The 57,671-nt window shown below is 47.7% G+C and carries 46 protein-coding genes (1 of these 46 running past the window's edge); 21 read left to right on the forward strand and 25 right to left on the reverse strand.

Going from position 1 to position 57,671, the window contains the following annotated elements; translation table 11 throughout:
- The 5 genes from BM293_RS09555 to BM293_RS09575 form a co-directional block, all read left to right on the forward strand.
- Positions 1-2,223, forward strand: a 2,223-nt coding sequence (locus tag BM293_RS09555) for an Ig-like domain-containing protein (protein ID WP_143607764.1), incomplete at its 5' end; no start/stop codon positions are given.
- A 163-nt stretch (positions 2,224-2,386) separates the two neighbouring features.
- On the forward strand, positions 2,387-5,371 hold the full coding sequence (locus BM293_RS09560) for a retention module-containing protein (protein ID WP_093448944.1): 2,985 nt from the start codon (positions 2,387-2,389) through the stop codon (positions 5,369-5,371).
- Between the two features lie 204 nt (positions 5,372-5,575).
- Complete coding sequence (gene ovoA / locus BM293_RS09565; RefSeq protein WP_093448946.1) at positions 5,576-7,720, forward strand: 5-histidylcysteine sulfoxide synthase; 2,145 nt, start codon at positions 5,576-5,578, stop codon at positions 7,718-7,720.
- Entirely contained in the window at positions 7,702-9,027 is a 1,326-nt protein-coding gene (locus BM293_RS09570) for a PatB family C-S lyase (RefSeq protein WP_093448949.1), read from the forward strand. Before ovoA ends, BM293_RS09570 begins: the two co-directional genes overlap by 19 nt.
- Entirely contained in the window at positions 9,020-9,820 is an 801-nt protein-coding gene (locus tag BM293_RS09575; protein WP_093448951.1) for an SDR family NAD(P)-dependent oxidoreductase, read from the forward strand. Before BM293_RS09570 ends, BM293_RS09575 begins: the two co-directional genes overlap by 8 nt.
- Before the next feature lie 36 nt (positions 9,821-9,856).
- Here BM293_RS09575 and adk read toward each other — a convergent pair whose 3' ends face one another.
- The 3 genes from adk to BM293_RS09590 all read right to left on the reverse strand — a co-directional run bounded on the left by adk (position 9,857) and on the right by BM293_RS09590 (position 13,319).
- On the reverse strand, positions 9,857-10,504 hold the full coding sequence (gene adk / locus BM293_RS09580; protein WP_093448954.1) for an adenylate kinase: 648 nt from the start codon (positions 10,502-10,504) through the stop codon (positions 9,857-9,859).
- 16 nt (positions 10,505-10,520) lie between these two features.
- A complete protein-coding gene (locus BM293_RS09585; RefSeq protein WP_093448956.1) occupies positions 10,521-12,953 on the reverse strand; it encodes a penicillin-binding protein 1A in 2,433 nt (810 codons plus the stop codon).
- 135 nt (positions 12,954-13,088) lie between these two features.
- Positions 13,089-13,319, reverse strand: a complete 231-nt coding sequence (locus tag BM293_RS09590; protein WP_093448959.1) for a hypothetical protein — start codon at positions 13,317-13,319, stop codon at positions 13,089-13,091.
- A gap of 199 nt (positions 13,320-13,518) precedes the next feature.
- On the opposite strand from BM293_RS09590, the gene rph reads away from it, so the two are divergent.
- From rph to BM293_RS09610, 4 genes are read left to right on the forward strand one after another with little or no spacing between them, the layout of a single operon-like run.
- The gene (rph, locus tag BM293_RS09595; protein ID WP_093448961.1) at positions 13,519-14,256 is read left to right on the forward strand and encodes a ribonuclease PH; all 738 of its coding nucleotides are present in this window, start codon (positions 13,519-13,521) and stop codon (positions 14,254-14,256) included.
- Positions 14,253-14,843 carry an RdgB/HAM1 family non-canonical purine NTP pyrophosphatase gene (rdgB, locus tag BM293_RS09600; RefSeq protein WP_093448964.1) on the forward strand — a complete coding sequence of 197 codons (591 nt, stop codon included), beginning with the start codon at positions 14,253-14,255 and terminating at the stop codon, positions 14,841-14,843. The genes rph and rdgB overlap by 4 nt, the downstream gene beginning before the upstream one ends.
- Before the next feature lie 16 nt (positions 14,844-14,859).
- The gene (gene hemW / locus BM293_RS09605) at positions 14,860-16,128 is read left to right on the forward strand and encodes a radical SAM family heme chaperone HemW (RefSeq protein ID WP_093448967.1); all 1,269 of its coding nucleotides are present in this window, start codon (positions 14,860-14,862) and stop codon (positions 16,126-16,128) included.
- Positions 16,129-16,165: 37 nt separating this feature from the next.
- Positions 16,166-17,920 (forward strand): AsmA family protein, encoded by a 1,755-nt coding sequence (locus BM293_RS09610; RefSeq protein ID WP_093448969.1) that lies wholly within the window; start codon positions 16,166-16,168, stop codon positions 17,918-17,920.
- 16 nt (positions 17,921-17,936) lie between these two features.
- On the opposite strand, the gene BM293_RS09615 is transcribed toward BM293_RS09610, so the two are convergent.
- Entirely contained in the window at positions 17,937-19,268 is a 1,332-nt protein-coding gene (locus BM293_RS09615; protein ID WP_093448972.1) for a DEAD/DEAH box helicase, read from the reverse strand.
- A gap of 166 nt (positions 19,269-19,434) precedes the next feature.
- Between BM293_RS09615 and BM293_RS09620 the strand changes: the two genes are divergently transcribed.
- The gene (locus BM293_RS09620) at positions 19,435-19,953 is read left to right on the forward strand and encodes a hypothetical protein (RefSeq protein WP_093448975.1); all 519 of its coding nucleotides are present in this window, start codon (positions 19,435-19,437) and stop codon (positions 19,951-19,953) included.
- 3 nt (positions 19,954-19,956) lie between these two features.
- Here BM293_RS09620 and BM293_RS09625 read toward each other — a convergent pair whose 3' ends face one another.
- The 7 genes from BM293_RS09625 to dauA all read right to left on the reverse strand — a co-directional run bounded on the left by BM293_RS09625 (position 19,957) and on the right by dauA (position 27,022).
- Positions 19,957-20,589 carry a hypothetical protein gene (locus tag BM293_RS09625; protein ID WP_234968978.1) on the reverse strand — a complete coding sequence of 211 codons (633 nt, stop codon included), beginning with the start codon at positions 20,587-20,589 and terminating at the stop codon, positions 19,957-19,959.
- Between the two features lie 33 nt (positions 20,590-20,622).
- Positions 20,623-21,240 (reverse strand): hypothetical protein, encoded by a 618-nt coding sequence (locus BM293_RS09630; RefSeq protein WP_093448977.1) that lies wholly within the window; start codon positions 21,238-21,240, stop codon positions 20,623-20,625.
- A gap of 90 nt (positions 21,241-21,330) precedes the next feature.
- The gene (pip, locus tag BM293_RS09635; protein WP_234968979.1) at positions 21,331-22,284 is read right to left on the reverse strand and encodes a prolyl aminopeptidase; all 954 of its coding nucleotides are present in this window, start codon (positions 22,282-22,284) and stop codon (positions 21,331-21,333) included.
- Positions 22,285-22,290: 6 nt separating this feature from the next.
- Positions 22,291-24,117 carry a translational GTPase TypA gene (gene typA, locus BM293_RS09640; protein WP_200770631.1) on the reverse strand — a complete coding sequence of 609 codons (1,827 nt, stop codon included), beginning with the start codon at positions 24,115-24,117 and terminating at the stop codon, positions 22,291-22,293.
- A 106-nt stretch (positions 24,118-24,223) separates the two neighbouring features.
- Positions 24,224-24,676, reverse strand: a complete 453-nt coding sequence (locus BM293_RS09645; protein WP_093448982.1) for a DUF6691 family protein — start codon at positions 24,674-24,676, stop codon at positions 24,224-24,226.
- A 3-nt stretch (positions 24,677-24,679) separates the two neighbouring features.
- Positions 24,680-25,168, reverse strand: coding sequence for a YeeE/YedE family protein (locus BM293_RS09650; protein ID WP_093448985.1), 489 nt, complete (start codon positions 25,166-25,168; stop codon positions 24,680-24,682).
- Positions 25,169-25,258: 90 nt separating this feature from the next.
- Positions 25,259-27,022, reverse strand: coding sequence for a C4-dicarboxylic acid transporter DauA (gene dauA / locus BM293_RS09655; protein ID WP_234968980.1), 1,764 nt, complete (start codon positions 27,020-27,022; stop codon positions 25,259-25,261).
- 93 nt (positions 27,023-27,115) lie between these two features.
- Here dauA and BM293_RS09660 point away from each other — a divergent pair, with 93 nt between their 5' ends.
- Positions 27,116-27,307, forward strand: coding sequence for a hypothetical protein (locus tag BM293_RS09660; RefSeq protein ID WP_093448988.1), 192 nt, complete (start codon positions 27,116-27,118; stop codon positions 27,305-27,307).
- A 62-nt stretch (positions 27,308-27,369) separates the two neighbouring features.
- On the opposite strand, the gene BM293_RS09665 is transcribed toward BM293_RS09660, so the two are convergent.
- The 9 genes from BM293_RS09665 to rpoZ all read right to left on the reverse strand — a co-directional run bounded on the left by BM293_RS09665 (position 27,370) and on the right by rpoZ (position 39,586).
- Positions 27,370-27,630, reverse strand: coding sequence for a Txe/YoeB family addiction module toxin (locus BM293_RS09665; RefSeq protein ID WP_093448990.1), 261 nt, complete (start codon positions 27,628-27,630; stop codon positions 27,370-27,372).
- The gene (locus BM293_RS09670) at positions 27,627-27,851 is read right to left on the reverse strand and encodes a hypothetical protein (protein WP_093448993.1); all 225 of its coding nucleotides are present in this window, start codon (positions 27,849-27,851) and stop codon (positions 27,627-27,629) included. The genes BM293_RS09665 and BM293_RS09670 overlap by 4 nt, the downstream gene beginning before the upstream one ends.
- Positions 27,852-27,921: 70 nt before the next feature.
- Entirely contained in the window at positions 27,922-31,629 is a 3,708-nt protein-coding gene (gene metH, locus BM293_RS09675; protein WP_093448995.1) for a methionine synthase, read from the reverse strand.
- 105 nt (positions 31,630-31,734) lie between these two features.
- The gene (locus BM293_RS09680) at positions 31,735-33,813 is read right to left on the reverse strand and encodes a S8 family serine peptidase (RefSeq protein WP_093448998.1); all 2,079 of its coding nucleotides are present in this window, start codon (positions 33,811-33,813) and stop codon (positions 31,735-31,737) included.
- 216 nt (positions 33,814-34,029) lie between these two features.
- Positions 34,030-34,611 (reverse strand): chorismate--pyruvate lyase family protein, encoded by a 582-nt coding sequence (locus BM293_RS09685; RefSeq protein ID WP_093449001.1) that lies wholly within the window; start codon positions 34,609-34,611, stop codon positions 34,030-34,032.
- A gap of 18 nt (positions 34,612-34,629) precedes the next feature.
- Entirely contained in the window at positions 34,630-36,735 is a 2,106-nt protein-coding gene (gene recG / locus BM293_RS09690; protein WP_093449004.1) for an ATP-dependent DNA helicase RecG, read from the reverse strand.
- Between the two features lie 27 nt (positions 36,736-36,762).
- Entirely contained in the window at positions 36,763-37,149 is a 387-nt protein-coding gene (locus tag BM293_RS09695; RefSeq protein ID WP_093449006.1) for a RidA family protein, read from the reverse strand.
- A 28-nt stretch (positions 37,150-37,177) separates the two neighbouring features.
- A complete protein-coding gene (locus BM293_RS09700) occupies positions 37,178-39,352 on the reverse strand; it encodes a RelA/SpoT family protein (RefSeq protein ID WP_093449008.1) in 2,175 nt (724 codons plus the stop codon).
- Between the two features lie 9 nt (positions 39,353-39,361).
- On the reverse strand, positions 39,362-39,586 hold the full coding sequence (gene rpoZ, locus BM293_RS09705; RefSeq protein WP_093449010.1) for a DNA-directed RNA polymerase subunit omega: 225 nt from the start codon (positions 39,584-39,586) through the stop codon (positions 39,362-39,364).
- A gap of 103 nt (positions 39,587-39,689) precedes the next feature.
- On the opposite strand from rpoZ, the gene BM293_RS09710 reads away from it, so the two are divergent.
- Positions 39,690-40,514: a mechanosensitive ion channel family protein gene (locus BM293_RS09710; protein WP_093449012.1), complete on the forward strand. Its 825-nt coding sequence runs from the start codon at positions 39,690-39,692 to the stop codon at positions 40,512-40,514.
- A complete protein-coding gene (locus BM293_RS09715) occupies positions 40,511-41,050 on the forward strand; it encodes a gamma carbonic anhydrase family protein (RefSeq protein WP_093449015.1) in 540 nt (179 codons plus the stop codon). The genes BM293_RS09710 and BM293_RS09715 overlap by 4 nt, the downstream gene beginning before the upstream one ends.
- Here BM293_RS09715 and aroE read toward each other — a convergent pair.
- Positions 41,028-41,876, reverse strand: coding sequence for a shikimate dehydrogenase (gene aroE, locus BM293_RS09720; protein WP_093449017.1), 849 nt, complete (start codon positions 41,874-41,876; stop codon positions 41,028-41,030). The genes BM293_RS09715 and aroE overlap by 23 nt on opposite strands.
- A complete protein-coding gene (gene hemB, locus BM293_RS09725; RefSeq protein WP_093449019.1) occupies positions 41,873-42,883 on the reverse strand; it encodes a porphobilinogen synthase in 1,011 nt (336 codons plus the stop codon). The genes aroE and hemB overlap by 4 nt, the downstream gene beginning before the upstream one ends.
- Before the next feature lie 377 nt (positions 42,884-43,260).
- On the opposite strand from hemB, the gene soxC reads away from it, so the two are divergent.
- The 6 genes from soxC (at position 43,261) to pgm (ending at position 51,677) form a co-directional block, all read left to right on the forward strand.
- Positions 43,261-44,616 carry a sulfite dehydrogenase gene (gene soxC / locus BM293_RS09730; RefSeq protein ID WP_093449021.1) on the forward strand — a complete coding sequence of 452 codons (1,356 nt, stop codon included), beginning with the start codon at positions 43,261-43,263 and terminating at the stop codon, positions 44,614-44,616.
- On the forward strand, positions 44,603-45,712 hold the full coding sequence (locus tag BM293_RS09735; protein ID WP_093449024.1) for a c-type cytochrome: 1,110 nt from the start codon (positions 44,603-44,605) through the stop codon (positions 45,710-45,712). Before soxC ends, BM293_RS09735 begins: the two co-directional genes overlap by 14 nt.
- Before the next feature lie 152 nt (positions 45,713-45,864).
- Positions 45,865-46,812 (forward strand): homoserine kinase, encoded by a 948-nt coding sequence (locus BM293_RS09740; protein ID WP_093449026.1) that lies wholly within the window; start codon positions 45,865-45,867, stop codon positions 46,810-46,812.
- Entirely contained in the window at positions 46,803-47,720 is a 918-nt protein-coding gene (locus tag BM293_RS09745; RefSeq protein WP_234968981.1) for a diguanylate cyclase, read from the forward strand. The genes BM293_RS09740 and BM293_RS09745 overlap by 10 nt, the downstream gene beginning before the upstream one ends.
- A gap of 74 nt (positions 47,721-47,794) precedes the next feature.
- Positions 47,795-50,044: an NADP-dependent isocitrate dehydrogenase gene (locus BM293_RS09750; protein WP_093449029.1), complete on the forward strand. Its 2,250-nt coding sequence runs from the start codon at positions 47,795-47,797 to the stop codon at positions 50,042-50,044.
- Positions 50,034-51,677: a phosphoglucomutase (alpha-D-glucose-1,6-bisphosphate-dependent) gene (gene pgm, locus BM293_RS09755; RefSeq protein ID WP_093449031.1), complete on the forward strand. Its 1,644-nt coding sequence runs from the start codon at positions 50,034-50,036 to the stop codon at positions 51,675-51,677. Before BM293_RS09750 ends, pgm begins: the two co-directional genes overlap by 11 nt.
- Positions 51,678-51,688: 11 nt before the next feature.
- Here the strand turns inward: pgm and BM293_RS09760 are convergent, their stop codons facing one another.
- Together BM293_RS09760 and xthA are read right to left on the reverse strand one after the other, a co-directional pair.
- Positions 51,689-52,369 (reverse strand): FAD-binding oxidoreductase, encoded by a 681-nt coding sequence (locus BM293_RS09760; protein ID WP_093449033.1) that lies wholly within the window; start codon positions 52,367-52,369, stop codon positions 51,689-51,691.
- Positions 52,370-52,393: 24 nt separating this feature from the next.
- Positions 52,394-53,221: an exodeoxyribonuclease III gene (gene xthA / locus BM293_RS09765; RefSeq protein WP_093449036.1), complete on the reverse strand. Its 828-nt coding sequence runs from the start codon at positions 53,219-53,221 to the stop codon at positions 52,394-52,396.
- Positions 53,222-53,348: 127 nt separating this feature from the next.
- On the opposite strand from xthA, the gene purU reads away from it, so the two are divergent.
- On the forward strand, positions 53,349-54,206 hold the full coding sequence (gene purU, locus BM293_RS09770; RefSeq protein WP_093449039.1) for a formyltetrahydrofolate deformylase: 858 nt from the start codon (positions 53,349-53,351) through the stop codon (positions 54,204-54,206).
- Here purU and BM293_RS09775 read toward each other — a convergent pair.
- Positions 54,196-56,487 carry a tRNA(Met) cytidine acetyltransferase TmcA domain-containing protein gene (locus BM293_RS09775; protein ID WP_093449041.1) on the reverse strand — a complete coding sequence of 764 codons (2,292 nt, stop codon included), beginning with the start codon at positions 56,485-56,487 and terminating at the stop codon, positions 54,196-54,198. The genes purU and BM293_RS09775 overlap by 11 nt on opposite strands.
- Before the next feature lie 62 nt (positions 56,488-56,549).
- On the opposite strand from BM293_RS09775, the gene mnmC reads away from it, so the two are divergent.
- A protein-coding gene (mnmC, locus tag BM293_RS09780) for an FAD-dependent 5-carboxymethylaminomethyl-2-thiouridine(34) oxidoreductase MnmC1 (protein WP_093449045.1) crosses the window boundary here: on the forward strand, positions 56,550-57,671 show its 5' portion. 156 nt of this gene lie beyond the right edge of the window; only the first 1,122 of its 1,278 coding nucleotides appear in the window; its start codon is at positions 56,550-56,552; its stop codon lies off the right edge, out of view.

Consider the following 57,671-nt stretch of genomic DNA (forward strand, 5'->3'; position numbering starts at 1 on the left):
GCGGGCAATAACGGTACGGGTGACAGTGCAGAGATTACGGTTGATACTCTAGCCCCAAGTCTTGAAATCAGTATTAATGAAGACGCTAGTGTAGTGACCTTCACGTTCAGTGAAGAAGTGACGGGCTTTGATGCAACGGACATCGATGTTGATAACGGTACGATTGCTAATCTGACTACCAGTGACAACATTACGTGGACAGAGGAATTAACACCGGCTGCGGACTTTGAAGGTGATGTGGTTGTTAGCGTAGAAAATGACAGCTACACAGATCTAGCGGGCAATAACGGTACGGGTGACAGTGCAGAGATTACTATCCTCCCAACCCCAATCGTTTCTCTAGAAGTTAACTCGGTGTATGGTTTTGAAACTGCGTTAATTGATGATATTGCCAGCTTAGGGGTCGGTGGTTCAGGTAGTGGTATTATTAACGACACTAACGTTCCAGTTGATACGTCCGGTGATATTGTTCTTGACTTTGGTGTCGCTAATGCGGGTCAAACCATTACCTTCTCCTGGACACAACAAGCTAAAGGTGGTTGGGAAAATGGCGAACCTGGGACTCGTGCAGGAACTAGAGATACCTTTAAGGTTTTTGTAAATGGAGTTGAGGAATACGAAACATCTTGGTACGACCCTGCAAATAACAACAATACTGTTTTTGCTCCTGAAAATCAGTCTCTAACCATTGTTTTGGATGATGACGGTAAAGCTACTATTCGTTTTGATGTTGCTTCTACACATCCTGATGAAATAGTTGATATTTCAAATATTACGGCAGTTCTCGTTACTCAGACGTTAATTCATGAAGTATCTATCGAAGGAACCATTAGTTCGGGTGAAATTGATTACTATGTTGTTAACGTAGATGGTGGTGTATTGTTGTTTAACGGTAATGCGATGCAAGCTGAGCCTGATGGAAGCTACAAAGTGTTACCAGCACAGCTGGGTAGCTTAACTGTACGTGACTTAGGTGATCCTGATTTCAGTGTTACGGCTGTTGCGGTCAGTGATCAAGGTGTTGTCAGTCAACCGGCTGAAGTCACAGTAGTTATTGCCGACATTCCATTACCTGAATTCGATGCCGTATCAATTGACAACCTAACAACTCTTTCTGAAGTGGGTGTCAATATTGTAGAGCCTGTGTTTAATGGCTTGGGTGATAACGACTTTGCGGTTAGTAACGTTGCTGTAGATACAAACAATCCTGATGATTCTATAAGAGGTAGAGATTTAGTGGTGGGTTCATCAGTCGGAGCCACTCGGAATTTATCCGTGGTTTCTCTGGTTGACAGCAATGAAACTAATTATTTGCAGGTCGGTGATGTTTATCAGCTGAACTGGGAAGTCATGACTAATTCAAATTGGTTTTGGGGCGATACCTGGGATTCAATAACTATGACAGGGACAATTACTCGCTCTGACAAGTCTGGAAATGCGGATGTGGTTATTTTTACCGGTAGCATTAACGGCCAAGCTGTAACACTTGTTATTGATAGTAATGGAATAGACACGAGAAACAATAAACGTTACGAAACTAATGATCAGGACATTAATACTGTTGTTGGATTCAGAGAAGTTGAGCTTTCTGGCCAGGCTGAGGCTGGTTCAGCTATTGAGTTGTTCGATGCATCTAATGCTTCAATTGGCACGACTGTGGCAGACACAAATGGTAACTGGACATTTAAAATTTCTCCTATAACCGCAGACACCGGTACGTATAAAGTTGAGGCAACCGACTTTATGGGTAACGTTACAGTTGATCAGAAAACTTTCTTGCTTGGTTCGCCTCAAGGAGAGACTTTGACGGGTACAGCGGGTGACGACATCATCTACGGTGGTGCTGGTAACGACACCATTATCGGCGGTGACGGGGATGACATTATCATCGGCGGGGCAGGAAATGACATCCTAACTGGCGGTGCGGGTAACGATGTCTTTAAGTGGAATTTCGGTGATCAAGGTGTGAACGGCTATGCCATTGACACAGTTACTGATTTCAATGTAGGCGCGAATCGTCTTGATTTATCGGATTTATTGCCTGATTTGAGAGAAACCAATATTGAAGACTATATTAATGTAGCGGTTGAAAACGGTGATACGACAATTAATATTTCTTCAACAGGAAACTTAAACAATATTGACCAGAAAATCGTTCTTCAAGGTGTTGAAATTCAACAGGGCGATTTACTTCAGTATTTGATTAATATTCCTCAAGACTAACCACCAGGCCTGGTATTAACCAGTGCCTCTTACCTTAACCCCGCTTGCCTTGGCCAGCGGGGTTTTTTTATTTTAAACCCCGTACTAAGGTCCAATATTCATTTGCTAGCAAATAGGTAAACTATAAGTAAGAAATATCTAGATACCGCTCAAGGAGAAAATCATGGAACCGATCATTGTTGTAAACAGTATCACTGGCCAAGCCGAAATTCGTAACGCCAATGGCGAGATCCAAGCGATTCAAGCAGGCGATAACCTTGCATTAGGCGATGTGTTGGTAATTAACCAAGACAGCATCGTGTTTTTAGATGTCGATGGCACGATTTTACCCTTTTATGGTGAGCTAGAAATAGATGTAGTAGCTAACATGCAGCCAACACAGACTTTCGATATTGATGATGTTGCGCTGAATGATCCAGCGGTAGCAGAAATGCTGGCGATTCTTGATGGCGAAGGTGATCTATTAGATGAATTAGAAGCACCGGCAGCGGGAGCAGGTGTTGATGAAGACGGCGTGGACGATAGTTTAGTGCGCCTAGTTCGTGTTGCCGAAACGACAGATCCGCTAGTATTTGAAAGTTTTGCGTCTGAAGATGCGACTACTCCAACTTTTGATCCTGTTATAGCTACAGCGTTAGATACAGATGAAGAAGAAACAGCAGTAGTTATTATTCCTTCAAGTATTGATGTAGCTATGGCAGATGTTTATAGCGGCAACATGTTTGCTGTTCCAGTAACTGGAACCACTACTGGGGTTGCAGCAGGTTCAACAGTAATCATTACGGTAACTGATAACTTTGGTAACAGTGTAAATGGGTCGGCTATTGTTAATGAGGATGGCAGTTATTCAACAAATATCGATTTTTCGAATCCAAGCCCAGGCTCAGATAGTGAGCCTTTTATTGGTGAGCAGTCCATTGATCAAGAACCTCTACTTGTGATTCAACCACCCTCACAGCCATTTTTGTTTGATGGGCCGTTAACTGTTATTGCAGAGGTTGAAGATTTAAACCTTGTTGTAATCAACGCTGATAATACAGCGATGATGGATACTTTTGTTAATACGCCGACCATTGTGTTGGATAGCGATACCGGTGTGAGTGCAGAAGACGGTATTACCAACATAGGTACTTATACAGTTGGCGAGATTGAAGAAGGTGCAACGGTTGAGTACAGCGTAGATAGAGAGACTTGGACAACGCAAGCCCCAGTTGCGCAAGAGGGTGCAAATACGATCTATGTACGTCAAACAGATGTAGCGGGCAATGTATCAGAGACAGCGGAATTAACCTTTACGTTGGATACTCTTATCAATCTTGAGAATGACTCAAATACTGTTGTGTTTAGCGGTGAAGTTGAAAGTCAGTCTGGGCTCTTAGCCAATGACGATGAAGATGTAATTGCCGTTACGTCGGTTAATGGTAAGCCGGTGGGGTCTGAACCAGTGGTTGTAAATGGCAACTTTGGTACCCTTACTGTTAACAGTGATGGCTCATACAGCTATCAATCTACAGCGGAAATAAAGCTCTACGGGTTTAATGATGGTGACAGCAAATTAGAGGATGGCTCAATATTAAATATGTTAACACCACAAGCTATGCACGAGGTGTCCTTCCAAAGGGATGGCGTAGGTGTTAAAGGAACGGGTAGGTACTCATCACATGGTGCCCCAAACCAGATCATTGATACAGGCAACGCATTAGTTGCTGATTTAGGCGGCACGGCCACAAAAGCATCTTTTGATGTGACGCGTTTATTCAACGATGAATTTACCGGTGAATTGGGTAAATGGTACGCTTATAGTGCGGACGGAACGCGTGTTGGTTTGGGTGAGTTTGGGCGTGATGGTGAAAATGGCTTCACGTTTAAATCAGGAAGTAAACATGAGGGTACGGTTAATATTGAAATAGCGGGTGGCTTCCAATATCTTGCGTTCGAGGGATTGCCTTACGAAAATGTTACCAACTCTAGAGATGGTGGTGATTTCTTTGTAAGTAATATCCGTGTCGTTGACTCATTTGAATACACGGCTGTTGATGCGGCAGGCAATTCTAGTACCGCAACCCTAGATATTACTAAAACGCAGGTCCTGAAAGATTTAAAAAGTAGCCTACCGGAATTGCCTAATATATCTATTCCAGAAATTTCATTTGTTGTAACTAGCGAGGAAGTGAGCGATACAGCTACAATTTCATCAACTGCAAAACAAGTTTTAAACTATGGCGGTGGTAATGGTTCGAAAAAAACACATGAAATTAAGCTTGGTTCTGAAGCAGGTGAGATTAGTCTGAATATTAAATTGACTGGAAATGGCAATGCGACAGGTACGGTTAAATTTTATAAAGATGGCGTAGAAGTTGGTGAAACCCCTTTAGCTAATGGTAACCAATCCTATAGTGTCAATGGTGGCTTTGACTCCGTTTTAATCACCCATACTGGAACACCTGGAAATGGCAATTCTGCAATTCATTTAGAAGGGTATAGCGCCACTCTAGTTGCGTCTGGGTTTGTCAATACTATTACGATACAAGCAAGTGTCGATGGTGCGTTGTTGAGTGATGTCGAAGTAGCCGGTTTAACAGGTTTCAACGGAACTTATAGCTTGGCAGATGACGGTAGCTTGACTTACACATTTATTAGTGAAGAAGCGCTCACACCAGAGGATATTGCTGATATTACAGCCACAATCTCGGCATTAAATGAGGGCGGTGAAGTGCTAGCTACAACTACGACGAACGCAGCGGGTGATTTAACTATTGTAGGTGGTACAGGGAACGATGTTATCTCTGGTGGCGACGTGGATGACATCATTACTGGTGGTGCAGGTAACGATACATTAACCGGCGGAGCAGGTGATGATACGTTTGTTTGGAGATTATCAGATGTGTCTGAAACCGAGAAATTTGTTGATACCATCACCGACTTTGATAATGGAGCCAACAAGATTGATGTAACCGACTTATTGCCAGACTTAACAGCAGGCAATGTTAGTGAATTTATTACATTCAATGTTCAAGGTGGAAGTACTACGCTAAGCATTAAAACTGAAGAAGGTGGCCCAGTTGTACAAGAAATCGTATTGCAGGGTTATGAAGTTACTAGCCATGAGCAATTATTGAGTTATTTGGCTAACATCCCAACTGAGTAACACCAGGCCTGGTATTAACCAGTGCCTCTAACCTTAACCCCGCTTGCTTTGGCCAGCGGGGTTTTTTATGGGTATAGTTCTAACAACCCTTGCAAACACTGTGCAAATAGACTTAATTGCTAGCGCGCAATAAACCTTGTATAGATTTTGTATAACTTAGTCGTTACAATAGCTAAAATTTCGTATCTATAAGGAAATACTGTCATGCAGATGTCCCCCACACTAATCAGCCAGCCGGTTTTTCTAAATCAGGGTGAAGTCGAACAGAAACGTGCCGAAATTAAGGCCTACTTTAACCAAACCTGGGAAAACTACGAAAGTCTTTTTGAAACCTTGGTCAGTGACGAAACTTTTTATCTTCGCCCCTGTTCACTGCGCCACCCATTAATCTTTTATTTTGGTCATACCGCCACTTTTTTCACGAATAAGCTTGTGTTGGCAAAACTCTTGCCGCAACGGATTAATCCGAGCATTGAAGCACTTTGCGCCATAGGTGTCGATGAAATGTCTTGGGATGATCTTAACGATGCCCATTACGACTGGCCCAGTGTGGCAGCCGTGCGTGCTTATCGCAACGAGGTCAAAGAGGCGGTGAATGAGCTGATCGATCAGGTCGCCTTTAGCCTGCCGATTGATTGGCAGAGCCCGATGTGGCCGATTATGATGGGTATTGAGCATGAGCGTATTCACTTGGAAACATCTTCAGTGTTGATTCGTCAACTCCCAATTGATCAGGTAAAACCCCATCCGCTGTTTCCGATTTGTGCTGACCAGCAAGCTGCTGCCCCCACAAATCGTTTGCTCGCTGTACCGGCCGGTGAGGTCAAGATTGCCCATCAAGACCCCGCGCCCCACTATGGTTGGGATAATGAATATGGTCAGCATCAGGCTAATGTGCCTGCCTTTCAGGCCAGCGAGTTTTTGGTGTCTAATGCCGAGTTTTTGGCCTTTGTTGAAGCCGGTGGTTATAACACGGCGGAGTTTTGGGATGAAGAGGGCGATCGTTGGCGTCAATTTAGTCCGGTTAAACACCCTAGCTTTTGGGTGCGTAAAACCGAGGGCGATCAGCAGGCCTGGTATTTGCGGTGTATGACTGAGGAAATTCCGATGCCTTGGTCTTGGCCGGCCGAGGTGAATCATTTAGAAGCGGCGGCTTTTTGTCGTTGGAAAGCGGCACAAACCGGTCAGCCGATTCGTTTGCCCTCTGAAGATGAATATTTGCGTTTACGCGACCATACTCAAGCACAACAGCATTTAGCCCAGGCGAATATTAACTTGCAGCAAGCGGCCTCGTCTTGTCCGGTCACGCGTTGCAAACAAGGTGAGTTTTACGATGTGATTGGCAATGTTTGGCAGTGGACGGAAACGCCGATTCACCCGTTTGAGGGTTTTAAAGTGCATCCGCTTTATGACGACTTCACGACACCGACCTTTGATAACAAACACAATATTATTAAAGGTGGTTCGTGGATTTCGACTGGTAATGAAATTAACGGCAGTTCACGTTATGCGTTTCGTCGCCATTTTTTCCAGCACGCCGGTTTCCGTTATATTGCCTCGGATGCGCCAGTGCAGAAAGAGTTTTCGACCTATGAAACTGATAGCGCGGTGGCACAATATTGCGAATTCCATTTTGGTGACGAGTATTTTGGCGTGGCCAACTTCGCCAAAGCCTATGCCGATTTAGCTATCGGCTATGCCCAAACCGATGCGGATTTGGCCAAGCGCGAACATTTAAAAGTGCTAGAGGTAGGTTGTTCGGTTGGACGTGCAAGTTTTGAATTAGCCAAGCATTTTGAGCGGGTCGTCGGTTTAGACTTTTCCGCGCGCTTTATTAATGTCGCTAACCAATTGCAAACCACCGGCCAGCTGCGCTATACCTTGCCGATTGAAGGCGAGATTATGGATTTTAAAGAAACCACTTTGGCACAGTTGGGTTTAAATGAGGTGGCAAGTCGTTGTGAGTTTTTACAGCAAGATGCGACGAATATGAAACCGATTTTTAGTGGTTATGACATGATTGTGGCGATGAACTTAATTGATCGTTTGTATGAGCCGAAGAAGTTTTTAACGGATGTCGCTGGCCGTCTGAATAGCGGTGGCTTATTGATGCTTGGCTCGCCTTACACCTGGTTAGAAGAGTTTACGCAAAAAGCCCATTGGTTGGGTGGTTACAAGGATGCCCAGTCGGGAGAAAATGTGACCACTTTAGAAACCTTGCACGCTTTGTTGAGTAAAGATTTTGAACCGGTCGGCGAACCACAAGACTTGCCGTTTGTGATTCGTGAAACCGCGCGTAAATATCAACATACTGTGAGTCAAGTGACCCTGTGGAAGAAGAAAGCCTAACAACTGACATCAATGCAGGCATTAGTGCAGAACTCAGCGCGGCCTATATTCGAGATTTTTTTACCCAGCCGATTGATCGCAGCGATAGCGGGGCGGAGAAGTATGATTTGCGCGCACACTTATTTGGTCGCGCAGATGTGTTACCCATGTGGGTGGCGGATCAAGACTTGCCGACCCCGCCGTTTATTATCGCGGCATTGCAACGGCGTTTGATGCATCCGATTTTAGGCTATACCCATACCTCAGATCGTTTGTGTGCCAGCGTCGTAAACTGGCAAGCCCAATATGGTTATGAGGTGGATCCTGCCGCTCTGGTGTTTACGCACAATGTGGCTAATGGCTTGTTTTTAGCCGTGCAGGCGCTCAGTCGTCCGGGTGAGGGGGTGGTGATTATGCCGCCGATTTATCCGCCGTTTGAGCAAGCGATTAGCCGTAATGATCGCCAGGTGGTAGCGGTGCCGTTGCTGTATCAGCCAAGTGTCGATCAGTTATCTAATCCTCAAGCATCCCAGGCAACGGATTCGAGTGACAGTTATCGTTTTGATTTAGCAGGCCTGGCACAAGCTTTTGCTCGTGATGATGTCAGTTTGTGTTTGTTGTGTAATCCGCATAATCCAAGTGGACGCGTCTGGTCGCGCGCAGAATTGGCGCAACTTGCCGAACTAGCCTTGGCGCATGATGTGATACTGGTGTCTGATGAAATCCATGGCGATTTAACCTTGCCGCCCAATCAACATTGTCCGTTGGCCAGTTTAAGTCCGGCGGTGGCGCAGCAAACGGTTACACTCAGCTCGCCTGGTAAAACTTTTAACTTAGCCGGCCTGCAAATAGGCTATGCGATCGCGGCTAATCCCGTGCATCGTAACGCACTGCAAGTTGCAGCGTCTAGGGTCAAGATTGACGAGCTGAATCTGTTTGCGATGGTGGCGCTAGAGGCGGCCTATACGGACGATGGCAAGATTTGGCGGGATGCGCTATGCCAGCATATTCTCGCCAATATAGCGCGTTTACGTCAGGCTTTGGCTGAGCTGTGTCCCGCGGTGCGGGTCATCCAACCTCAGGCGTCTTATCTTGTTTGGTTAGACTTTAATCCGCTCACTCCAAGTCAATTTGCTGACCATGCGGCTTTGCAGGCCTGGTTAATCAATGACGCTAAATTGGGGTTAAATAACGGCTTGAGTTACGGCGAAGTCGGGCAAGGTTTTATGCGCATTAATCTGGCCGTACCCCCTTCAACGCTTGAGCAGGCCTGCTCGCAGTTACGCCAGGCGTTTGGCATAACCTTAACAAGGACCGATGATGACTAATATGACACGCTATCCAGAACTAGCCGGAAAACGGGTATGGATCACTGGCTCGTCCAGTGGTATCGGCGCGGGTATGGCAAAAATCTTAGCGCAGCAAGGTTGTAAGCTGGTGTTGCATTATTGTCGCAACGAGGCCGGTGTGCAACAAACCCTTAAAACCGTGGCTGAATTGGGTGCGGAAGTTGAAGTGGTTTGGGGCGATTTTAGTGATTACGCCAGTTTGCCTGCGGTCTTTGAGCAGGCCTGGTCAGCATTCGATGGCTTGGATGCACTAATCAATAATGCCGGCATTGTCACGAAATCAACCGCATTAAAAGATGAAACCGGCGAGGCCTTTAATCGGACAATTGCCGTTAATTTACAAGCACCTTATCGGTTAAGTACCGCTTTTGCTAAAGCTTGTATTGAAGCCAAACAAACGGGCGTGATTATTAATAATTCTAGTATTCACGGCCAACAAACCTGCGAGTGGTTCAGTGCCTATGCGGCGTCTAAAGCCGGTTTAGATGCGATGATGAAAGTCATGGCGGTGGAATGGGGGCCGAAAGGCATTCGGGTCAATAGTTTAGCGCCAGGCGTCGTACCCGTTGAGCGCACGGCGAAGATTTTGGCGGAACCTAAAATGGCGGCAACCTGGACGAAAGCGATGCCCTTGCAGCGCTATGGTCATGTCGATGATATGGGTTGGGCGACGGCGTTTTTAATCAGTGATTCGGCGGCCTGGATGACCGGTTCAGTGTTGACGGTAGATGGCGGTTTAATTGCCAGAGGGGGTTACCCAGCTCGTGAATGAGCTGGGTTTATGTGGTTTAAAGCTAGCGATGGAGTCTTATGCTAACTGATCTAAAATTTTGCTTTGCACTTGATCAATCGGTTGGGTGCCATCAACTTTGATGTAACGTAATGCGGTATTTTTAGCCGCTGCCGCCTGATAATAATCAACTAAAGGCGCAGTTTGCTGGTGGTAGACTTTTAAGCGGTCAAGGACCACCTCTGGCTTGTCATCGTCACGCTGGATCAGTGGTTCACCGGTTTGATCATCACAATCGGCCACTTTCGGCGGATTATAGACGATGTGGTAAGTGCGACCTGATGGTGCATGGCAACGACGGCCTGACATACGCTCGACAATCACTTCATCTGCGACATCAATTTCAATCACCCCATCAATGGCTACACCTGCGTCAGCTAAGGCATCGGCTTGTGGTACGGTGCGTGGAAAACCATCTAACAAAAAACCATTGGCACAATCGCTTTGGGTAATGCGTTCTTTAACCAAGCCAATAATAATCTCGTCGGTGACCAGCTTACCTTCATCCATAAATGATTTTGCCAGTTTGCCCAGTTCAGTGCCTTGGGCAATCGCGGCGCGTAACATATCACCGGTTGAAATTTGCGGGATGCTAAAGTGCTGAGTTAAAAACTGGGCTTGGGTGCCTTTGCCTGCGCCAGGTGCGCCAAGTAAGATTAATTTCATAGATCCGTCCTTCTTGTTAGTGGAATAGTTCTCGGGTTAAGTCGCGTAAATTATCCGGACGCATGACCGGGATTTCCGGTGCTTGATCAGGATAAAAAAGTTCAAAGTAAGCACCAGGGGTGTCGGCAGGTACAGCTTGACCGGTCGTGCGATCAATCGGTACATAGACTAAACCTTCAGGTTGTAAAAACGGCACGTTGGGTGAATCAGCCGTTGCATAACGCATATAGTCTATCCAAATCGGCAGGGCTGCGCGCCCTGCCGTTTCGCGTCGTCCTAAACTTGAAGGTTGATCATTGCCGACCCACACACTGGTTACTACATCAGGATTATAGCCAACAAACCAAGCGTCGAATTGTTGGTTAGTTGTACCGGTTTTGCCGGCAATATCTTGGCGATTGAGTGCGGCAGCCTGACGCCCCGTTCCTTGGGTAATGACATCTTGTAAAATAGAGGTGATTTTAAAGGCGTTTTGTTGTGAAATAGCACGTGGTGCAATACCCGGATCGCGCTCATCGCACTGGATGCCACAGGCTTGAAGTGGGTTAGCTTGGTATATAACGCGACCATGAAAATCCCGGACTTCACGTATAAAAAAGGGCTCAACTAAAAAACCGCCATTGGCAAATACGCCATAAGCCCGCGCCGCCTCTAGGGGAGTGAATTGGGCTGAACCCAATGCCAATGACAGGTTGCGATGACGATTAAGTTCTTCATTATCAAAGCCAAACAGCCTAGAGTGTTCAATAATCGGTGTAACGCCGACCTCTTGGAGAACCCGAATAGGTACCAGGTTGCGTGAATGAATCAAGGCTTCACGTATCCGCGTGGGGCCATAAAAACGTCCGGTGTAGTTTTCAGGGCGCCAAATATCTTCGAGAGCCGCATCGTGAAACACGACCGGTGCATCGTTGATAACGGTCGCTGCAGTCATACCTAGTTCAAAGGCACCTGAGTAAAGAAATGGCTTATAGGCCGAGCCCAGTTGGCGTTTTGCTTGGGTGATGCGATTAAAGCGGCTTTTGAAAAAATCAAACCCGCCAACAAGGGCTAATATTTCGCCATTGCGAGGGTTGAGTGCGACCAACGCGGCTTCAGCTTGGGGGCTTTGTGCGAGTAGCCAGTCAGCATGCCCTTGTTCATTATCTTGCTTAACAACATAAATGAGGTCACCGGGTTGGATAATTTGTGCGAGTTGCGTCGGGACAGGGCCTAATCGATTTAATCCGCGATGGGCTCGAGCCCAATCAGCCTGCGCAAAATTTAAACTAATGGTTTCGCCGTTGCGAAGTTGTAATTGTGCGGTATTGTCTTCTAAGGACGTCACGAGCGCAAGGCGCAGACCGCCAGGCTGAGGATGTTCGCGCATGAGCGAATGAATAGCCTCGGGGTCGTTGAGTTGTTCAGGATTTAGCTGAGCAACATGCCCACGATAGCCATGACGGCGATCATATTCTAACAACCCTGCACGTACGGCATGATTGGCTTGGTCTTGGTGGTCACTACGGATCGTGGTTCTAATAGTTAACCCTTGTTCTAAGGCGCTTTCACCAAAACGTTCTAGGGCAAATTGGCGCGCCATTTCGGCAACATAGCCGGCTTCGGTTTCAATTCTTACCCCGCGGAGCGTCACTTCGATCGGTTCTGCTTGAGCAGCAACAAACTGCGCATCGCTGATGTAGCCGAGTTCATGCATCCGTCGCAGCACATAGTTGCGGCGGATGGTCGCGCGTGCGGGATTAGCAATGGGATTAAAAGCGGATGGCGCTTTAGGCAGGCCTGCTATCATCGCAAACTCATGAATGTCAAGTTCATGAAGCGGTTTACCATAGTAGGTATTGGCTGCTGCAGCGACACCATAAGAACGGTGGCCCAAGAAAATCTGGTTTAAATAGAGTGCCATGATTTCTTGTTTGGTGAGTGATTGCTCGATTTTAAAGGACAGAATGATTTCATTGAATTTACGCTGAAACGAGCGATCACGGGTTAAAAAGAAATTACGTGCGACCTGCATGGTAATGGTTGAGCCACCGGATTGAATACTGCCGGTCGAAATAAGCTCAAAGGTTGCGCGTGCAATGCCTCGTGGGTCAATGCCAAGGTGCTGATAAAAGCGTTCGTCCTCAGCTGCAATGACAGCCTGAATCATCCGTATTGGAATGTCGGGATAGTCAAGCGGAATACGTCGTTTTTCACCAATTTCGGTAATCACCTTACCGTCACTGGTTTCGATTCTGAGCGGCACTTGATAACTGACATTTTTAAGGCTATTGGGATCGGGTAGCTGATGGTAGAGGTAGGTTGCATAACCTAACACGATGACGGCTAAAACAAGAGCCAAATACAATGGCCAGAGTAACAAACGGCGTAACCAGCGTTTTGGAACCGGCTTTACCCGTTTTGGGGGTTGAGGCGCATGGCCGTTACTTGGCGCAATGGGTTTTGGCATAACAAGTGGGTGCTATCTTATAAAAAAAATTAATCTTGATTGCATTATAACCCTAGACCCATTAACAAAAAACGGGAAGTTTCAAAATTGAACACTTCCCGTTTTTCTTATAAACCATTACTGGGCAAAGAAAATTTATGAACGTTTTTTGTAGCGCCCGGTTTTAATGTCGCTATACATTAGGAATAAATTACCACCCACAATAAATGCGGCGGCTGCAATTACACCAAAAATACCGATTGCAACGAGCAATGATTGAGGGAGTAGATTAAAGTATATACCCATAAATACAGCAAAAGGTAATACAAACATTATGACAAAGCCTAATAGGAAATTAACAAGATTTTTAGCTGTTGAGTCTTTCATTTTTGCCTCTAAATAGTAAATGAAGAAATAGATTGAATATTTGAAAAGAAATATACCGCTCTTTAGGCTTAGTTACAAATAAAAGCATTTTATCGCTATGAGTAAAATTAGCTTGTTTATCGCGCAGTGGGTTTCAATGACTTCGTTTATAATGGCGCGGTTTTATTTACTCAAAATGCAGTTTTGCTAAAGGATGGCCATGCGACCGAGTGGACGAGCCGCAGAAATAATTCGTGATATTTCTTTTATACCTGATTTTACCTGCCATGCAGAGGGATCTGTTCTGGTGAAGTGTGGCAATACGCAGGTACTGTGTAATGTGAGTGTAGAAAACGCAGTACCGTCTTTTTTAAAAGGCCAAGGCCAGGGTTGGATCACAGCGGAGTATGGCATGTTACCGCGTTCGACTCATACTCGCATGCGTCGCGAAGTGACCGCTGGTAAAGCATCAGGGCGTACGCAAGAGATCCAACGCTTGATTGGACGCAGTTTGCGCGCGAGTACCAATCTTAATGCGCTAGGTGAGCGTACCTTTAAGATTGATTGTGATGTATTGCAAGCCGATGGCGGTACCCGTACCGCAGCAATTAATGGTGCTTATGTTGCGTTGGTCATGGCGATAACACGCTTACAAGCCAGTGGTGAGTTAGTTGAAGACCCGATTCGTCATGCGATTGGGGCGATTTCGGTGGGTGTCGTGCAAGGTGAGGTTGTGGCAGATTTAGACTATGCCGAAGATTCGCAAGCCGATACCGATATGAATTTGGTGATGACCGCAGCGGGTGAGTGTATTGAAGTACAAGGTACCGCTGAGCAGCAACCGTTTAATTTGCAGCAACTTAATGAAATGTTACGTTTAGGTCAGCAGGCGATTGCGCAGATTGCCGTCGTCCAGCAAGCCGCAATCAGCCAATGGCGTCAACAGGCAGGCTTATGATGAGTACCTTGGTGTTAGCTTCGAATAATCCCGGCAAAATTGCCGAGCTAAAAGCCTTGTTGCCTGGGCGCGATGTACGTCCGCAAGGAGAGTATTTTAGTGAAGAAGCGGTTGAAACCGGCCATAGTTTCATTGAAAACGCACTGATTAAAGCGCGTTATGCCGCCAGTCGTACCGGACTGCCCGCGATTGCGGATGACTCAGGTTTAGAAGTCACTGCGTTACAAGGCGAGCCGGGGATTTTCTCGGCGCGTTATGCCGGCCGGGGTGCGAATGACACTCAAAACCTCTATAAACTACTTGAAATGATGCATGATGTGCCGGATGGTGAGCGACAAGCCAGTTATTTTTGTGCAATGGTCGTGGTGCGTCACGCGCAAGACCCTACGCCGTTAATTGGGTTGGGTCGATGGCACGGCGAGATTTTACGCCAACCGGAAGGTAGTGGTGGGTTTGGTTATGATCCGGTGTTTTATTTGCCTAAATGGCAGTGCACAGCGGCGCAGTTATCGGCCGAGGTGAAAAACCAGCACAGTCACCGCGCGCAAGCCTTAAAAGCACTCGTCAGCCAGCTTTCGGTTGAATAACGGAGCGGGTGTCGTCATGGATAGCCTTGCCCACGCCCCAATGACCCCAGCAGATACTTGGGTTTTTAGCCCGCATATTCCACTCAGCCTATATATTCATTATCCTTGGTGTGTACAAAAGTGTCCTTACTGCGACTTTAATTCACACCAAGCGAAAGTAGCGAAAACGGCAGAAACAAGTACAGCCGAGCAAGAGCGTCTTTATTTAGACGCGGTGATTGCCCAGTTAACCGCCAGTTTGCCGTTGATTTGGGGTCGCCCCATTCAGTCCATTTTTTTTGGCGGCGGGACGCCGAGCTTAATGTCGGCAGCAGGCTTTAGTCATTTAATGACCCATGTTCGCCAACTGCTGCCGCTCGCTGCAGGCTGTGAAATCACCCTTGAGGCCAATCCGGGCACCGTTGATGAAGCAAAATTTGCAGCCTTTCATGCAGCGGGTGTTAATCGTTTGTCGATTGGCATTCAGAGCTTCAACCCTGAGCATCTTCAGGCGTTAGGGCGTATTCATGACGAGCAGCAGGCCTGGTCGGCGATTGCCACTGCTAAGGCAGTCGGCTTTGAGCGGATTAATCTCGATTTGATGTATGGTTTACCCAACCAAACGCTCGCACAAGCGCTAGATGATTTAGGGCAGGCCTTAGCCGCCGATACCGGTCACCTATCTCATTATCAATTAACCCTAGAGCCAAATACGCCCTTCTATCGCCAACCACCTGTGCTGCCGGATGATGATCATTGTTGGGAGATGCAAGAAGCCTGTCAGAGCCGCTTAGCCGCGGCGGGCTATCAACATTACGAAGTGTCCGCCTATGCTAAAGCGCAGCAGGCCTGCCAGCATAACCTGAACTACTGGCAGTTTGGCGACTATCTTGGCTTAGGTGCGGGTGCGCATGGTAAATTGACCTTTGTGAATGAGCAGGCTATTTGGCGCTCGCAAATGCCCAGCTCACCGGGGAGTTATATTCGTGAGGTGAATCAAGCGATGCAACAGGGGCTGGCAGCGCAGAATCCAAAACAGTTGGGGCGTTGGTGGCAGGTTGAGCCGGATGAACGGCTGTTTGAATTTATGTTAAATGGGTTAAGATTACAGCAAGGGTTTGATGTGTCCTTGATCAGTGAGCGCACTGGTTTAGTGGCGGATCATTGGGAAGCGCAACTTAATGAGTTGGCGCATCAGGGCTGGTTAACCCTATCACCTGCTGATGCGGCTATTACGGCGCGCAGGTTGAACCTGACCGAACAAGGACACCGTTATTTAAATAGTTTATTGGCCCAGTGGGTTTAGATGGGTTTCAGGATTTAATTAAGGCAAGGAGTGGGCTATGTCCGTAGCAGACGCAACATCCTCATCATCTGATTCATCGACACCGCAAACGCGACCACCGCGTCATCCGCTAGTGCGATGGTTTAAAGCGATTGCGATCATTATTGCTACCTTGATTATTTTTGTCGTCGCCGCATTTTATATTGCCTTGCATCTGATTGACTTTAATAAGTATCAGCCGCTGATTGCCAATGAGCTGAATCAGAAGCTAGGTATTGAGGCGGAATTTAATGGCGAAGTGCGCGCGCAAAAATGGCCGTTTGCCATCCAAGCTGATCAACTTAGCTTAAAGGGTGAATGGCAAGATTTTTGGTGGCATGCTGAAGTTGATGAAGTCACCATTAGGCTCTCACTAGGTGATTTAGTCCGTCAACAGCAGGCTAATCCTGTAGGGATTGAATGGCTGGTCAGCACACTCAGTTGGGGTGAAATCGGTCAAGAACAACCTATTGCCAGTATTAACGATTGGCAAGGCGCGGCAGGTATGAGCCAGCATGACCAGCAGGCCTGGTTCATTGATATGGAGTTTTATTTAGCCGAAAAATTACAGCGCATTCTGATTAATCCGTTGGCTTATGATAAAAGCACCCAAACGCTGAGCTGGCAAGAACTGGTGTGGCGACAAGGCCATCAAGCAGAGAAGGTGATGACAGCCGAAGGTTCGATCACTTGGCAGCCGACACTGAATTGGTCACTCAGTGCGCACCTTGTCAACTTGAACCCACGTGAGTTGACCGAAGTGTTGGGTGCCCATTGGCCTCACTTTGTCGCCGATGATGCCTTTACGCGTCTCAGTGGCCAACTTGACACGCGCGGTGAGCCGCAGGCCTGGTCATTGGACATGGCACCCTTATCCTTGGATCATACCGAGCTAACCGGGCAGATTGAGTTTAGAGACCAAGTTAAGCTGCAGTTAGCCTTAACGCTTGATGAGCTGGACATGGATTTTTACCGAGCGCATTCGAGTTTGCAGCCTGGTGAAACCTATTTGCCGATTGCCGTACCGGTGACCACGTTACGTGAAACCCCTTTTGAGGGTGAACTAGCGATTAATGCCCTTACATTATGGGGCGGTCTTTACCAGAATATTCAGGCCAAGATGAGTGGTGAAGCAGGCCTGGTGGAGCTTAATCCGTTGCGAGTCGATTTGTATCAAGGTCATTGGGCCGGGGATATGTTAATTGATGTGACCGGTGACACGCCTGCATTTGGGTTAAATTGGCACTGGCATGAGGTGATGTTAGGTGATTGGTTAGCGGCCATCATGGATTACCGTGATTTATCAGGGCAGTTGAATGGTCAAGCGACGATTCAAACCGCCGGTTCCAATGAGCAGGCACTCAAATATAATGCGCAAGGCCAGTTTGAATTGCAGTTGCTTAACGGCGAGTATCGCGGTTTGGATTTGAATCGTTTGCTCATGGCACAAATTCCACAAGCAGGGGATTCAACTGAATTTAGACAACTTGGTGTGGCAGGGCAAATAGTCGATGGGGTGATGACGGTGCGACCGATTAAGCTGCTATCGACGAACTTTGATATAAGCGGACGTGGGCAAGTTCACTTGCCGACCAGTCTAACGCGGGGACAACTCATCTTGGATTATAAGCAACCGCCCACGCCGCTCGGTTTTTTAGCTGGTGCTAAATTGCCGGTGGAGGTGGACGGACCTTTATTGGCCCCGCGTTGGTTTATTGATAGTCGTGAGGTGTTGCAGCACAACAATCTGCTAGACCTTTTTACCGGTCAGTAGACTGTTGCCGCGAAAACTAGCGGCTTGGCCAGCGACCGCGTTTAGCCGGTGCTTTGCCTGCTGAGGCCGAGTCACTGCCTTTGTTGCCTTGGCCACCACTGCGTCCACCACGCCCACCTGGCTTTCCTGCGCCAGTGCGACCATTAGCAGGCCTGCTGCTGGCCGCAGGTTTAGTACGACGTGGTTTGCGATCCAATGAGGTTTCAGGCACGGAATGATTGGGTTCAAAGCCATCTTCGAAGCGACGCGGTAATAGCTTACCGGTAAGATGCTCAATGCCAGCGAGGAGTTCGACTTCATCAGCACAGACTAAAGATAAGGCTTCACCTTTAGATCCGGCTCGGCCAGTACGGCCAATACGGTGTACATAATCTTCAGCCACGTTGGGCAAATCAATATTAATTACGTGGGGTAGTAGGTCAATATCAATGCCACGCGCGGCGATATCGGTCGCCACTAACACACGAATTTTATTGGCTTTAAAATCAGCCAGGGCTTTAGTCCGTGCGCCTTGGCTTTTGTTGCCATGTAACGCGGCCGCTGGAATGCCCGCACTAATGAGTTTTTCACAGATGCGGTTAGCGCCGTGCTTGGTTTTAGAAAAGGCTAGCACCTGTTGCCAGTTTTGCGAGGCGACTAAATGAATCAGTAATTCCGTTTTTTTGGCTTTATCGACTGGGATAACTGTTTGTAGCACTAGTTCAGTCGTGGTGTTAGGCGGGGTCACCGATACTTGTTTTGGTGCGTTCAAAAATTGATGCGCTAACTGCTTAATCGAATCTGAAAAGGTAGCCGAAAACATCAGTGTTTGACGTTTTTTGGGCAACAGCTTAGCAATACGCTTTAAATCATGGATAAAGCCCATGTCGAGCATCCGATCAGCTTCGTCTAGCACTAAGACTTCAAGCTGATCAAATTTAACGGCATTTTGTTGATGGAGGTCGAGTAAACGACCCGGTGTGGCGACCAAAATATCTAAACCTCGACGCAGTTTCATCATTTGTGGGTTAATGCTGACGCCACCAAATACTACCCCGGCCCGTAAGGGCAAATGTTGCCCGTAGTTGACCACGCTTTCATGGACTTGTGCGGCCAGTTCACGAGTGGGGGTTAAAATCAACGCGCGTACTTGATTGGGCTTGGCGGCTTGGCCGTCTTGTAAGCGATGGAGCAACGGCAGGGTAAAGCCGGCGGTTTTTCCGGTACCTGTTTGGGCAGCGGCCATTAAGTCGTCACCTGCAAGCACTAATGGAATCGCGGCTTGTTGAATCGGTGTGGGTTGGGTATAGCCTTCGTCGGCAATGGCTTGCACTAAAGCCGGATGGAGTGCGAGTTGATCAAATGTCATACTTAAGACCTATAATGAAGCGATCTGAAGTGCATGCAAACCAAACCGCGATGAAAAGAGTGCCAAGCATACCCGATTTTGATTTAAAAAGCGTAAAATAAATCTGACTTAGGCTGGCTTAAGCCGAATAAGTGAGCAAAATTTAACATACTTGGGAGTGTCATGAATGAAAGCCGTTAAAACAGGTTTGCTAGCGTTGAGCTTAGGATTGGCGACCAGCTTATCCGCACAGGCGTTTACCGTCGAACTGGGTGATCCAGCGTGGGATGGTCAAAAGATTCCTGCAGGGATGCAGTGTCAAAAATTTGGTGGCGAACAACCTCGTTCACCGGCCTTGATGCTCAGCGATATTCCCGCTGATACCAACTTAATTATGTTTGAATACAGTGATCGCAGTTTTGCGCCGATGGATAATGGTGGTCATGGACGATTTGGATTTGCGTTGAATGTACCGGTCGAAAAGGTATGGGTGGAGCATGTGCCAGGGCATAGTTTTGAGTTACCCAAAGGATTCTTTTTAATTGAACCGCATCGCAATCCAAGTTGGGATATTGCTGGGGCCTATATGCCACCTTGCTCCGGTGGGCGCAATAACGAATATTACGTGACGGTAACGGCGGTTAAGTTTGATGGTGAATCAATGGAGAAATTAGCGACTCAAGTCCTAGAACTAGGCCGCTATTAGTCATCACTCGCCGTTAAAGGCGGCTAGGGGCTTAAAGCGTAAGATGTCATTGCTGCCTTCAAGGAGCAATAGCTCTAAGCCCTTATCAGGAAAATACCAATAGGCAATGCCATCGTCATCGGTGCGAATGGATGCTGGCGCGCCAAAGCGTTTTTCAATGGCCTCCGCGGTTAAACGACGACGAGGCACCATGGTGATTTCGCCAATCGGATAATTAAACAAATCTAAAGTATCTTGACTGTTTAGCAGCACTTCACGTGCACCCTGTTGTGATACAGTGATTCTGGCACCCCGCGCAAAATACTCATCAAGTTGTTGCGGAGTTAAATTGAGCTTTGCGACCAGTGCAGTATGAATGGTGCCGACATAGGCCGAATGTAAATAGGCTTCAGCAGAGCGCTCACCACTAGGCAATTCAAATAGCTTGACTTCGATATCGCGTCCATACAACTGACTGACCTCTCTAAGCGTCGATTCATTGAGGGTTAGACCCAGTGCGAGCACTTGTCCTTGTTCATTAACCGTTGCGTTCCAAGGTAAAATTGCACGATCATAATCACGCCCCTGTGGCACGATGTTCAGCAACAAGACAAACATGACCAGGGAGATAATAATCACCCAGGTCACTGGTCGCATAGATTTTAGCCGAGTGGTTATTTTATGCAGCACTTATTTAGGCTCGCTCGTGTTTTGTTCAGTTGACTCGCTGCGTGCTAAGCCAGGTTCGCGGTCGTTATATTCCCCTTTTTCGATATTTGATGCGTCAGTGCGCGGCAAATAATGGGAAATTTGTTTGTCAATAATACCTTTACTGGCATCGTATACTGAAATCCCAGTCTGGATAAAGGTAATCAGTGCGGTAAAAAACACGATTGCAGCACCGAAGAACATGATAATGACTTGAAATATGGGGGTAGAGCTGCCGTCATCTGCAAAGTTATTCATGGTCATACCACTTGGCATAAGTACATTGATAATCAAATACAGCATAACGAGGACTGAAGCAACCGCATAACTTATCATTAACAAACGACCGCGGCGCCATGCCAGCATCCAATTGGCGCGCACAAACCAGCTGTCGTCTGCAACGATTTGATTCGCCTTAAAGCGGATATAGCTCAGTACGGCAATTGACAGTATAGGTACAAGAATAAACACGGCCATGTTACTACTGGTTTTGAGTAGCGCCACAGGTAACAGTAGATGAAGCAAAATAATATTTAAGCTATATATTTGATGAGGCGTTTTAGCACTTTGAGCTTCATGGTCTTCAATTTGATATTGCATAGGGTTTTGCCTTAATTTGGAACTCAGACTAATTATTATAATTTGTTCTATTTCTTTGTAGCGTATTTCTGTTTAATGTCTGTCATTTATTCACACTAAAGATGAAAAATGCGTTGTCGTGGTGATCAAGCTGTGGGTGATTTCCGCTTCAAAGGCTGAATGACCACTGTTGGGGCAAACAATCAACTCTGCCTGCGGCCAGGCCTGGTGCAACGCATAAGCCTGCTCGATTGGACAAACCACATCATAGCGGCCATGGATAATCCAAGCGGGCACATTAGGTAGTTTATAAACATCCTTTAACAGTTGATTTTCTTGTAAAAACGACTTGTGCATAAAGTAATGACATTCAATCCGTGCCATGGCGAGTGCATGGTGAGGATCAGCAAAGTGATCCACAATATCTGGGTTGCTTACCAGTGTGGAGGTGCGCCCTTCCCAGACAGACCAGGCTTCGGCAGCACGCATCCTAGCGACTTCATCATCACCAGTAAGTTGTTGATAATAGGCTGAAATTAGGTCATTTTGTTGTGCTGGCGGTATAGGTGCAAGGTAGTCTTGCCAGTAATCTGGGAAGAGGGCGCTTGCGCCTTGCTGGTAAAACCAAGCAATATCTTGATCACGACAAAGGAAGATACCACGTAGGATTAAGCCCAGTACCCGCTGTGGATAAGTCTGTGCGTAAGCTAATGATAGAGTTGAACCCCAAGAGCCACCAAACAGTCCCCATTGCTCAATAGTTAAGTGTTGGCGTAGGGATTCCATATCGGCTAAAAGATGCGCAGTCGTGTTATGTTCCAGACTCGCATGAGGGGTTGAGCGCCCAGACCCGCGCTGATCAAATAAAATGATGCGATAGGCCTGGGGATCGAAAAACTGCCGGTGACTAGGCGAGCAACCCCCGCCAGGCCCACCGTGAACGAACAGGATTGGAATACCCTGTGGGTTACCGGATTGCTCGTAATAGATTTGATGCCCATTACCAACAGGCAACCAGGCTTGTTGGTAAGGCTCAATGGCTGGGTAGAGCTGGCGCAAGCTCATTGCCTGTTAGCTAGCCGCCTTGCTACGGCTATGGCGCTTACGATCGTTTTCAGTTAGATGCTTTTTACGAATGCGCACTGATTGTGGCGTGACTTCAACCAATTCGTCATCGTCAATAAACTCAAGCGCTTGTTCCAGCGTAAAGCGAATCGGTGGGGTTAAAACAATGGCCTCATCCGTGCCAGATGCACGCATATTGGTTAATTGCTTGCCTTTGAGTGCGTTAACCGTTAAGTCGTTTTCACGGCTGTGCAAACCGATTATCTGACCCTCGTAAACTTCATCGCCATGGCCAATAAACAAACGACCACGGTCTTGTAAGTTGTATAGGGCAAAACCTAATGCTTTACCAGTGCTCATCGCAATGAGCACCCCACGGCTACGTTCACCGACGCTGCCTTCAAATTTTGGTCCATAATGAGAAAAACTACTAAAAATAAGACCATTACCCTGGGTAGCGGTTAAAAACTCTGTACGATAGCCGATTAAGCCGCGTGATGGAATGGTAAAGTCAATACGGACGCGCCCTTGGCCATCGGGTGCCATATCGCTCATAATGGCTTTACGTATACCTAGCTGTTCCATGACGGTACCCTGGTTTTCTTCGGGGACATCAACGGTTAGTGTTTCATAAGGCTCGCACACTTCGCCATCAATTTCACGGAAAATAACTTCTGGACGTGATACCCCTAGCTCAAAGCCTTCGCGGCGCATGGTTTCAATAAGTACCGACAAATGCAGCTCACCACGACCTGAAACACGGAACTTGTTAGCATCCTCGGTCTCTTCAACGCGCAGTGCTACGTTAGTTAATAGCTCTTTGTCTAAACGTTCACGGATTTGACGTGAGGTTAACAACTTGCCCTCTTGGCCTACAAAAGGTGACGTGTTAACTTGGAATGTCATACTTACCGTGGGTTCATCAACAGTCAGAGCGGGTAAGCCTTCTGGGTGGTTTACATCGCAGAGGGTGTCAGAAATATTGAGTGGATCCAGGCCACTAAATGCCACAATATCGCCGGCATGGGCTTCGTCAACATTGACGCGATCTAAGCCATGAAAACCAAACAGTTCCGCTATTTTTGCATTACGTTTGTTGCCTTCTTTGTCAACAACCGCAACCGTCATCCCGGATTGCACTGCACCACGCTTGATACGGCCCGTGCCGATGACGCCTTTATAGGTGTCATAAGCCAAGGAAATACACTGCAATTGGAAAGGACCGGCTAAATCAACATCTGGAGCCGGCACCTTTTCAACGATGGTTTCAAAAATCGGCGTCATGTCACCCGAGCGTACATCCGAATCATGACCGGCATAGCCATTAAAACCAGAAGCAAACAAGATCGGGAAGTCCATTTGCTCATCGGTGGCACCTAAACGATCAAATAAATCAAAGGTTTGGTCTACAACCCAGTCAGGGCGCGCAGCATCACGGTCAACCTTGTTAACAACAACAATAGGCTTCAAACCTTGCTGCAAGGCTTTTTGAGTCACAAAACGGGTTTGTGGCATCGGGCCTTCAACCGCATCAACCAATAACAATACCGAATCAACCATCGATAAAATACGCTCAACTTCACCACCAAAGTCAGCATGTCCAGGCGTATCGACGATGTTAATACGGTAGTCGTTCCAATTAACAGCGGTGTTTTTAGACAATATAGTGATACCACGTTCTTTCTCTTGATCGTTTGAGTCCATGACCCGTTCACCCAAGTCTTTACGCTGGTCAAGCGTACCTGATTGGCGTAGAAGTTGGTCAACAAGAGTGGTTTTGCCATGGTCAACGTGAGCGATGATGGCGATATTGCGGATATGATCGGTGGACATGATGAGCCTTAAAGTATAACGATAAAAAAATCGCATTATACTGGAATTTTGACTTGACTTCAGATTATGTTAAAAAAACGCTGTAGGGCTTACGCGGCTAATGTCATTAGCCGCTGCGTGTTTCCTTGGCATGAAGTAAATAGGTTTTTAGAATGCCATAAGCTAGGGTGCCTAAAATTAATCCCAAGAAGGTGAATAGTGCCCCGATTTTGCCCTCTGCCATCATGGCCGGAATCGTGCCTGGGCAAGCCGCGGTCATGCCCCAACCAATTCCAAACAGCATCGCACCTAAAATAAGACCCTGTTGATAGGGCTTTTTAACAAAGTCGACCGGTGTTTTGGTGGTGATGGAGCGGACATTAAAGCGTTTGAGTAGATAGACGCCTAGCATGGCGACCACTACCGCTGTGACGATAACCTTCATCAGCTGCATGTCTTCAAACATAAACATTTTGACATGAAAATCATAGGTGGTTGCGCCCGCACGGCTCATTAAAAAACCAAACAGTGCGCCCATGCCTAGTGCTAAAAAATTCGGGTTTCTAATAAATTGCCACATGATTTAAAGTCCAAATAATAGGTGAGTGGTAATCAATGCGCTGGTAAAAAAGACCGCGCCGGCAATAAGGCTAGCGGGGTTAAGCATCGCACCACCAACCAACGCATGACCGGTTGTACAGGCTCCTGCCAAGCGGGCGCCGAAACCTAATAGCATGCCGCCAAAAATTAGCCAAATCGCTTTGGCAGAGTAGGTTTGTGGTAACACTTGTTCATAGAGTCCCATATCAAAGCTGAGATGCCAGCTCTCAACTGATGTCAGCGCCGAAATTAAGCCGCCAAGCGGTATACCGATTAAAAACCAGAGTTTTGAGTTATTTAGATTGCTGTACTCGCCAATACGGAAAAATTTGACCTTGGGAAAAGCCAAGCCGCAAAGATTGCCATAACCGGTTGAACAGCCGGCTGGCTTGCCCAGTAACCAAAAATGAAGAATAACGAACAAGCCGATTGCAAAACCAGCTAGATAGCCATTCCAGACGGATATTTCCATAGGATTACTCCATAAACTATTTTTATGCTATTTTGCCTGAAAACCCAGTATCGCTAAAGCTTGAGGATTTTTACATGGCATAAAATTAATTTATTGTGAAACTGGCGTTAGGGTGTCTGAAGATCCATCTTTCTGCGCAGGTTCAAGCCGATTGGTAGCAAGCTGTTTGGCCGCTATTTGGGCATCATCAAGATTAGCAAAAAGTTGAAAATGCTCGCCAAATTTATCCAAGCCATAACGAGCCAAGGTTCGCAGTGGTTGGAACTGCAGCTCGCTTAGATAGATTTCAACATTTTGTGCTTGTGCACTTGCAATGAAGCGGCGTAACGCAGACAAGCCACCGGAATCAAGAATAGTGACGGCATCCATTTGAATGACGATACCTTGTTGATGAGGCAGGTGAGTGGCGAGCTCACCAAAGATGCGATCGGCAGCGGCAAAAAATAAGGGCCCTTGTATGCGATAAATCGACCAGTTTTCAGGTAAGTTTTCTGCATGGTAGCGTTTGCTTTCGCCTAGGTTTTGTAGTTTAGTCATTTCGGCGATTTCTTTAATAAATAAAATCGAGGCAAGTACCATTCCAACAATAACGGCATAGACAATATCGACTAAAATAATGACGCTAAAACAGGCGATATAAACGAGTTTATCGCCCCGCTCGGCATTGCGCACCAGTTCAATGGCACGTGGAAATTCGCTCATGCGCCAGGCCACCAAAATGAGTAAGGCCGACATGGCCGGCAGGGGTAAATGAACCAGCAGGCCTGCTAAGAAGAAAATCGCAAACAGCACCACGATAGCATGAACTATCGCCGCAACGGGTGACACGGCACCGGCGCGCAAATTCGTAATCGAGCGTGCAATCGCGCCACTGGATGCAAAGCCACCAAACAGTGCCGACGCGATATTACCAACGCCTTGCCCCATCAGTTCGCTATTGGGTGAATGACGCGTATTGCCTTTGCTGTCCAGTACCGCTGCGCAAAACAGCGATTCCATCGCAATCAAAATCGCCAGTGCAAAGGCAATGGGCAATAAAAATTTGACCATATCCCAGATGTCGCGCACCGCCATCCCCTGTAGCTGCTCTAGCATTAACAGGCCTTGGAATATGGGAAAGTGGTGCGGAATTTCACCAAAGAGTTGCCCAACGGTGAGGACCTCGGCGCCATACTGATTCCAAAAAAAGGTCACGACACTGGCCGCGACCAGGCCTGGTAAATGACCCGGAAATTTAAAACCCATTTTTAGCCAAAGTGTCATAAATAGCAGAGTAAAACCGCCAATCGCGGCTGAAGGCCAATGGACTTGGGTGAGCAGGCTTTGTAACATAATCCCTAAGCGCTCTAGAAAATTGCTCGGTAGATTGCTGAGCTCTAAGCCAAAGAAAAAATTGATTTGCAGCAGAATAATTACCGCAGCAATTCCGGTGGTAAAGCCGAGCGTAATGGTTTCTGGGATATATTCGATCCAGCGTCCAAACCGATAGTAGGCCATCATCATTAATAACAGGCCGGTGAGCAAGGAGACGGTGATGATGCCCAGCAGACCATAGGTTTCGGTAACTGGAATGAGTAAGATAACCAGTGACGCGGTGGGACCAGCGACACTAAATCGTGAGCCACCTAATAAAGCGGTCACAAAGCCAGCCACAATCGCGGTGTAGAGGCCGTAGATTGGCGAAATACCAATACCGGTAGCCAATGCCATCGAAACCGGAATGGCTAAGATGCCCACAGTGACACCGGCCACAATATCTTTGGTCAGATGCTGGCGGTTATAGCCTTCTTTTTGCACGAAATCGCGCAGGCCGTAACCAAATTTTATGCTTGTTAGATGATTGCGTTGTGACATGCTGATGATTAAGAATTAGGTAGGTGTCATGTATCATTATCATCTATTGTTTTATAATAGATAGGATAATGAAATTTAAGGAGATTATACACCATGGCTAAACGTAAAGCGCAGCACAAACAACAACGCAATGTCGTCTTTATGGACATGATGCAGTTGTTCAGCGGTAAATCAGTGGGGCATAAATCGAAAAAAGATTATCGCCGACAACCGAAACATCGCCATGCAACAGAGCAAAAAGGCTGGGATTCCCAGCCTTTTTTATGTCTAACCATGCACCTTTAAGTTATGCAGAGTTTTAACAGGTTTTTAAGTAAGCGCTTAGGTTAAAGCAAGCCTCAGCAACACTAAAGTTGGTAGTGGAAGCGACAAGAAATAATAATTAGGTTTTCGTTTTCTAAACGATAAACCAAACGATGCTCATCGGTGATTCGTTTTGACCAGTAGCCCAGCAAGTTGTTTTTTAAAGGTTCTGGCTTTCCTATGCCGGCATACGGATCACGTAGACTCTCTTGTATTAAACGCTGAATACGTTTAGATACTTTTTTATCTTGCACAGCCCAGTCACTATAATCAAGCCAAGCCTTTTCTGTAAACGAGATAATCATAAGCCGAGTTCAGTCGGTGTCTTTTTGATTAGATTCGCTTGATTAACCTGAGCTATCGCGGCATCCAAATGCGCGCGGTTAGCGGTATTACTATTTAAATAGTCGGTTTCATCCATTTCGCGAATGGCGATATCGACCTTGGCATGAGTGAATTGTTTTTTTAAGTTGGCAATGAATTCCTCATTGAGTTCATCTAAATTGCAGTGGTAAACAGCGTGCATTCCATCACCTCTAACTCAATGTTTATTAATGACGTTTTATCATAACTAAATCGCTTACCTGAAGCAAAACCTAGTTAAAATCCTCTGGATCGTAGCCCAGGTTGGGGGCGAGCCATTTTTCGGCTTCGGCGATAGTCCAACCTTTACGATGGGCATAGTCTTCGGCTTGGTCACGACCTATTGAACCGACGCCGAAATATTTGCTTTGCGGATGCGCAAAATACCAGCCGGATACCGCTGCGGTTGGCGTCATTGCATAGCTGGATGTCAGTTCTAAACCAATTTCTTGATCTGGCTGCAACAGTTCCCAGAGCGTGCCTTTTTCGGTGTGTTCCGGATTGGCCGGATAACCGGGTGCCGGACGAATCCCTTGATATTTTTCTTTGATCAGCTCTTCGTTGGTTAATTGCTCATCGGCGGCATAACCCCAGAGGTCCTTACGCACTAATTCATGCAGATGCTCGGCTAAGGCTTCGGCTAAACGGTCGGCCAGTGCTTTAACCATGATTGAGTTATAGTCGTCATGCGCGGCTTCAAAACGGGCGATATGCTCGTCAATGCCAATTCCGGCGGTGACCGCAAACGCACCGATATAATCAGGCAGCACCAGGCCTGCTGAACTCGCTTTCGGCGCAATGTAATCACTCAAACACTGATTGTATTGCCCTGGTTTTTTTTCCGCTTGTTGGCGCAGGTTATGCAGACGAGCGAGGACTTTTTCACGTGATTCATCGGTGTACAGCTCAATATCGTCGCCCACCGCATTCGCAGGATAAAAGCCAATCACCGCACGAGCGGTCAGCCATTTTTCGTCAATGATTTGTTTTAGCATGGTTTGCGCATCGGCAAACACTTTTTTCGCTTCTTCGCCAACAATCTTATCGTCTAAAATGCGCGGATAAAGGCCATGCAAATCCCAGGATTGGAAAAACGGTGACCAGTCGATGCGCGGTAAGAGGTCTTCTAGCGCAATGTTATCGAATACTTTTTTGCCGAGGAATTTGGGTTTGGGCGGGGTGTAATCCGTCCAATCAATCGGGATAGCATTGTCACGTGCTTTGTTAAGCGGTACACGTTTAACTTGTTGCGCACGTGCTTTACGCTCTTCACGCAGTTGTACATACTCTTCACGAATTTTAGCGGCAAAATCGGCTTTCAGTTCGTTAGAAATCAAGCTTTGCGCCACACCGACCGCACGCGAGGCGTCCTTCACATAGACCACTGGATGCTCATATTGCGGTTCGATTTTGACCGCAGTATGGGCTTTGGAGGTGGTCGCACCACCGATTAATAACGGAATATTCATACCGCGACGTTGCATTTCTTTGGCAACATGTACCATTTCTTCTAACGACGGCGTAATCAAACCCGACAAACCGATGACATTCGCGCCTTCAGCCAGCGCGGTGTCGAGAATTTTTTCTGCCGGCACCATCACGCCCAGGTCAATCACTTCAAAGTTATTACACTGCAACACCACGCCGACAATGTTTTTGCCGATGTCATGCACATCGCCTTTGACGGTCGCCATGACAATCTTGCCTTTGGCTTGACCGGAAGATTTTTCTGCTTCTAGGAACGGCTGTAAATACGCCACCGCACGTTTCATCACCCGCGCAGACTTGACCACCTGTGGCAAGAACATTTTGCCCGCGCCAAATAAATCGCCGACCACATTCATGCCGTCCATGAGTGGCCCTTCGATCACTTGCAATGGCGAACCGAGCGTAGTGCGTGCTTCTTCGGTGTCATCTTCAATAAAGTCGGTAATGCCTTTAACCAGTGCGTGTTCTAAGCGCTTTTCAACCGAAGCTTCACGCCACTTGATGTCTGATTCTTTGCCTTGTACCGAGCCGTCGCCACGGAATTTTTCCGCCACTTCCAGTAAACGGTCGGCTGCTTCCGGGTCTTTGTTAAGAATAACGTCTTCAACCGCTTGCTTCAGTTCTGGGTCGAGGTCGTCATAAATTGCCATTTGCCCGGCGTTGACAATCCCCATATCCATGCCTTGCTGAATCGCGTAATACAAAAATACCGAGTGAATCGCTTCGCGTACCGGATTATTGCCACGGAACGAAAAGGATACGTTCGATACGCCGCCGGACACCATGGCATAAGGCTGGTTTTGTTTAATCCAGCCAGTGGCTTCGATAAAGTCCACCGCATAGTTATTATGTTCTTCAATGCCGGTGGCAACGGCAAAAATATTCGGGTCAAAAATTATGTCTTCCGGCGGGAAGCCATTTGCCACCAATAAATCATACGAGCGCTTACAGATTTCTTTTTTACGCGCAAAGGTATCGGCTTGGCCGTCCTCATCAAACGCCATCACGATGGTGGCGGCACCATAACGCTGAATGAGCTTGGCTTGTTCGAGGAATTTTTCCTCACCTTCTTTTAGCGAGATCGAGTTAACAATGCCCTTGCCTTGAATACATTTGAGTCCGGCTTCAATCGCTTCCCATTTCGATGAGTCAATCATCACTGGCACCCGTGCGGCATCCGGCTCCCCGGCCATCATATTCAAAAAGCGCGTCATGCAGGCCTTGGCATCCAACATGCCTTCGTCCATGTTGACATCAATAATCTGTGCGCCATCATTGACTTGTTTGACTGCGATTTCAACCGCTTGTTCGTAGTTATCTTCGATAATTAACCGTTTAAACAGCGCTGAACCTGTGACGTTGTTACGCTCACCGACATTGACAAACAGGGTGGTGTCGTCAATCGTCATTGGCTCTAAGCCAGACAAGCGACAGGCTTTTTTAATCTCTGGAATAGTGCGTTGTGGATGGGCGAGTGCCGCCTGAGCCATCGCTGCAACATGATCCGGCGTAGTGCCGCAACAGCCGCCGATAATATTCAGCCAACCGGCTTGCGCCCAGGTTTGTACTTCAGCCGCCATTTGTTCAGGAGTTTCGTCATATTCACCAAATTCATTTGGCAGGCCTGCATTCGGATGCACCGATACATAACATTCAGCAATCCGGCTGAGTTCTTCGACATAGGGGCGTAATTCTTTCGGGCCGAGCGCACAGTTGAGGCCAACCGATAGCGGTTTGGCATGACGAATCGCATTATAAAAAGCTTCGGTGGTTTGGCCGGACAGGGTTCTCCCTGAAGCGTCAGTGATGGTGCCACTTATCATTATTGGAATTTCTTCACCCAGCGCGTCTTCAACTTGTTTTACGGCAAAAATCGCGGCTTTGGCGTTGAGGGTATCAAAAATGGTTTCAATCAAAATAACATCTGCGCCGCCTTCTAATAAGGCTTCGGTCGCTTGCACATAGGCACCGACCAGCTCATCAAAGCTGGTGTTACGAAAGCCCGGGTCATTCACATCCGGTGAAATGGAGGCGGTACGGTTTGTTGGGCCGAGCACCCCGGCGACAAAACGCGGTTTGCCATCTTCGGATTCGGCGATGTCACAGGCATCACGCGCAACTTGCGCAGCGCAAATATTAATCGCCCGCACCTGATCCTGCATATCGTAATCGGCTTGCGCAATCGTGGTGGCGTTAAACGAGTTGGTTTCCAGAATATCGACGCCTTGGCGCAAAAAGCCTAGATGAATATCGCGAATTAGTTGGGGTTGCGTTACGACGAGAATGTCGTTATTGCCTTTGATATCCATGTGATAGTCAGCAAAGCGTTCGCCACGAAAATCTTCTTCATTCAGGTTTAAGCCCTGAATCATCGTGCCCATTGCGCCATCTAATACGACCACACGTTCGGTAAGAAGTTGTTTTAATTGGGCAATTCGTTGTAAACGCGTCATAAACATCCCATCAGTTGGTATCAAAAAGTATCAAAGAAAAGTCGTGTATTTTAACGCAAAAGCGTGCAAAAAGGGTGAGAGTGATATTTGGTTTGCGGCAGGCTGTTAAAAGGCCTGCCGGTAGCGCACTAACCAGGCCTGGTCAAATTGGTCTTGTTGCCAACGAATTTGCCAATGAGGGTGCTGAAGTTGCAGGCTCACCCCTTCATTTTGTCTGGTCGTACGCAGGTTTTGGCGATAAAAGCGCAAGCTACCGTTCCCAATAGATTCGCTAATCGCGGCGGTAAAGTCGAGTTGGTTTTGTTGTTGATAAATATCCATTTGGGCATGAAAACCCATGATGCGATAGGGGTTGTGTAGGCTTAGCCATTGGCTGGTTTGGGTTTCGGTAACATTGGTGAGCAATTGCGTACCTGGCTCTTGCGCTTGCTGCCAGTTATAGCCAACACTCAGCCAGTCTTGGGTCAGTGTGGGGTGCCAAATCGCAAAGACGCCCTGTTGGTTGCGTTGGTTGAGTCCCGCCCAGTTGAGTAGGCTGTCGCCTTGAGTTTGATAGCCACCCCATTGCCAACGTCCTTGCTGACGGGCTAATAACCAGGCCTGCTGATTGGTTTGGCTTGATTGCGCGACACTGGCGTACCAACCGGTTTGCTGTGTGGGTTGATAGAGTCCAATATTGAACAAGGTGAGTTGTTGATCTTGCGCAAATTGGTTAAAGCCCAGTTGGCTGTGTTGAATCATGGGCTGGTAGCTATTGAGCTCGGTTTGTGGGCTGATACTTAATGACATCTGGCTGTTGTCAAGTGAGAAGGTTCGTGGCGGTGTCGGCCAGGCCTGGTTGAACGCTTGTCTAAAATGACCTTGACGTGGTTGGGTAACACTGGTCATTTGAATGGCAAAATCGCGTTGATAGCTATCCAGGATAGCGGTATTGAGCGTGACCGGTTCATAGCCTGCCGGCAAACTCACTGCCAGTGACTGCATAGAATAGGTTTGGTTTTCAAATGCAATTGATGTGGTGCCGACAGGACTAAAGGCGGCATCGGCATCAAGCATACCCATGCCATGTAAACTGGCGCTGTAATTGGGAAAATCTCTATTGGCGGTGTCTAGAAGTATTTGAGTCAGTTCGCGGCCACCAAGGTGCTGCCAACGTTGCTGCATCACCGCAATGAGACCACTGACATTGGCGGCTGCGCCAGAAGTGCCGAAAAGGGTGTAATCAGCGACTTGAGTAGCACCAGGTCCAATAATAAAACGTTTCTGAATGGCTCCATCATGGCCAGGAAAGTTTGAAAAACTGGCCAGAGATTGATTGTCAAAGGTCGCCCCCACGATTAATAAGTGTTGGCCAAGGGTTAGACGGGTGGCATCTGCAAAATTGGCGTCATTATAGACTTGAGTGACTAAACTTATCGCGTCATTGCCTGCTGCATGTATTATTGCCCGGTTTTGGGCAACGATTTGATTGCTAATGTTTCGAATAGTTTGTTCAGATAATGGTAGTTGGCTGTTGCTGACACTCTCACGCGCAAGGACTAGAGCACCATAGTTAAAGGATAAATTCATCACTGGCACATTAAAGCCTTGGCTGTTTAAGCTGTTAGCCCACTCTAGCCCTTTGAATATGGAAATACGATTGGTGCTGCCTTGGGTGTCTGCAATCACACCATGTGCAATAGTTGCGTCAATCGCTATACCATAATCTACTGAGGCGGCGATTTGTGCCATGTCATCACCATGCGTTCCATTACGCAAGGAAGTGTCATTGACTTTCATGACCTGTCCGTTCACCACGGTATAACGTTCATTGGATGCTGCCACGGTAGTGTAGAGGGTTCGATTGGTTTGATTGTTACGTAAACCTGTGTCGAGAATGGCAATAGTTTGGCCATTCCCATCAAAGCTAGTCGCATACCATTGATTTAAGTCGAAGCGTAATTGTTGCGCAGAAAATTGCACCGTACCAGGCTGGGGCATTGGGTTCATGGGTGGTTCAGGTTGTGTTTCGTCTGGCGGTGTGGGTATGGTTGGTTCGGGTTCTTGGATTGGCTCCGGCTGCGGTTCTTGAATAGGCTCAGGTAAGTCTGGCCTGACATTATTGCCACCCCCGCCCCCGCAGCCTGTTTGAAACAGAATGCTGCTGGTTATGAGTAGAGTTGAGAACCTCAATATGCTGGCCATAACGACTTTTTAACTTATCCAATTTGTGTATAGGTTAACCAATTTGAAGAGAAACCTGTGAACTGAATCATGCAAATATTTAATTAATAGCTTCACTTTATCAGGCATTTATAAATATTTAATTGGTGGTTTGTATAGCTTTTGTGTAATATTCTGCATGTGACAAGTTAAGCGATGTCGCAACGTAGGTTGAGGTTAGACCCCCATGTGGGGTCACTACCCCAGACGGTCAAACTGTTTGGGGTCTTTTTTATGTAAATTCTCCCACAGTTTCGGAAGAAACACTTCTGTTAGTAGCAGTTCAGCGCCCTTTCGGTTATAAAGACAATGACGTGCCAATGTTGGTTGGACTATAACGGGTGGCCAGTGCCAACGGCTGAATAAAAAGGCATCACGTTGAATGCTGGCATCTTGAAACAGTCGTTGACCCAAGGGTTGTTGTCCTTGTTGGCGCAAAAACGCCCAGGGTTGTCCTTGCCCGACCCCTAGCGTGACGCTGCGGGCAAAAATCCACGGTGTTGGACCACAACACAGCATGACCTCTCGAATCCACACGCGTTGATTGTGTAATCTTTGGTTGTGTGGTGTGGGTGCGCTGGCCACAGCCCGCTGTTCAAACGGATAGGCTGACCCCCAGCCTTCAAATAGCGGTTGTACTTGCAAATGAGCGCAACGTGCCTGCAATTTGGCGGTCAGTGATGCCCGGTCTAATAACCAGGCCTGCTGCTGAGGTTGCAGCGTGAGCCGGTTTATATCGGCTGCGCCATAGAGACGTTGAGCTAGGCGTGCGTGCGGCATAGTGCTTTTAAAGTAATGTTAAGCATGGTGATAGTCCAAACGATGAGCAAGCCAACGGGCTTCTAAGCCAGCGAGGTCACCACTTTGTTGCAATGTTTCGAGCCAGTCGTGTGCGGCAGGTTGCAGCTCGGTTAACCAGGCCTGGTCGCGGCTTATATCCGCGATTCGAAAGCTGAGGCCACCGGTTTGGCGCGTGCCTAGTACTTCGCCAGGACCGCGAATTTTGAGGTCTTCCTCGGCAATCACAAAGCCGTCCTGACTTTCGCGCATAATCTGTAAGCGAGCTTTCGCTGTTTCGGATAAGGGCGCTTGATAGAGCAGCACACAGTGACTTTTTTTACTGCCGCGTCCGACCCGGCCACGTAATTGGTGCAGTTGTGCCAAGCCTAGGCGTTCTGCATTTTCAATAATCATTAGGCTGGCGTTAGGGACGTTGACACCGACTTCTATAACGGTGGTGGCGACTAAAACCTGTAGTTGTTGCGCTTTAAAGTCGGCCATCAGTTGTTCTTTTTCAGCCGGTTTCAGTTTGCCATGGATTAAGCCCACTTTTAAATCCGGCCATTGTTGCTGAAACTCGGCCAGGGTGCTGGCCGCAGCTTGGGCATTGAGTTGTTCAGATTCTTCAATCAGCGGACAGACCCAATAGGCCTGCACGCCTTGTTGGCAGGCCTGGTAAAGATGTTCCATCACCTCATAACGTTTGCTATTACTCAGTACGGCGGTATCAATCGCTAGACGCCCCGGTGGCAGTTCGTCAATGACCGATAGGTCTAAATCACCGTAAGCGGCCATCGCAAGGGTGCGCGGGATCGGCGTGGCGGTCATGGTGAGTTGATGGGGTTGCCAGGCGGGCTGGTTGGGGTCTGAGGTCTGATTTTTTTGGGTGAGCGCGAGGCGTTGATGTACCCCAAAACGATGTTGCTCATCAATAATGACCAAGCCGAGTTGCTTAAATACCACGCTGTCTTGAAACAGCGCATGGGTGCCAACAATCACTTGAGCTTCACCTGAGGCAATCGCGGCCAAAATCTGTTGGCGCTCGCTCGGTTTGTGCCGTCCACTGAGACTGGTCAGGTGCAGACCGAGCGGTGTTAACCAGGCCTGCATCGCTTGGCGATGCTGTTCGGCTAGAATTTCAGTTGGGGCCATAATCGCGACCTGATAGCCCTGTTCGGCACAGACTTGAGCGGCCATAGCTGCAATCACGGTTTTGCCCGAGCCGACATCGCCTTGAACAAGACGTTGCATGGGTCTGGGTTGCGCCAGATCTTGGCTGATTTCTTGCCAAACGCGCTGTTGGGCTTGGGTGAGTTGGAACGGCAGATTCGCAATAAGCTGCTGTAAGCCGCGACTCGTTTGACTGTTAAAGGCCGGTGCCGGAATCGCTTGTTGACTTTGGCGCAAACGCTGCAGACTGAGTTGGTGGGTAAAAAGCTCTTCCACTATCAGCCGTTGTTGCGCAGGCGTGTCCACTCGGCTCAGTGCGCCGATGTCACTGCCGGCCGGCGGCTGATGAAGGGTGAGTAGGGCTTCGTTAATGCCCGGCAGTTGCCATTGGTCGCGCAGCTGATTGGGTAAATGTTCGGCGAGCGGGTATTGTTCGAGCAGTAAGCAGGCCTGCTTAATCAGCTTTTGGAGGTTTTTTTGGCCTAAGCCTTCGGTCGTGGGGTAAATAGGCGTTAAAAACGGTGACAGCGACGGCGGTTCGCTGTTAAAGACTTCACAGTCAGGATGCATCATTTCCCAGCCTTGCATACCGAGTTTACATTCGCCAAAGGCACGCAGTCGCTTACCGCGTTGATAAAAGCGCGCTTGGTTGGCGTTAACATGGAAAAAACGTAGGCTAATAGGAGTCTGGTCGTGGCTTAGGCAATCGACCCAAAGCCCGGGCGCGCGTCCACCGACAAAGCGACTTTGCACAATTTCAGCTTCAATCAGGCCTTCACTGCCGGGCAAGCACTGGCTTAAGTCAGTCAGTTGGGTTTTATCTTGGTAGCGAAGCGGAAGATGAAACAGTAAGTCAAGCAGGCTATACAACTGAAGTTTAGCCAGTTTTTCGGCGAGTTTGGGGCCCACGCCCTTGAGTCCGCTGACTTGCAGTTCACTGAGTGGGCTGGACATACTGATTAAGTGCCTGCTTATCTAGGTTTAGTAGTGTGATAACACCATAACGCCATCCATCTCTACGTCGGTGTCTTTCGGTAATTGCTTGACCGCGACGGCAGCGCGGGCTGGATAGGGTTGCTGAAAGTACTGCGCCATAATCTCGTTAACCGTGGCGAAGTGGCTCATGTCGGTTAGGAAAATATTGAGTTTGGCAATATCTTGTAAGCTGCCACCGGCCGCTTCACACACCGCACTGAGATTCTTAAATACTTGATGAATACGTTCGCTAATATCACCCTCAGCCAGTGTCATGGTGTCTGGAATCAGCCCAATTTGTCCTGAGAGATAAACGGTATCGGCAACACGAACAGCTTGTGAATAGGTACCAATTGCAGCGGGAGCTTGATCTGTATGGATGGTTTGGCGCATAGTTAATCCTCTAAATAACGGTCAAAAATTAGTGAGATTCAATTCTAAAGGCTTTTTCAATGGCAGGAATACGACGTAAGTGACGCAGTAAATCTTCGAGATGTTCGCGGTTGCGCACACTGAGCACAAAATGCATCACGCTATAGGTTTCGTCCTTGTCTTCTGAGCGTACCCGCTGAATATCCGTTTTGGTGTTGGCGATTTCAGAGGCGACCATCGCTAGGGTGCCGCGCTGATTTTTAACCTCAACTTGTACATCTACTGAGAAAAGTTGTTCTGAATCCAGTGACCATTCAACATCGAGCCATTTATCCGGTTGGTTTTGATAGTGACGTACGTTTTTGCACTCTTGACGATGGATCACCAGTCCCTTGCCTGATGACATAAAACCAATAATCTTATCGCCTGGGATTGGGTGGCAGCACTGAGCATAATTGACGACCAAGCCTTCTGTGCCAGAGATAGCCAGTGGATGATGATGGCTTTTGTGAGCGGCTGGTAGTGTTTGTTGGCCGGTTGCGCTGCTATTAGTTGTGTCGCGGGGCTGAATGCTATCGGCAATTTGTTTTGCGACCAGGCCTGCCATGCGGCGACCTAAACCAATATCGGTAAGTAGTTGCGACCAGTTGTCCAAATGAAGTTGTTCGATTAGGGCAATAAGATTTTTTTCCCGAACTTGGTCATAGCTTAAATTATGAGGGACAAGGGCTTTAGTGAGCAGTTTCTGGCCAAGCTCTTCGGCTGACTGGTCGTGCTGGTTTTTAAGGAAAGAGCGAATTTGGCTCCGTGCTTTAGCGGTGGTCACAAAGTTTAACCAGTTTGGGTTTGGCTGGATTTCTTTCGATTTAATGATTTCAACAGTTTGACCACTTTCTAGCGGCGTACGCAATGGCATCAGCTGGCGATCAATTCGACAACCAACGCATGCATGGCCAAGATTGGTATGAACAGCATAGGCAAAATCAACCGCCGTCGCGTTGCGCGGTAAGGTCACAATATCACCTTGCGGGGTAAACACATAGGTGACGTCAGGGAAGAGGTCGATCTTGACATTTTCTAAGAAATCTAATGAGTTGCCGGCACTTTGTTGGATTTCAAGCAGGTTGCGTACCCACTCCTGTGCGCGTTCATCGACGGCATGAGGGTGTGTCGCACCTTTATTGTTCAGCTTATAGTGCCAGTGGGCAGCGATGCCGTGCTCGGATACTTCGTGCATGGCATCGGTACGAATTTGTACTTCAATGTGGACACCAAAAGGGCCAAACAATAACGTATGTAGCGATTGGTAGCCATTGGCTTTAGGGATGGCAATGTAGTCTTTAATTTTCCCCGGCAAGGGTTTGTATAACGAATGAGCTAAGCCTAGTGCGCGATAGCAATCATCAACGTTTGGAACAATGATGCGAAAAGCAAAAATATCCAGCACCTCGACAAAGGTGAGCTTCTTTTGGCGCATTTTTTTATACAGGCTGTAAAGATGTTTTTCACGGCCTAGCACTCGGGCTTCGTAGCCCTCTTGAACAAGACGTACATTGAGGGCATCACTAATCTGCTCGACAATCTCTTTGCGGTTACCGCGTGCTTTTTTTATCGCTTTTTCAAGTGCGGCGTATCGTCTAGGATACATGGCTTTAAAGCCCAAGTCTTCGAGCTCTGTACGAAATGAATTGATACCTAAACGGGCGGCAATAGGGGCATAAATGTCTAATGTTTCACGGGCAATACGGCGTTGTTTGTCTGGACGCATAACACCAAGGGTGCGCATATTATGCAGGCGGTCGGCTAATTTTATTAAAATCACCCGAATATCTCGCGACATCGCCAGCATCATTTTGCGGAAGCTTTCGGCCTGGGCTTCTTGTGGATTGTCGAATGCGAGTTTGCCGAGTTTAGTGACCCCGTCAATAATGTCGGCTACTTTTTCGCCAAAACGATCAATGATATCTTTTTTAGTGTAGGGTGTGTCCTCAATAACGTCGTGCAGGATAGCGGCAATTAAGCTTTCGTGGTCGAGTTGAATTTCGGCTAGAATTTCGGCCACGGCTACCGGGTGCCAGATATAGGCGCCCCCCGCTTTACGTGTTTGCCCGGCATGTGCTAAATCACCGAACTCAAACGCGGCAATAATTTGCTTAACTTGGTTGGGTTTAAGATAGGCCTCTGATTTTGTTAAGAGGCCATCGAGTGATTTAGGTGTTGCCACAGGAGACCCTTAGCTGAAAAAAGGGGGCGTGTCTGGGTCAGCAAGAATAACAGAAGGTTCTACAAGGTTATCAGCCAATTCTCTTAATGCAACAACGGTTGGCTTATCATTTTCCCAATCTACGCAAGCGTCAGCGCCGTTGCCTAATTGGCGCGCACGTTTTGCGCTAACGAGTACAAGCTCAAATCGATTTTCAACATTTTGTAAACAATCTTCAACGGTAACGCGAGCCATAGTTAGTATCCTTAGAATCAAAAAAATTATTTAAAAAACTACACTTAATTATAAGTTATATTAAGGTTACTTTGAACTTCAACCTGAAAATAACGAGAAATTTATGGATTTAGAATTGCTGATTTATCAATATGTGCTGCCTTTTGGTATCAAGATCCTGGTGGCATTGATTGCGTTTTTTGTCGGTCACAAGCTCATAAAGTGGGCAATGCAGCTGCTTAAAAAAGGCTTAGAGCGCCTAAAAGTAGAACCTATATTGCAAGAGTTTGCTCAGTCGGTTGCTCGGGTGCTGCTATATGTGCTGCTGATATTGGCCGTTTTTGGTTATTTAGGTTTTGATACTACATCGGTGATTGCGCTGCTAGCGGCAGCAGGCCTGGCGGTCGGTTTAGCTTTGAAAGATTCATTGAATAATTTTGCTTCTGGCGTAATGTTAATCTTAACCCAGCCCTTTAAAGTGGGTGATTTTATTGAAGTGGCCGGTCAAATGGGCGTGGCAGAAAAAATCACCCTACTCAATACGGTGATGCGTACCGGCGATAATCGCGAGATTACCGTACCAAACGGGCTTATTTATCGCGATAAACTGGTTAATTATTCAGCGCGTGCAACGCGCCGAATTGACTTGGTATTTGGTATTGGTTATGACAGTGACCTGCGTAAAGCTAAGCAAATTTTAAAAGATTTAATTGCTGCTGAGCCGCGTGCACATCAAGAACCTGAGCCGCTTGTGGTGGTATCAGAATTGGCTGATTCTAGTGTTGATTTTACCGTGCGCATCTGGGTGGACAGTGCGGATTATTGGCCGGTACGCTTTGATTACATTGAAAAGGTTAAGCTTGAGTTTGATGAGCAGGGCATTGTCATTCCATATCCACAAATGGATGTGCATGTTCAGGCCACGCCAGCAGCGGAGGCTGTTAAGTGACACTACGTAGCTATAAAGGAATGTGGCCTGAATTGGTTGAATCTGCTTGGGTCGATCCGTCGGCTCAGGTGATCGGACCATGCCATTTGGCGGAGGATGTCAGTATTTGGCCTTGTGCGGTTTTGCGCGGTGATGTCAGTGCGATTGAAGTGGGTGCGAGGTCTAATATTCAAGATGGTGCGGTCGTGCATGCAACCCATGCGTCTGAGCGTACCCGCGGGTCAATGACGCGTGTTGGCTGTGATGTGACGGTGGGGCATAATGTGGTATTACACGGCTGTATTCTTGAGGGCGAGTGTCTGATTGGCATGGGTGCCATAGTTTTAGATAATGCGGTCGTGCAAAAACATGTCTTGGTTGGCGCGAATAGCCTAGTGCCAGCAGGCAAGGTGTTGGAAAGCGGTTATCTATATTTAGGTTCACCGGTTAAGCAGATACGTCCGCTCACCGATGAAGAAAAAGCCTTTTTTAAATACTCCGCGGCGCACTATGTTAAATTGAAAAACGAGTTTGCTACTGAGGATTCGCCTGAATAAGGCGACGCACTTGTTCGATCACCGGTTTGGTTTTTGGCATCACGCCACGCCAAAGGTAAAAGCTTTCAGCGGCTTGCCCGACCAGCATGCCCAGGCCGTCCATGCGTTGACACTGGGGTTGATGCTGTTGCGCCCAGTTTAAAAACACGGTGGGTTCGGCACCATACATCATGTCATAGACCAAACTGTTTGGCCCGATGGCCTGTGCAGACACGGGCGGTACTTTGCCTTCCAGACTGGCCGAGGTGCCATTAATAATAATATCAAAGGGTTCGAGCGGAATCTCGTCCCAACCGCTGCCGTGAATCGGTACGTCGGTATCAAAACGTTGGCCTAAAACTTGGGCGCGTTTGGCGGTGCGGTTGGCAATATGCACCAGGCCTGGTTGTTTGGCCAGCAAGGGTTTTAAAATGCCTTGTACCGCGCCACCGGCACCAATAATCAGTACTTTTTTATCTTTAAATGGCCGCAAACCATTTTGTTCAATATCCATCACCAGGCCTGCTCCATCGGTGTTGTCGCCGAGGATTTGGCCATTGTCTTGAAACACAAAGGTGTTAACCGCATGGGCGACTTCGGCACGCGGTGTCAGCTGATCGGCTAATTCAAATGCATCAAGCTTGTAAGGCACGGTGATATTTAAGCCTTTAAAATCAAGCTGCTGGATATAGCGAACTTCATCAATAAAATTCGCGTCCTCGGCATCAATGCGGATGGCTTCATACTGCATCGATTGACCGGTTTGTTCGGCAAAGAGCTGATGAATCAGCGGTGATTTAGAGTGGGCAATCGGATCACCCACTACCGCATAACGGTCGATACTCATAAGGCCGCATCTTCCTCAAGCCACAACGCCACCTGCTTGGCGTAATAGGTCAAAATGCCATCTGCTCCGGCACGTTTAAAGCACAGCAGGGTTTCCATGGCCACTTGACGTTCATCGAGCCAGCCGTTTTGTGCGGCGGCTTTAAGCATCGCATACTCGCCACTGACGTGGTAGGCGTAGGTTGGCACTTTAAATTCGCTCTTAATGCGTTGGACGATATCCAGATAAGGCAAGCCTGGTTTGACCATCACCATGTCAGCACCTTCATTAATGTCCAGCGCGACCTCGTGCAAGGCTTCGTTGCTATTGGCCGGATCCATTTGATAGTTGGCTTTATTGCTCTTGCCCAAATTGGCGGCTGAACCGACGGCATCACGAAACGGGCCATAGTAGGATGATGCATACTTGGCTGAATAGGCCATAATGCGAGTATTGTGATGACCATGATCTTCCAGCAGCTCACGGATTTCGATAATACGCCCGTCCATCATATCCGATGGGCCAATGACATCGGCACCAGCTTCGGCGTGGGATAATGCCTGTTTCATCAGCACATCAATGGTGTCGTCATTTAATACATAGCCCTTGTCGTCAATAATGCCGTCTTGACCATGGGTGGTAAAGGGATCCAGTGCGACATCGGTCATAATGCCTAATTCAGGACAGGCGGCTTTGACCGCACGCACCGCACGTTGCGCTAGGCCTTCGGGGTTGTATGCTTCTTCGGCATGTAGACTTTTATTTTCTGTGGGCACTACCGGGAAAATCGCAATCATCGGAATGCCTAATTCGACCAGCTCTTCTGCTTCTTCGACCAATAGATCAATCGTCAGGCGCTCAACAGCAGGCATGGAGGCAACCGGTTCGCGTAAGTTAAAGCCTTCGATAACAAACATCGGATAAATCAGGTCGTTGGTGGTGAGGGTGTGCTCACGCATCAGACGACGCGAGAAGTCATCGGCACGCATGCGGCGCATGCGGGTGATAGGGAATTGGCGAGTAATCATAGGTTAACCTCTAAATGACTTTATTTAAACTCAAGTTTGTTATGGTGGTTTTAAGACCATTGATAATACGTGTTCCGCCAAAAAAAATAAACTTTTCGCCAAGGAATTCTATTGGCACATAGAAAGTTTAGTGATGCGCATAAAAAATTTATATAAGAAAAAGCTTATAAAAAGACCTGTTTTTCTTGATGTCATTTAGTAATCGGGTTTATTATAACGAGCCAACATTGTCGGTTTGAGCAAATTTAATAGCGGTCAAATACAATATTTTTTCGTTGTTGGGCGGGTTGCTCGGGATAAACTTACAATTGGAATAACAATAACTCTTGAATCTGTGGTGTTGTTACATTTAGAAATGCCAATCAAGGAGCATAGAAATGACAGATAAAGTAGTAGAAAAAGTCGCGGTTCAGACTGAGGAAAGTCGTTCACAAAGCCGTCGTGCTTTCTTAAAAGGGGGGGCAGCTGTTGCAGGGGGTGTAATGTTCACTCAAGCAGCGAGTGCTCGTGAAATTCAATTTGACCCTAAGCGTGCCGTTGCCCCTTATGCGGGTCGTGAAGAAATTTCCACGGTATTGCAAGACCAAAGTGCTCGTAAAGCCTTGGGTTGGGGTGTGCGTCAGTACCCTTACGGTATGCCTTCTCCTTTTGAAAAAGAAGTTCAGCGTCGTACCCTTGAGTGGTTAACGCCTGACTCAATGGCGTCTATCACCATGTCGCCATTACAAAGCCTGCACGGTATGATTACGCCTAACGGTCTTCACTTTGAACGTTATCACGGTGGTGGTATCAACATTAACCCTGATGAGCATCGTTTAGTTATTCATGGTTTAGTTGAGCGTCCATTGATTTTTACCATGGATGATCTAAAACGCTTCCCATCAGAATCGCATGTTTTATTCGCAGAGTGTCCGGCTAACGGTGCAATGGAATGGAAAGGTGTTCAGTTGAACTCAGTGCAGTGGACTCATGGGATGATGTCTTGCGTTGAGTGGACTGGTGTTAAGTTATCAACGCTATTAAAAGAAGCAGGTATCCGTCCTGAAGGTACCTGGTTAATCCCAGAAGGTGCTGATGCTTCTGGTATGGCACGTTCTGTACCGGTTGAGTTGGCTATGGACGATTGTATGATTGCTTACGCGCAAAACGGTGAAGCACTACGTCCAGAAAACGGTTATCCAATTCGTCTAGTTGTACCTGGTTGTGAAGCTAATATGTGGGTGAAGCACTTACGTCGTATTCAGGTTACTGACAAGCCACTTCAGCACCGTGAAGAAACGTCTAAGTATACTGAGCTAATGCCTGATGGTACTGTGCAAAACATGTCATGGTACATGGAAGCTAACTCAGTAATCACCTACCCATCGCCAGACTTCAAAATGCAAGGTCCAGGTCGTTATGTAGCCAAAGGTATTGCTTGGTCAGGTCGCGGTAAGGTTGATCACGTTGACATTACGTTCGACGGTGGTCGTAACTGGACTGAGGCGAAATTGACTTCAGCTGTACTACCAAAAGCTTGGACACGTTTTGAGCTTGAGTTCGATTGGGACGGTAGCGAGTTACTGATGATGAGTCGTACTACGGATGAAACCGGTTATGTACAGCCTAATATGCCGCAGATGCGTGAAATCGAAGGTACAAACAACGTTTATCACCGTACTGCTATGGTTACTTGGAAAATCCACGCCCACAACAGCGAATTTGGAGGCATGATTGAAAATGTTCAATTCTAAAAAGACCCTTGTTGCATCAGCGGTTTCTGGTGCGTTACTCATGTCTGGCGTAGCGATTGCTATGTCAGATAAGCCAGCTGAAGGTGCGCAAACAGGTGCATTTGTAACGCCTGATGCTTCAGCGAACCCTGAGCTAACAGGTGTCCGTGGTTATCCTGAGAACTGGCGCGAAATTGTTGATGCGGCCGACGGTCGTTACCTAGACGCGCAAGTTGTTCGCACCATTTTGGGCGACAACACGCGTCAGCGCTTGGTTGAAAAGATGGATCCTACCAACCCGTATTCATTTGAAGTTCACGATTCAATTGATGGTGGTCCACACGGCAATATGCAATGTAAGGTTCCTGAAGCATTTGTTGATGTATGGGAACGTGCAGAAGCGAACTACTTCAATGATACTGACTTTGTAGCTTATGGTTATGGAACACCCATTGCCGAAGAAGCTTTAGCTGTTTGGTCAATTCATGTCGATGCGAGTGGTAATGGCTTGCCATCAAATGATGTGGGTATGAACGTACTACAGGGCGGTGATATGTATATCCAGTTCTGTGCAGTATGTCACGGCGAGTTCGGTGAAGGTGCGCGTGGTTACTTGCCACTTTCTGAGGGTGATCCGCTGCCATTAGTCACGTCTGACTTCAATGATCCAGCGCCAATTAAAACGGTAGGTAACTACTGGCCATATGCCACAACCTTGTTTGATTACAACCGTCGTGCTATGCCTTTCTGGACGCCTAATATGCCAGCCATTGGTGACGCAGGTTACATGGGTATTACCGGTTATATCCTTCAAATGAACGATATTCCGTTAGATGATCAAGGTACGCGTATTGAAGACGATGATTTCTTTAACGCGGAAATGTTAATGCAGGCTAACAAGTATATGCCTAATGCAGGTAACTTCTTCTGTGACCACCGTCCTGTAATTGCCAACGAGCGTTGCATGAGCGATTGCCCAGATTACATGGTGGGTGATGGTACTGGCGATATTACCAACTACCGTACAGCGTTCCGTCTACCTGATGGCACGCCGCAGTACAACGTTGAAGAACGTATTGGTGTAGATGCACCAGGTGTTGGCCATCACGGTCACTAAGTTTTTTTAGTTATTTTATAACACCTCTCTAGCAGAAAAGCCCGCCCCGAACAGCGGGCTTTTTCTTTTTCTGTCGGTTGTATGGAGTGAGCTAATCCTAATAGTTATCTGTGATAAAATGGTTTTTATTGCGTGGTTAGGAATATCCTCAAATGTCTGTCTATACTAAGGTTGCGTCTGAGCAACTCGAAGTTTTTTTAGCACAATATTCAGTCGGTCATCTAATTAGTTATGATGGCATTAATGCAGGTATCGAAAATACCAACTATTTTGTAGATACGGATCAGGCACGCTTTGTGCTGACTATTTTTGAACACCATGATGCTGATGAGCTAGGCTATTTTCTTGATATCATGGCTTTTATGGCTCAAAACGCGATCCCTACCGCTTTGCCTCAGGCAGATAAGCGGGGAAGTTATTTGAATGTGTTATGTGGTAAGCCTGCTGCACTAGTAGAACGTTTAAACGGTGTAACGCTCGAAAATCCAACTATTGACCAGTGTCACACAATGGCTAAAACCCTAGCAAGATTTCACAAAGTGGGTACATCATTCTCTGGTTATCGTGCAAATGACCGTGGTCTAGACTGGGCAGAAGCCACGTTTAATAAAATAAACACGTCCTTGTCAAAGTGTCAAATAGACATGATCGATGAAGAGATTCATTATCAAAAGTCAGTTGACTGGCATGCTTTACCCCAAAGTGTTATTCATGCTGATCTGTTTACTGATAATGCTATGTTTGATGGTGATCAATTAACGGGTATTATTGATCTGTATTATGCCTGTCAAGGTCCGTGTTTATATGATTTAGCGGTTATGGTCAATGATTGGTGTCGTGATAAAGATAATAGGCTCAAGCAGGATTATGTTAATGTTGTCTTGAAGGCGTATCAAGCGGAGCGGGCTTTAACGCATAAAGAGCAGGCCTGTTGGCCAGCCGCTTTGCGCATGGCCGCTTTGCGTTTCTATTTATCGCGTCTGAAAGACAAGATTACACCAAGAGAAGGCGAATTGACCATGATCAAGAATCCTGATGTTTTTGAACAATTGCTTCAATCACATCGCGCCTTGGCTACGAAGCCATATCAATGGGAGTGACTAATCTGATGCCAGTGAATATGCCAGTGGTGTTAATTGTTGACGACATGAAGTCTAATCGTCAAATCTTAGCCAGTGCACTCGAAAATGACTATCAAGTTATTACAGCTGAGTCTGGCAGTGAGTGTATTGAAATATGTCAAAAGAGCCCGCCAGATTTAGTGCTGCTCGATATCATCATGCCTGAAAAAGACGGCTATGAAGTCTGTAAAGAACTTAAATCGGACACTAAAACACAAGCCATCCCAATTATCTTTGTAACCGCCCTAACCGAACCAGATCAAGAAGAGCGTGGCTTAAATCTCGGTGCGGTAGATTATATTACCAAGCCTTTTCATTTGCCCATTATCAAAGCGCGTGTTCGTAATCACATGGTTCTTAAGAAAAAGACGGATATGCTAGAAGCCCTGTCTAACATCGATGGTCTGACTAACGTAGCTAATCGGCGAAAAATGACAGAGGTTCTTAAAGTTGAGAAGGCACGCTGCAAAAGAATGTCGTTGCCGCTATCTATTATTATGCTAGATATAGATTACTTCAAACTGTTCAATGACAATTACGGGCATGGTGTGGGAGATCATTGTTTAGAAAAGGTGGCAACAGCCATCTCTACTGCAGTCAAGCGCCCTGCAGATCTTGTGGCACGTTATGGGGGTGAGGAGTTTGCTGTAATCCTGCCTGAAACACCCATTGACGGCGCCAAAAAAGTGGCCGAAACGATTCTTAACGAAATTGTCAAACTGCAAATACCGCATAATCATTCGCCAATTGAACCCTTTGTTACCGCGAGTCTGGGTGTCGCTTCAAGCGAGTTAGGAGAAGGTGAATATGAATTTATTTTAAAACGTGCTGACTTTGCACTCTATGAAGCCAAAAAATCTGGCCGAAATAGAGTGTGTGTAACTTAAGCACCGGCTAAGCATTAAGATTTTATTAATAGACGCAATAAGTTTTGATCCTATTCGATTCTAAAGGATGTGTTATGACTCAACCCGCAACCCTTATTTACACGCATACCGATGAAGCCCCGGCATTGGCAACCTATTCACTGCTACCGATAGTACAGGCTTTTACACTTGCTGCTGATGTCAAGGTGGAGACACGTGATATTTCTTTAGCCGGACGTATTTTGGCACAGTTTAATGATTATTTAACACCTGAACAGCAAACCTCAGATGCGCTAACCGAGCTGGGTGAGCTTGCCAAAACGCCGGCCGCAAATATTATTAAGCTGCCGAATATTTCGGCTTCTATTCCACAATTGACCGGTGCGATTTCGGAGTTGCAAGCCCAGGGTTATGCCGTGCCAGATTATCCGGCGAACCCACAAAACGATCAAGAGCGCGATATTAAGGCACGCTATGCCAGAGTACTGGGTTCAGCAGTGAATCCTGTGCTGCGTGAAGGCAACTCGGATCGTCGTGTGGCCGGCCCGGTCAAAGCCTATGCTAAAGCACACCCTCACAGCATGGGCGCTTGGGCAAAGGATTCTAAGTCGCACGTTGCGCACATGCAGGCCGATGACTTTTATGGCTCAGAGTTATCTTATGTGTCGCCGACTGAGGATTCAGTACGTATTGAGTTTCATGGTGAAGACGGTCAAATCACGGTATTAAAAAATAAAACCCGTTTGCAAGCCGGCGAAGTGATTGATGCGTCGGTGATGCGGGTCGCTGCTTTGCGTGCGTTTTTGGCCGCCCAGCTTGCCGATGCTAAGGCCGAAGGTGTACTGTTTTCGGTGCATTTAAAAGCCACGATGATGAAGGTCTCCGACCCAATTATATTTGGCCATGCTGTAGAAGTGTATTTTGCTGAGGTATTTGAGCGCTTTGCGGATACCTTTAATAAGCTTGGCATTTCGGCGCGCAATGGTTTGGGCGATGTCTATCAAAAAATTAAAACCTTACCTGCTGCTGAGCGCGAAGCGATTGAGCAGGCGTTGTCAGCATGTATGGCTGAAGGCCCAGCCATTGCCATGGTCGATTCTGATAAAGGGATTACCAATTTACATGTACCCAGTGACGTAATTATTGATGCGTCGATGCCAGCGGCGATTCGCAGCTCAGGTCAAATGTGGAATGCGCAAGGTCATCTGCAGGATATGAAAGCGATTATTCCAGATCGCAGCTATGCCGGGGTGTATCAACAAACAATTGAATTTTGTAAAGCCAATGGTGCGTTTGATCCAGCGACTATGGGCACCGTGCCCAATGTCGGTTTGATGGCGCAAAAAGCCGAAGAGTATGGTTCGCATGATAAAACCTTTGAAATCCCAGCCGCCGGTTCGGTGCAGGTTATAAACGAAGCCGGGGTAGTGATTTTCGAACATAAGGTAGCCAAGGGTGATATTTGGCGGATGTGTCAAACAAAAGACATTGCGATTCAGGATTGGGTAAAGTTGGCGGTCACGCGGGCACGCCTAACCAATACGCCGGCGATTTTTTGGCTAGATTCACAGCGCCCACATGATTCGAACTTAATTAAGAAAGTTGAAAACGCCTTGGGTATGCTCGATATCGAAGGTTTAGAGCTGGAAATTTTAAGTCCGGTGGATGCAACCGCTAAAACGCTGGCGCGGGCGAAAGCTGGTTTAGATACCATTTCGGTGACCGGTAATGTGCTGCGTGATTATTTAACCGACCTGTTCCCGATTTTAGAGCTAGGCACCAGCGCAAAAATGCTGTCAATTGTACCCTTGTTGGCCGGAGGCGGGTTATTTGAAACCGGTGCCGGTGGGTCGGCGCCTAAGCACGTACAGCAACTGGTGGAAGTAAACTTTTTACGTTGGGATTCGCTAGGGGAGTTTTTAGCACTTGCGGTGTCTTTAGAGCATTTAGCGCAGCAAACCGATAACCCGCGCATTCAGGTGTTGGTGGATAGCTTAAATCAAGCGACCAGTCGTTTTCTTCAGGAAAACCGTTCACCGGGTCGCAAGCTGGGCGAGTTAGATAATCGTGGCAGTCATGTTTATTTGGCGACCTATTGGGCGCAAGCCTTAGCCGAGCAACAGGTTGATCAAGCTTTGCAGCAGCAGTTCGAACCCCTGGCAGCGCAGTTAAATAGTCAATTAGATGCCATTTTAGCTGAACTAGCAGCCGTACAAGGTCAGTCGGTTGATCTAGGTGGGTATTACCATCCTGATGCAACGAAAGCGGCGGCTGCGATGCGTCCGAGTGGGTTATTTAACGCCGCATTGGCACAGCTTGCCCAAGGAGTGAGTCATGGCGCTTAATCCATTAGCCGGTCAGCCGGTGCCAGCCGAAAAGCTGGATAATATCCCGCAGTTGATGGTTGATTATTACGCACGCCAACCCGATGTGAGTCGTCCCGAGCAAGCAGTCGGTTTTGGCACCTCGGGTCATCGTGGTTGCAGCTCGGATACCAGTTTTAATGATGGCCATATCGCGGCGATTTGTCAGGCATTAGTGGAATACCGCCAGGGTTCGGGCATTGATGGGCCATTATTTTTGGGTATGGATACCCATGCGCTATCAGAAGCGGCCCAAGCCACGGCGCTTGAGGTGCTCAGTGCTAATGAAGTAACCGTATATATTCAAGGCCGCGGACGCTATACACCGACACCGGTGATTTCCCATGCCATTATTCGTCACAATCGTGGCCGTAACCGTGGTTGGGCGGATGGTATAGTTATTACACCGTCGCATAATCCGCCTCGTGATGGCGGTTTTAAATATAATCCACCTAATGGTGGGCCTGCCGATACCGATGTCACTAAGTGGGTGCAGGATCGTGCCAATGCGATTTTACTCGCCGGTGGGCAAGCGATTAAGCGTCAGAGTTTGACCCAAGCCCTAGCCGGTGATTATGTGCAGGCGGTTGATTCGATGATGCCCTATATTGAAACCCTGGGCGAAGTGATTGATATGCAAGCCATTGCCGACTCTGGGTTACGCATTGGCGTGGACCCAATGGGTGGGGCGGGCGTTGATTTTTGGCAACCGATCAGCGAGCACTATGGTTTAAACCTGACGCAAGTGAATCACCGTGTCGATCCAACGTTTAGTTTTATGACCTTGGACAAAGATGGCAAAATCCGTATGGATTGCTCGTCACCCTATGCAATGGCCAGTTTAATTAATCTTAAAGATCAATTTGATATTGCGTTTGGCAATGACCCGGATGTTGATCGTCATGGTATTGTGGCGCCATCAGCAGGCCTGCTTAATCCTAATCACTATTTAGCGGTGGCGATTGAGTATTTATTTAGTCATCGACCGAACTGGTCGGCGCAGGCGGGAATAGGTAAAACGCTGGTGTCCAGTTCGATGATTGACCGTGTGGCAGCAGGACTTGGGCGTAATTTGGTGGAAGTGCCGGTAGGTTTTAAATGGTTTGTACCAGGCCTGGTGTCCGGTTCACTGGGTTTTGGCGGTGAAGAGTCTGCGGGCGCGTCCTTTTTGGATCGCCAAGGTTTGGCTTGGAGTACCGACAAAGACGGGATTATTATGAACTTACTGGCGGCTGAAATGACGGCGGTAACCGGTAAAGATCCCGGGGAGCATTATCAGCGTTTAACCGCGCAATATGGTGCTCCGGTCTATACTCGAGTCGATGCGCCGGCCAATCTTGAGCAAAAAGCGCGACTGAGTCAGTTGAGTGCGGATCAAGTCAAAGCGACGGCGTTGGCCGGTCATGCGATTACGGCGAAGCTCACCCATGCACCGGGCAATGATGCCGCCATTGGTGGCCTAAAAGTGACCACGGCCCAGGGTTGGTTTGCCGCACGGCCATCAGGTACAGAAGATGTCTATAAAATTTATGCGGAATCTTTTGAAGGGCAATCGCATTTAGACCAACTGCTTGCCGAAGCGCAACAGATGGTCGATGAGGTCTTGGCTGGCTAGGTTTTGACTGGCTACAGCGGTTGAATCCGCTCGGCTGGTAGGCCGGCGGCGATGCAATCTGCCTTCACTGTTTTAATCATTTCCCATGCACCACAGACATAGACTTGTGCGTTGCTCAAGTCTGGGTGGTCTGCTAATGCAACCTGATGTACCAGCCCCAGTTTTCCTTGCCAGTTGACGGTTTTGGCTTGTTCGTCATTAGACAGCACGGGCACAAAATGGACACGTTCATGCAGGCCTGCTGGCCACCATTGCGGATCACGCAAATAGAAATCTTCTACATAGCTGGCGCCCCAATATAACCAAGTCGGTTGGGTTAATCCTTGCGCGAGGCGTGCTTCAATCATCGCTTTAATCGGCGCGAGTCCCGTACCACCGGCAATATAAATATTGAGTGGCTGTTCGGGCATCAGTTTCATTTGGTTATGTGGCCCATCAATCCATAAATGATCACCTACCTGTTGTTGGGCCAATTCTTGCAACCAATCATCCTTGTTAAGGCGAATGTGCATTTCGATTAGGCCATCTTCACGCGGTGCATTGGCAATTGAAAAAGGCTTCACGCTATCTGGATGGACCCCCATCATCAAATAATCGCCAGGGGCGTAATTAAATTCGCCTTCGGTTTTGACCCACAACAACAAGGTGTGATCCACCACAAGTTCGCGTTGCATAATTTGGACTGAAATCATGATATTTTCCTTCGAAGCGGTGGTTTAATTAAGGTCAAAATCCGACCAAACTGGCGCATGGTCAGAGGGTTTTTCAAGGCCGCGAATACTATAGCCAATATCACTGGCGACCACTTTGGCGGCTAAGGGTGCAGTGGCTAATAGGGTATCAATGCGCAGCCCACGTTTGGGTGAATCTTCAAAGCCTTTGGATCGGTAGTCAAACCAGCTGAACTTGTCGTTTGAATCAGGGTGGCAGCAACGATAAGTATCTTGCAAGCCCCAGTTTAGTAGGTTTTGCCATAATTCACGTTCTTCTGGTAAAAAACTGGTTTTGCCGGTTTTAAGCCAGCGCAAACGATTGGCTTCGCCGATGCCAATGTCGATGTCTTGTGGTGAAATATTAAAATCGCCCATTACAATCAGGTTTTGCTCAGGTGAGCAATCGGTGTTTAAGTAGGCCATTAAATCCGCATAGAAAGCCAGCTTGGCCGGAAACTTGATCGCATGATCGCGGTTTTCACCCTGTGGAAAATAGCCGTTAATAACGCGTAGGCTGTCACCGGCTGGCGTGGTAAAGTCGCCAATAATCATCCGTTTTTGGGCGTTATCATCATCGGTTACCCAGCCTTTTTGTAGCTTGGTCAGGGTAAGGTGCGGTTTATACAGCAGCGCGACACCATAGTGGGTTTTTTGGCCACAAAATTCGGCACGGTAGCCTAGGGCTTCAATGGCCTCTAGTGGAAATTCATGGTCTTGCACTTTGGTTTCTTGCAGGCCAATAATATCGGGCGCTTGTTCTGCAACCAGTGCTTCGAGTTGATGTTGGCGCATCCGCACACTGTTGACATTAAATGAGACGACTTTAAGCATAAGAATAGGATTTCATTATCAAATTAAATTAATTTATGAGTATAACATAGAAGAAAAGCGCGAAATGAGTAGCCATTTGCTATCATGTGCTAATTTTACAGCATGATGTTTTTTTAGGAGTAGTGGTGTGGAGCGTGTTTATCGTTTAGTGATGTCTTGTCCAGATCAGGTCGGTATTGTGGCCAAGGTCGCCGGGTTTATTGCCGAGCAGGGTGCAACGATTGTGGAGGCGAATCACCATACCGATGCGGGCAATGGTTGGTTTTTTATGCGCCATGAGATTTTGGCCAGCTCGGTACCTTTTGGTCTGGATGAGTTTGAAGCCAAGTTTGCACCGATTGCTGAACAGTTCCAGATGAGTTGGTTTATCAGTGATTCAGCTCGACCTAAGCGTATTGCATTGTTTGCCAGTAAAGAAGCGCATTGTCTGGCGGATTTGCTTTATCGTTGGCATGATGGCGATTTACCGGGTGATGTGGTCTGTGTCATTGCCAATCATGATGATTTACGGGCGATGGTAGAGTGGCATCAGATTCCATTTCACCATGTGCCGGTAACGCCGGATACCAAGCCCGCGGCCTTTGCTGAAGCCGAACGCTTAGTCGCGCATTATCAGGCGGATGTGATTGTGCTAGCACGTTATATGCAAATATTGCCACCGCAAATGTGTGCCGATTATGCGGGGCGGGTGATTAATATTCACCATAGCTTTTTGCCCTCTTTTGTGGGCGCAAAACCCTATCATCAAGCCTATGAGCGCGGCGTAAAGCTGATTGGTGCAACCTGCCATTATGTGACTGAAGAGTTGGATGCCGGACCAATTATTGAGCAGGATGTGATTCGAGTCAGCCATGCGCATTCAATTGAAGAAATGCGCCGTTTAGGTCGTGATGTGGAGAAAACCACTTTGGCGCGCGGGCTGCGTTTCCATTTAGAAGATCGGGTATTAATTCACGGTAACAAAACCGTGGTCTTTAGTCAGTAAGCCTGTCAGTTAGCTTATTGGAATTGCTTGTTAGAAGGCGTGTTTTTAACAGCCCTTCTAACCCCTTACGTCCCAGTGGTTGTGGGTGTGCTTGGCTTGGCTGTTGTGACCAGGCCTGGCGCGTGCGCGACCAATCCCATCCTTGCCCTTTCCACTGCCACAAGGCCGCCTCTGGCCATTGCCATTTTGCTGTGGGTTGTTGCTTAAACCAGTCTATCAACAGACCACTTATTGCTTCATAAGGTCGCAGACCCTGTGCATAATCTTGTAGTGCTAGTTGGCGTTGTGAATTTGAAATCTGTTGCCAAGGGTGGATTTGCCAATCTGGGTGGGTTTGCCAAATAGATTGCCAGGCCTGCTGTTCCGCGTCGCTGACTAAGTCATGGCTGAGTGGATGATATTCGTGCTGCAGCGCCGGCCATTGCGCTTTAAACCAATCTTGGATTTGTTGATAAGCCTGGGCCAAGTTGGTCGCTTTAGGGGGTGTCATCATCATTAGGTTGCAGCGCCCCGATGCGGCATCAGGTTGCACACCGAGATGGAGGGTGTGAAAGCCGCACTCAGACCAAAAACGCCACAATGTCGGCGTGGCACCAAAACTGACAGTAAAACTGTCTATTGCGCTATTGGCGGGGTGACTTTGCCAATAGGCGACCAGTTGTTTGCCTAGGCCCTGATGGCGATAAGGCTTGGCAATCGCTATACGGGTACAACGCCCATAGCGTCCACTGTAGAGTTCAGGTGTTTGGTGATGTTGACGCAGTTTTTGGGTGACCAGATGACCTTGCAGACGTCGGTGGGGTCCCCAATCCGGTAAAGGGCCTTCTAAAATGGCCCAGAGTGCGCCGATAAGTTCCTCACCTAGCCAGATCAGCCCGAGTTGCAAGTTAGGCGCACTGCACAGCAGTTGCCAATCGCGTGGGCGCGTTTGATAGTGACTGTCGGTAAGGAGCACAAAAACCTGTGCCCGTTGCGCGTGGGATAAGGCCTGCGGGCTGGCACATTGCCAACTCAGCCGATTTAAATCAAGCTTTGCCCAGTCTGGATTTGGTCTTGCAGATTGATTTATCTCTAACGTGTGACCGCTTAATAAGCCGACCAAATGTTCTAAAGGGTCGTTGGCTTGCCAGCGCAAGGGTTGGGTGAGCTGATAGCCTTGCCAGTTGGGGTAGTGATGATTCAGCCAAGGACGCAAATGCTGTTGCCAGGCCTGCCCCGAGCCTTCATAACCCGATTCAGTACTGCTGATGATACAAGCCGGATAGCGACCTATCAGTGTTTGCAACTGTGGCCAAGGCAAATAGGCGGCCTCATCAATAATTAACAAATCCAGTCTAGGTTGCTCGTTGATGAGCGCATCCGGTGCCCAGCGTTTAACACGGGCTTGATGTGGCGATGTGAGCGCTAACCAGGCCTGCTGATGTTGATCGGGCCGCGCACTACAAAGGGCGATAGCATAGTCTTTATGATTCTGCTGCGCGAGTAACTGGTTGATTAAATGTCCCAGTAGGGTTGATTTTCCTCGTCCTCGCTCACCACTTAGCACCAGCGGTGCGGATAGATTGATTTGCGTGTTGTGCTGCAGTTTTTCAAACATTTGGGTGAGCAGCAGGGTTTGCTCCTCAGTGAGAGCGGAGCCTGAGTGAGGTAGGCTTGATTTAGATAGGGTTGCGTTCTGCGCTGGCTGAGACGTTGGCAGGGGATAAGCAAGCTGCGTAGTGTCTTCATAAATCACCAAGCTATGCTGTGGGTGACTGACAAGATCACGTCCCCAATTGTCGAATGTTGGAAATAAGTCTTGAGCCTGCCAAGGAAAACTAAGCAGGTTAGCGAGGGGATGGGTTGAGGTTGGGGTGGCCTGGGTAGCTTGAGTTATAGCGCTTGGCTCAGCAGGCATCAGCCAGCAACACACGCCGCCGCCCGCTAATAAACCGGTCGCGATAGCTACACTTTCAATATCTATGCCGCTATTTAAATCGACCACGAGACCAGCCTGCTCAGCCGATAGTGTTTGGCCAAGCTGATGGCGCAGGCTTTGCCGATTGGTATGTTGATTGAGCCAATATATGTCACTTGGCCAGCCGGCGAGGTTGTTGGTCGCTGCGTTAAGCAATGCTGTTTGCCAGCTCCGGCTGCCGACTAGTGTAATAGAGCTGCGCTGATGCACTTGGCGTTGTGTGAACCAATAAGATTCAATTTGGGTTAATGCCCGGTTTATTGCAGCTGTTAATGCAAAGTTTTCATTAACAGCTGTGCTAGAGTCGGTAGAATTATTGGGCATATTTAAAGGAAAGGTGCGGAATGTTTAGCACTAACTTAAATTAAAAGGTATTTTATTCTAACATGATGGCTGATAAGTCTAAACCAAAACCCATGCTGCCTTGGTTTGCGCCGCCTGCGCCGCGAGCTTGGCCCACTACGCCGCACTTGCTGGTGATTGGCGCGGGTTTAGCCGGCAGTGCGGTAGCACAGGTGATGGCCAAAGCGGGCTGGCAGGTGACGGTTGTGGATCAAGCCGAACAACCCGCGCAAGCGGCATCGGGTAATTTAGCCGGTCTGGTGCATCCATTGCTCACCGCTGATTGGAATATTCGCAGTCAGTTTTATTGGCAAGGTTTGCAAGCAACCTGGCGCTGGGTAGCCGATTGGGTGGAGCAGGGTCAGGTCATCGGTGATTTATCTGGTTTACGTCAGGTGTTTAAGGATAGTGATGATGCCGAGAAACTGACGCAATTACTCGGACGACTGAACCTGCCCTGTGAGTGGGTTAGTGTGGAGGCGGCATTGAGTGCTAACCAACCAGCAGGCCTGGTGTATCGGCAAGCGGGTTGGTTGAGTCCACCGTCATTAGTGCAGCGTGCGTTGGATCACCCTTCGATTCGGTTTCAAGGTGGGTTAGAGGTAGATGGACTGGTTTGGCATGACTCTTCGCAACAATGGCATATCCCTAGTGGCGCTACGACTTTAAATGCCGATGCAGTGGTCATTGCCACGGGCGCCTTGTCGCGGCTTAACCAGGCCTGGCAACTGCCCATCCGACCGCTTAAAGGTCAAGTAAGTTATATGCATCAACAGGATTGTGCTTATCCCTTAACCGGTGCCATGGCCCATCAGGGTTACACTACCCCGCCAGTAAACGGCTATTGGGTGACGGGGGCGACTTTTGAAGCACCGGATGTGTCGCAAACGACCTCCTTGGCCTCGCATCAACGCAATGCCGAAAAACTGGCGGCGGTGATACCGGACTGGGTGCCGCCAGCGGTCAACTTGTGGCAGGGTCGTGTGGGCTTTCGGCCTACTACAGCAGATCATCTACCCATTATTGGTGCCTTACCTGATGCGGATTGGGTTGAGCAAGCCTATTTATCGCAACCGCATAATAAAGCCCTATTTCAATATCCTGCGCAACGCTATCATCCGGCTTTGTGGGTATCGCAAGGGCATGGCGCAAGGGGGTTAATGTCA

Source organism: Thiomicrospira sp. ALE5 (genome assembly GCF_900112445.1).
Taxonomy (GTDB): Bacteria; Pseudomonadota; Gammaproteobacteria; order Thiomicrospirales; family Thiomicrospiraceae; genus Thiomicrospira.

Excerpts from the sequence above, each read along its gene's own strand:
- rph (WP_093448961.1), top strand. The coding sequence starts at position 13,519 with ATGCGACCGAGTGGACGAGCCGCAGAAATAATTCGTGATATTTCTTTT.
- soxC (WP_093449021.1), top strand. The coding sequence starts at position 43,261 with ATGACAGATAAAGTAGTAGAAAAAGTCGCGGTTCAGACTGAGGAAAGT.
- BM293_RS09615 (WP_093448972.1), bottom strand. The coding sequence starts at position 19,268 with ATGACATTTGATCAACTCGCACTCCATCCGGCTTTAGTGCAAGCCATT.
- BM293_RS09745 (WP_234968981.1), top strand. The coding sequence starts at position 46,803 with ATGGGAGTGACTAATCTGATGCCAGTGAATATGCCAGTGGTGTTAATT.
- BM293_RS09680 (WP_093448998.1), bottom strand. The coding sequence starts at position 33,813 with ATGGCCAGCATATTGAGGTTCTCAACTCTACTCATAACCAGCAGCATT.
- BM293_RS09710 (WP_093449012.1), top strand. The coding sequence starts at position 39,690 with ATGGATTTAGAATTGCTGATTTATCAATATGTGCTGCCTTTTGGTATC.
- BM293_RS09665 (WP_093448990.1), bottom strand. The coding sequence starts at position 27,630 with ATGATTATCTCGTTTACAGAAAAGGCTTGGCTTGATTATAGTGACTGG.
- hemB (WP_093449019.1), bottom strand. The coding sequence starts at position 42,883 with ATGATTACTCGCCAATTCCCTATCACCCGCATGCGCCGCATGCGTGCC.
- BM293_RS09575 (WP_093448951.1), top strand. The coding sequence starts at position 9,020 with ATGACTAATATGACACGCTATCCAGAACTAGCCGGAAAACGGGTATGG.
- BM293_RS09760 (WP_093449033.1), bottom strand. The coding sequence starts at position 52,369 with ATGATTTCAGTCCAAATTATGCAACGCGAACTTGTGGTGGATCACACC.
- BM293_RS09695 (WP_093449006.1), bottom strand. The coding sequence starts at position 37,149 with ATGCGCCAAACCATCCATACAGATCAAGCTCCCGCTGCAATTGGTACC.
- BM293_RS09670 (WP_093448993.1), bottom strand. The coding sequence starts at position 27,851 with ATGCACGCTGTTTACCACTGCAATTTAGATGAACTCAATGAGGAATTC.
- BM293_RS09560 (WP_093448944.1), top strand. The coding sequence starts at position 2,387 with ATGGAACCGATCATTGTTGTAAACAGTATCACTGGCCAAGCCGAAATT.
- rdgB (WP_093448964.1), top strand. The coding sequence starts at position 14,253 with ATGATGAGTACCTTGGTGTTAGCTTCGAATAATCCCGGCAAAATTGCC.
- BM293_RS09590 (WP_093448959.1), bottom strand. The coding sequence starts at position 13,319 with ATGAAAGACTCAACAGCTAAAAATCTTGTTAATTTCCTATTAGGCTTT.
- adk (WP_093448954.1), bottom strand. The coding sequence starts at position 10,504 with ATGAAATTAATCTTACTTGGCGCACCTGGCGCAGGCAAAGGCACCCAA.
- aroE (WP_093449017.1), bottom strand. The coding sequence starts at position 41,876 with ATGAGTATCGACCGTTATGCGGTAGTGGGTGATCCGATTGCCCACTCT.
- BM293_RS09650 (WP_093448985.1), bottom strand. The coding sequence starts at position 25,168 with ATGGAAATATCCGTCTGGAATGGCTATCTAGCTGGTTTTGCAATCGGC.
- recG (WP_093449004.1), bottom strand. The coding sequence starts at position 36,735 with ATGTCCAGCCCACTCAGTGAACTGCAAGTCAGCGGACTCAAGGGCGTG.
- BM293_RS09585 (WP_093448956.1), bottom strand. The coding sequence starts at position 12,953 with ATGCCAAAACCCATTGCGCCAAGTAACGGCCATGCGCCTCAACCCCCA.
- ovoA (WP_093448946.1), top strand. The coding sequence starts at position 5,576 with ATGCAGATGTCCCCCACACTAATCAGCCAGCCGGTTTTTCTAAATCAG.
- rpoZ (WP_093449010.1), bottom strand. The coding sequence starts at position 39,586 with ATGGCTCGCGTTACCGTTGAAGATTGTTTACAAAATGTTGAAAATCGA.
- BM293_RS09625 (WP_234968978.1), bottom strand. The coding sequence starts at position 20,589 with ATGCGACCAGTGACCTGGGTGATTATTATCTCCCTGGTCATGTTTGTC.
- pip (WP_234968979.1), bottom strand. The coding sequence starts at position 22,284 with ATGAGCTTGCGCCAGCTCTACCCAGCCATTGAGCCTTACCAACAAGCC.
- BM293_RS09775 (WP_093449041.1), bottom strand. The coding sequence starts at position 56,487 with ATGCCCAATAATTCTACCGACTCTAGCACAGCTGTTAATGAAAACTTT.
- BM293_RS09735 (WP_093449024.1), top strand. The coding sequence starts at position 44,603 with ATGTTCAATTCTAAAAAGACCCTTGTTGCATCAGCGGTTTCTGGTGCG.
- BM293_RS09610 (WP_093448969.1), top strand. The coding sequence starts at position 16,166 with ATGTCCGTAGCAGACGCAACATCCTCATCATCTGATTCATCGACACCG.
- xthA (WP_093449036.1), bottom strand. The coding sequence starts at position 53,221 with ATGCTTAAAGTCGTCTCATTTAATGTCAACAGTGTGCGGATGCGCCAA.
- BM293_RS09620 (WP_093448975.1), top strand. The coding sequence starts at position 19,435 with ATGAAAGCCGTTAAAACAGGTTTGCTAGCGTTGAGCTTAGGATTGGCG.
- BM293_RS09750 (WP_093449029.1), top strand. The coding sequence starts at position 47,795 with ATGACTCAACCCGCAACCCTTATTTACACGCATACCGATGAAGCCCCG.
- BM293_RS09685 (WP_093449001.1), bottom strand. The coding sequence starts at position 34,611 with ATGCCGCACGCACGCCTAGCTCAACGTCTCTATGGCGCAGCCGATATA.
- typA (WP_200770631.1), bottom strand. The coding sequence starts at position 24,117 with ATGTCCACCGATCATATCCGCAATATCGCCATCATCGCTCACGTTGAC.
- pgm (WP_093449031.1), top strand. The coding sequence starts at position 50,034 with ATGGCGCTTAATCCATTAGCCGGTCAGCCGGTGCCAGCCGAAAAGCTG.
- metH (WP_093448995.1), bottom strand. The coding sequence starts at position 31,629 with ATGACGCGTTTACAACGAATTGCCCAATTAAAACAACTTCTTACCGAA.
- BM293_RS09645 (WP_093448982.1), bottom strand. The coding sequence starts at position 24,676 with ATGTGGCAATTTATTAGAAACCCGAATTTTTTAGCACTAGGCATGGGC.
- dauA (WP_234968980.1), bottom strand. The coding sequence starts at position 27,022 with ATGTCACAACGCAATCATCTAACAAGCATAAAATTTGGTTACGGCCTG.
- BM293_RS09740 (WP_093449026.1), top strand. The coding sequence starts at position 45,865 with ATGTCTGTCTATACTAAGGTTGCGTCTGAGCAACTCGAAGTTTTTTTA.
- hemW (WP_093448967.1), top strand. The coding sequence starts at position 14,860 with ATGGATAGCCTTGCCCACGCCCCAATGACCCCAGCAGATACTTGGGTT.
- BM293_RS09660 (WP_093448988.1), top strand. The coding sequence starts at position 27,116 with ATGGCTAAACGTAAAGCGCAGCACAAACAACAACGCAATGTCGTCTTT.
- BM293_RS09630 (WP_093448977.1), bottom strand. The coding sequence starts at position 21,240 with ATGCAATATCAAATTGAAGACCATGAAGCTCAAAGTGCTAAAACGCCT.